At 38.3% G+C, this 57,671-nt stretch carries 50 protein-coding genes, 2 pseudogenes, 2 riboswitches and 1 other annotated feature (1 of these 55 running past the window's edge); of the genes and pseudogenes, 24 read left to right on the plus strand and 28 right to left on the minus strand.

What is annotated here, in order from left to right:
- Nucleotides 1-24 precede the first annotated feature (24 nt).
- The 4 genes from lepB to B2008_RS00335 form a co-directional block, all read right to left on the minus strand.
- The gene (gene lepB, locus B2008_RS00320; protein WP_281828726.1) at nt 25-663 is read right to left on the minus strand and encodes a signal peptidase I; all 639 of its coding nucleotides are present in this window, start codon (nt 661-663) and stop codon (nt 25-27) included.
- A 123-nt stretch (nt 664-786) separates the two neighbouring features.
- Nucleotides 787-2,889 carry an ATP-dependent Clp protease ATP-binding subunit gene (locus tag B2008_RS00325; RefSeq protein WP_281828724.1) on the minus strand — a complete coding sequence of 701 codons (2,103 nt, stop codon included), beginning with the start codon at nt 2,887-2,889 and terminating at the stop codon, nt 787-789.
- Between the two features lie 328 nt (nt 2,890-3,217).
- Complete coding sequence (locus tag B2008_RS00330) at nt 3,218-4,138, minus strand: alpha/beta hydrolase (RefSeq protein ID WP_281828722.1); 921 nt, start codon at nt 4,136-4,138, stop codon at nt 3,218-3,220.
- On the minus strand, nt 4,119-5,426 hold the full coding sequence (locus tag B2008_RS00335) for a PTS transporter subunit EIIC (protein WP_281828719.1): 1,308 nt from the start codon (nt 5,424-5,426) through the stop codon (nt 4,119-4,121). Before B2008_RS00335 ends, B2008_RS00330 begins: the two co-directional genes overlap by 20 nt.
- A gap of 99 nt (nt 5,427-5,525) precedes the next feature.
- Between B2008_RS00335 and B2008_RS00340 the strand changes: the two genes are divergently transcribed.
- Nucleotides 5,526-5,759 carry a hypothetical protein gene (locus B2008_RS00340; RefSeq protein WP_281828718.1) on the plus strand — a complete coding sequence of 78 codons (234 nt, stop codon included), beginning with the start codon at nt 5,526-5,528 and terminating at the stop codon, nt 5,757-5,759.
- A gap of 182 nt (nt 5,760-5,941) precedes the next feature.
- Here B2008_RS00340 and B2008_RS00345 read toward each other — a convergent pair whose 3' ends face one another.
- From B2008_RS00345 to B2008_RS00380, 7 genes are all read right to left on the minus strand, one after another.
- Nucleotides 5,942-6,643: a DUF975 family protein gene (locus B2008_RS00345; RefSeq protein ID WP_281828716.1), complete on the minus strand. Its 702-nt coding sequence runs from the start codon at nt 6,641-6,643 to the stop codon at nt 5,942-5,944.
- A 280-nt stretch (nt 6,644-6,923) separates the two neighbouring features.
- Nucleotides 6,924-9,173 (minus strand): D-alanyl-lipoteichoic acid biosynthesis protein DltD, encoded by a 2,250-nt coding sequence (gene dltD / locus B2008_RS08265; protein WP_345739789.1) that lies wholly within the window; start codon nt 9,171-9,173, stop codon nt 6,924-6,926.
- Nucleotides 9,166-9,405 (minus strand): D-alanine--poly(phosphoribitol) ligase subunit DltC, encoded by a 240-nt coding sequence (dltC, locus tag B2008_RS00360; RefSeq protein WP_281828714.1) that lies wholly within the window; start codon nt 9,403-9,405, stop codon nt 9,166-9,168. The genes dltD and dltC overlap by 8 nt, the downstream gene beginning before the upstream one ends.
- A 42-nt stretch (nt 9,406-9,447) precedes the next feature.
- A complete protein-coding gene (gene dltB, locus B2008_RS00365; protein ID WP_281828713.1) occupies nt 9,448-10,692 on the minus strand; it encodes a D-alanyl-lipoteichoic acid biosynthesis protein DltB in 1,245 nt (414 codons plus the stop codon).
- Nucleotides 10,692-12,203, minus strand: coding sequence for a D-alanine--poly(phosphoribitol) ligase subunit DltA (gene dltA / locus B2008_RS00370; protein ID WP_281828712.1), 1,512 nt, complete (start codon nt 12,201-12,203; stop codon nt 10,692-10,694). The genes dltB and dltA overlap by 1 nt, the downstream gene beginning before the upstream one ends.
- Nucleotides 12,204-12,220: 17 nt before the next feature.
- The gene (locus B2008_RS00375) at nt 12,221-12,373 is read right to left on the minus strand and encodes a teichoic acid D-Ala incorporation-associated protein DltX (protein WP_281828711.1); all 153 of its coding nucleotides are present in this window, start codon (nt 12,371-12,373) and stop codon (nt 12,221-12,223) included.
- A gap of 129 nt (nt 12,374-12,502) precedes the next feature.
- Entirely contained in the window at nt 12,503-13,642 is a 1,140-nt protein-coding gene (locus tag B2008_RS00380; protein ID WP_281828710.1) for a YncE family protein, read from the minus strand.
- A 603-nt stretch (nt 13,643-14,245) separates the two neighbouring features.
- Between B2008_RS00380 and cbpB the strand changes: the two genes are divergently transcribed.
- Both cbpB and B2008_RS00390 read left to right on the plus strand, forming a co-directional pair.
- Nucleotides 14,246-14,713: a cyclic-di-AMP-binding protein CbpB gene (cbpB, locus tag B2008_RS00385; protein ID WP_281828709.1), complete on the plus strand. Its 468-nt coding sequence runs from the start codon at nt 14,246-14,248 to the stop codon at nt 14,711-14,713.
- Between the two features lie 147 nt (nt 14,714-14,860).
- On the plus strand, nt 14,861-16,735 hold the full coding sequence (locus B2008_RS00390; RefSeq protein WP_281828707.1) for a heavy metal translocating P-type ATPase: 1,875 nt from the start codon (nt 14,861-14,863) through the stop codon (nt 16,733-16,735).
- Between the two features lie 51 nt (nt 16,736-16,786).
- On the opposite strand, the gene B2008_RS00395 is transcribed toward B2008_RS00390, so the two are convergent.
- On the minus strand, nt 16,787-17,425 hold the full coding sequence (locus B2008_RS00395) for a hypothetical protein (RefSeq protein ID WP_281828706.1): 639 nt from the start codon (nt 17,423-17,425) through the stop codon (nt 16,787-16,789).
- A gap of 135 nt (nt 17,426-17,560) precedes the next feature.
- Nucleotides 17,561-17,616: a sequence feature (sodium ion sensor (DUF1646 type); this cis-regulatory element may regulate processes involved in with the transportation of sodium ions), on the plus strand.
- 45 nt (nt 17,617-17,661) lie between these two features.
- On the opposite strand from B2008_RS00395, the gene B2008_RS00400 reads away from it, so the two are divergent.
- Nucleotides 17,662-18,831 carry a cation:proton antiporter gene (locus B2008_RS00400; RefSeq protein WP_281828705.1) on the plus strand — a complete coding sequence of 390 codons (1,170 nt, stop codon included), beginning with the start codon at nt 17,662-17,664 and terminating at the stop codon, nt 18,829-18,831.
- Between the two features lie 32 nt (nt 18,832-18,863).
- Here the strand turns inward: B2008_RS00400 and crcB are convergent, their stop codons facing one another.
- The 4 genes from crcB to B2008_RS00420 all read right to left on the minus strand — a co-directional run bounded on the left by crcB (nt 18,864) and on the right by B2008_RS00420 (nt 20,355).
- Nucleotides 18,864-19,220 carry a fluoride efflux transporter CrcB gene (crcB, locus tag B2008_RS00405; RefSeq protein WP_281828704.1) on the minus strand — a complete coding sequence of 119 codons (357 nt, stop codon included), beginning with the start codon at nt 19,218-19,220 and terminating at the stop codon, nt 18,864-18,866.
- Nucleotides 19,220-19,609 carry a fluoride efflux transporter FluC gene (locus B2008_RS00410; protein WP_281828702.1) on the minus strand — a complete coding sequence of 130 codons (390 nt, stop codon included), beginning with the start codon at nt 19,607-19,609 and terminating at the stop codon, nt 19,220-19,222. The genes crcB and B2008_RS00410 overlap by 1 nt, the downstream gene beginning before the upstream one ends.
- Before the next feature lie 46 nt (nt 19,610-19,655).
- Nucleotides 19,656-19,716: riboswitch (Fluoride riboswitch) on the minus strand.
- Between the two features lie 34 nt (nt 19,717-19,750).
- Nucleotides 19,751-20,092, minus strand: coding sequence for a type II toxin-antitoxin system PemK/MazF family toxin (locus B2008_RS00415; protein ID WP_281828700.1), 342 nt, complete (start codon nt 20,090-20,092; stop codon nt 19,751-19,753).
- A complete protein-coding gene (locus B2008_RS00420) occupies nt 20,092-20,355 on the minus strand; it encodes an AbrB/MazE/SpoVT family DNA-binding domain-containing protein (RefSeq protein ID WP_281828699.1) in 264 nt (87 codons plus the stop codon). Before B2008_RS00420 ends, B2008_RS00415 begins: the two co-directional genes overlap by 1 nt.
- Nucleotides 20,356-20,591: 236 nt before the next feature.
- On the opposite strand from B2008_RS00420, the gene B2008_RS00425 reads away from it, so the two are divergent.
- A complete protein-coding gene (locus B2008_RS00425) occupies nt 20,592-21,098 on the plus strand; it encodes a CHAP domain-containing protein (protein WP_281828698.1) in 507 nt (168 codons plus the stop codon).
- A gap of 134 nt (nt 21,099-21,232) precedes the next feature.
- Here the strand turns inward: B2008_RS00425 and pcp are convergent, their stop codons facing one another.
- Together pcp and B2008_RS00435 are read right to left on the minus strand one after the other, a co-directional pair.
- Nucleotides 21,233-21,880 (minus strand): pyroglutamyl-peptidase I, encoded by a 648-nt coding sequence (gene pcp / locus B2008_RS00430; RefSeq protein ID WP_281828696.1) that lies wholly within the window; start codon nt 21,878-21,880, stop codon nt 21,233-21,235.
- 33 nt (nt 21,881-21,913) lie between these two features.
- The gene (locus B2008_RS00435; RefSeq protein WP_281828694.1) at nt 21,914-22,606 is read right to left on the minus strand and encodes a CPBP family intramembrane glutamic endopeptidase; all 693 of its coding nucleotides are present in this window, start codon (nt 22,604-22,606) and stop codon (nt 21,914-21,916) included.
- 86 nt (nt 22,607-22,692) lie between these two features.
- Here B2008_RS00435 and B2008_RS00440 point away from each other — a divergent pair, with 86 nt between their 5' ends.
- Entirely contained in the window at nt 22,693-23,793 is a 1,101-nt protein-coding gene (locus tag B2008_RS00440; protein ID WP_281828692.1) for a YdcF family protein, read from the plus strand.
- An 82-nt stretch (nt 23,794-23,875) separates the two neighbouring features.
- Nucleotides 23,876-26,212: an ATP-binding cassette domain-containing protein gene (locus B2008_RS00445; RefSeq protein ID WP_281828690.1), complete on the plus strand. Its 2,337-nt coding sequence runs from the start codon at nt 23,876-23,878 to the stop codon at nt 26,210-26,212.
- A gap of 98 nt (nt 26,213-26,310) precedes the next feature.
- Here the strand turns inward: B2008_RS00445 and B2008_RS00450 are convergent, their stop codons facing one another.
- The gene (locus tag B2008_RS00450) at nt 26,311-27,129 is read right to left on the minus strand and encodes an aldo/keto reductase (protein ID WP_281828689.1); all 819 of its coding nucleotides are present in this window, start codon (nt 27,127-27,129) and stop codon (nt 26,311-26,313) included.
- 103 nt (nt 27,130-27,232) lie between these two features.
- On the opposite strand from B2008_RS00450, the gene nagB reads away from it, so the two are divergent.
- From nagB to B2008_RS00465, 3 genes are all read left to right on the plus strand, one after another.
- Nucleotides 27,233-27,952, plus strand: a complete 720-nt coding sequence (gene nagB, locus B2008_RS00455; protein ID WP_040457207.1) for a glucosamine-6-phosphate deaminase — start codon at nt 27,233-27,235, stop codon at nt 27,950-27,952.
- A 194-nt stretch (nt 27,953-28,146) separates the two neighbouring features.
- Nucleotides 28,147-28,794 carry a deoxynucleoside kinase gene (locus tag B2008_RS00460; protein WP_281828686.1) on the plus strand — a complete coding sequence of 216 codons (648 nt, stop codon included), beginning with the start codon at nt 28,147-28,149 and terminating at the stop codon, nt 28,792-28,794.
- 20 nt (nt 28,795-28,814) lie between these two features.
- A complete protein-coding gene (locus tag B2008_RS00465; protein WP_281828685.1) occupies nt 28,815-29,501 on the plus strand; it encodes a deoxynucleoside kinase in 687 nt (228 codons plus the stop codon).
- Between the two features lie 49 nt (nt 29,502-29,550).
- Here the strand turns inward: B2008_RS00465 and B2008_RS00470 are convergent, their stop codons facing one another.
- Entirely contained in the window at nt 29,551-30,420 is an 870-nt protein-coding gene (locus B2008_RS00470; protein WP_281828683.1) for a GRP family sugar transporter, read from the minus strand.
- A 234-nt stretch (nt 30,421-30,654) separates the two neighbouring features.
- On the opposite strand from B2008_RS00470, the gene B2008_RS00475 reads away from it, so the two are divergent.
- Both B2008_RS00475 and B2008_RS00480 read left to right on the plus strand, forming a co-directional pair.
- On the plus strand, nt 30,655-31,962 hold the full coding sequence (locus tag B2008_RS00475; RefSeq protein ID WP_281828681.1) for an NCS2 family permease: 1,308 nt from the start codon (nt 30,655-30,657) through the stop codon (nt 31,960-31,962).
- A gap of 227 nt (nt 31,963-32,189) precedes the next feature.
- The gene (locus tag B2008_RS00480; RefSeq protein WP_281828679.1) at nt 32,190-33,497 is read left to right on the plus strand and encodes an NCS2 family permease; all 1,308 of its coding nucleotides are present in this window, start codon (nt 32,190-32,192) and stop codon (nt 33,495-33,497) included.
- Between the two features lie 65 nt (nt 33,498-33,562).
- Here B2008_RS00480 and B2008_RS00485 read toward each other — a convergent pair whose 3' ends face one another.
- On the minus strand, nt 33,563-34,300 hold the full coding sequence (locus tag B2008_RS00485) for a MerR family transcriptional regulator (protein ID WP_281828677.1): 738 nt from the start codon (nt 34,298-34,300) through the stop codon (nt 33,563-33,565).
- Between the two features lie 161 nt (nt 34,301-34,461).
- On the opposite strand from B2008_RS00485, the gene B2008_RS00490 reads away from it, so the two are divergent.
- The 7 genes and pseudogenes from B2008_RS00490 to B2008_RS00515 all read left to right on the plus strand — a co-directional run bounded on the left by B2008_RS00490 (nt 34,462) and on the right by B2008_RS00515 (nt 39,643).
- Nucleotides 34,462-35,772: an NCS2 family permease gene (locus tag B2008_RS00490; protein ID WP_281828675.1), complete on the plus strand. Its 1,311-nt coding sequence runs from the start codon at nt 34,462-34,464 to the stop codon at nt 35,770-35,772.
- A 137-nt stretch (nt 35,773-35,909) separates the two neighbouring features.
- Nucleotides 35,910-36,119 (plus strand): hypothetical protein, encoded by a 210-nt coding sequence (locus B2008_RS00495; RefSeq protein WP_281828673.1) that lies wholly within the window; start codon nt 35,910-35,912, stop codon nt 36,117-36,119.
- 45 nt (nt 36,120-36,164) lie between these two features.
- Nucleotides 36,165-36,386: pseudogene (locus tag B2008_RS08305) on the plus strand (helveticin J family class III bacteriocin); the annotation flags it as partial.
- Nucleotides 36,367-36,780, plus strand: coding sequence for a helveticin J family class III bacteriocin (locus B2008_RS00500; RefSeq protein ID WP_414671989.1), 414 nt, complete (start codon nt 36,367-36,369; stop codon nt 36,778-36,780). The pseudogene B2008_RS08305 and the gene B2008_RS00500, both read left to right, overlap by 20 nt.
- 99 nt (nt 36,781-36,879) lie before the next feature.
- Entirely contained in the window at nt 36,880-37,320 is a 441-nt protein-coding gene (locus tag B2008_RS00505) for a CopY/TcrY family copper transport repressor (protein WP_281828671.1), read from the plus strand.
- 11 nt (nt 37,321-37,331) lie between these two features.
- Nucleotides 37,332-37,709: a cupredoxin domain-containing protein gene (locus B2008_RS00510; RefSeq protein WP_281828669.1), complete on the plus strand. Its 378-nt coding sequence runs from the start codon at nt 37,332-37,334 to the stop codon at nt 37,707-37,709.
- Nucleotides 37,709-39,643, plus strand: a complete 1,935-nt coding sequence (locus tag B2008_RS00515; RefSeq protein WP_281828667.1) for a copper-translocating P-type ATPase — start codon at nt 37,709-37,711, stop codon at nt 39,641-39,643. Before B2008_RS00510 ends, B2008_RS00515 begins: the two co-directional genes overlap by 1 nt.
- Nucleotides 39,644-39,680: 37 nt before the next feature.
- On the opposite strand, the gene B2008_RS00520 is transcribed toward B2008_RS00515, so the two are convergent.
- Complete coding sequence (locus B2008_RS00520; RefSeq protein ID WP_281828728.1) at nt 39,681-41,093, minus strand: APC family permease; 1,413 nt, start codon at nt 41,091-41,093, stop codon at nt 39,681-39,683.
- 275 nt (nt 41,094-41,368) lie between these two features.
- On the opposite strand from B2008_RS00520, the gene B2008_RS00525 reads away from it, so the two are divergent.
- From B2008_RS00525 to murQ, 5 genes and pseudogenes are all read left to right on the plus strand, one after another.
- Complete coding sequence (locus tag B2008_RS00525) at nt 41,369-43,471, plus strand: putative ornithine decarboxylase (protein ID WP_281828666.1); 2,103 nt, start codon at nt 41,369-41,371, stop codon at nt 43,469-43,471.
- An 11-nt stretch (nt 43,472-43,482) separates the two neighbouring features.
- On the plus strand, nt 43,483-44,748 hold the full coding sequence (locus B2008_RS00530) for an aminotransferase class I/II-fold pyridoxal phosphate-dependent enzyme (RefSeq protein WP_281828663.1): 1,266 nt from the start codon (nt 43,483-43,485) through the stop codon (nt 44,746-44,748).
- A 189-nt stretch (nt 44,749-44,937) separates the two neighbouring features.
- The gene (locus B2008_RS00535; RefSeq protein ID WP_281828661.1) at nt 44,938-45,786 is read left to right on the plus strand and encodes a MurR/RpiR family transcriptional regulator; all 849 of its coding nucleotides are present in this window, start codon (nt 44,938-44,940) and stop codon (nt 45,784-45,786) included.
- A gap of 214 nt (nt 45,787-46,000) precedes the next feature.
- Nucleotides 46,001-47,469, plus strand: a pseudogene (locus tag B2008_RS00540) (PTS transporter subunit EIIC); the annotation flags it as partial.
- A 36-nt stretch (nt 47,470-47,505) separates the two neighbouring features.
- Nucleotides 47,506-48,402, plus strand: a complete 897-nt coding sequence (murQ, locus tag B2008_RS00545) for an N-acetylmuramic acid 6-phosphate etherase (protein ID WP_127345826.1) — start codon at nt 47,506-47,508, stop codon at nt 48,400-48,402.
- 96 nt (nt 48,403-48,498) lie between these two features.
- Here murQ and eno read toward each other — a convergent pair whose 3' ends face one another.
- From eno to mnmE, 6 genes are all read right to left on the minus strand, one after another.
- The gene (gene eno / locus B2008_RS00550) at nt 48,499-49,785 is read right to left on the minus strand and encodes a phosphopyruvate hydratase (RefSeq protein ID WP_281828658.1); all 1,287 of its coding nucleotides are present in this window, start codon (nt 49,783-49,785) and stop codon (nt 48,499-48,501) included.
- A 71-nt stretch (nt 49,786-49,856) separates the two neighbouring features.
- Nucleotides 49,857-49,917: riboswitch (Fluoride riboswitch) on the minus strand.
- A 53-nt stretch (nt 49,918-49,970) separates the two neighbouring features.
- A complete protein-coding gene (locus B2008_RS00555; RefSeq protein WP_281828656.1) occupies nt 49,971-51,524 on the minus strand; it encodes a ClC family H(+)/Cl(-) exchange transporter in 1,554 nt (517 codons plus the stop codon).
- A 107-nt stretch (nt 51,525-51,631) separates the two neighbouring features.
- Nucleotides 51,632-53,017: an NADP-dependent phosphogluconate dehydrogenase gene (gene gndA / locus B2008_RS00560; protein WP_281828654.1), complete on the minus strand. Its 1,386-nt coding sequence runs from the start codon at nt 53,015-53,017 to the stop codon at nt 51,632-51,634.
- 110 nt (nt 53,018-53,127) lie between these two features.
- Complete coding sequence (gene spxB, locus B2008_RS00565; protein ID WP_281828652.1) at nt 53,128-54,930, minus strand: pyruvate oxidase; 1,803 nt, start codon at nt 54,928-54,930, stop codon at nt 53,128-53,130.
- Between the two features lie 411 nt (nt 54,931-55,341).
- Nucleotides 55,342-57,237 carry a tRNA uridine-5-carboxymethylaminomethyl(34) synthesis enzyme MnmG gene (mnmG, locus tag B2008_RS00570; RefSeq protein ID WP_281828638.1) on the minus strand — a complete coding sequence of 632 codons (1,896 nt, stop codon included), beginning with the start codon at nt 57,235-57,237 and terminating at the stop codon, nt 55,342-55,344.
- A 7-nt stretch (nt 57,238-57,244) separates the two neighbouring features.
- Nucleotides 57,245-57,671, minus strand: partial view of a tRNA uridine-5-carboxymethylaminomethyl(34) synthesis GTPase MnmE gene (gene mnmE / locus B2008_RS00575; RefSeq protein ID WP_281828637.1) — the end only. The gene runs 959 nt beyond the window's last position; only the last 427 of its 1,386 coding nucleotides appear in the window; its start codon lies beyond the right edge, outside the window; it ends in the stop codon at nt 57,245-57,247.

The following is a 57,671-nucleotide window of genomic DNA, read 5'->3' on the forward strand; positions in this document are numbered from 1 at the left end:
TAGGGTGTTTGACAAAGAGCCTCTTTAATAGACTTGAATCTTATTAAGTGGCCAGTAGCGCAGCTTTACAACGCCGATAACATTCTTTTTGGCAATCGTTCCGATGTAGCGGCTGTCCTTTGAAACGCTACGGTGATCTCCCATAACGAAGTAGGTTCCTTTAGGAACGCGGTTGGTCTTCTGCATTTCCTTCAGTTGTGCACTTGTATAGTATTTCTTATAATTTGCCGTTTTTGCTAGCGAGGAAATAGTGAAATTCTGCGTTTGCGAATATTTTGTTCCTGTGAAGCCATCTTCATTGTCGGTCAATTTAAATCCTTTGGTCAACCAAGGCTGACTGATCCTTTTGCCATTGATATAAATCTGATTGTTCTTGCTGACAATCTTATTGCCCGGCATCCCAATTACACGCTTGATGTATTCAGCTCCTGGCTCATCCGGTGCATTAACAATCACCACATCACCACGCTCAATCTTGGCGTGACGAACAGCGATTACACGCTCACCATTTTCAAAATTAGGCTGCATTGAAATACCTGAAACCGTAGCATTGCTGAGCACAAATGTGAACAAAGCATAATAAATGCCCATTGCAATTAAAAATATAACGGCGATTTGCAAAAAGTCTTTTAATCCAAACTTATTGTTATCTTTTTCTGCCATGATAACTCAATTTCCTTTTCTAAAATCGTGTACGTTAACATTATACACTTTGAGCAAAAAAAGAAGCACCCTTTCGGATGCTTCTTAATAAAAGATATATTTTAAGCTTATTTAATTAACAACTTAGTCTTCTTTTGACTTGGTTTCACCATCTTTTTCTGCTTTTGGCTTGCTTAAGTCCAGAATGGACTTGCCATTCATGTACAAGTGCTTGTCGTCAGCAGTGAATTCAACCTTCTTTGTGTCAGGGTGGCTCATAACAAGCTTAGCAATTGGAGTTTCAAGGTCTTGTTCAACAACTCTTCTAAGTGGACGTGCACCGAAGTCTTTGTCGTATCCTTTTTCTGCCAAAACCTTCTTAGCTTCGTCAGATACAGTTACTTCAATATTCTTCTTGCTAAGAACGTGTGACATCCTCTTAAGGTAAATGTCGATAATCTTGCTCATGTCGTCTTGAGTTAATGAGTTGAATGGAACAATTGCGTCCAAACGGTTAAGGAATTCAGGTCTGAAGTAGTTTTCAAGAGCGTGGATTAACTTGTCTTGATCTACTTTGCCATCCTTAAGCAAGTTGTCTGAGTAGCCTGCGTTTGAAGTCATAATCAAGATTGTGTCCTTGAAGGAAACAGTTCTGCCTTGAGCGTCAGTCAAACGACCATCATCCATGATTTGAAGCAAAGCGTTGAATATTTGTGGGTTAGCCTTTTCGATTTCGTCGAACAAAATCAAGCAGTAAGGTTGATGACGAACTTTTTCAGTTAATTGACCACCTTCACCGTAGCCTACATAGCCTGGTGCTGAACCGATCAACTTGTTAACTGCCATTTCGTCTTGGTATTCAGACATGTCCAAACGAATGAAGTGATCCTTGTTGCCGAAGAGGTTAATAGCTAATTGCTTAGCAAGTTCCGTCTTACCAACACCAGTTGGTCCAGTAAGAAGGAATGAACCTGTTGGACGGTCGTTGTCTTTGAAGATTTGCTTACGAGCAATAGCGTCAGTAATAACATCAATTGCCTTGTCTTGGTCGATAACGACTGCCTTTAATTTGTTAGTTAAATCAAGGTTCTTCTTAGCTTCATCAGCGTGAAGTTCGCTCATTGGAATATTAGTCTTTTCTTCAATCAGCTTGTAGATGTCTTTTTCGCTAACTACTGGAGTTTTAGCCTTGTCAGCAGTCTTCAATTCTTCTTGAAGCTTTTCGATTTCAGTCTTTAATTCTCCAGCTTTCTTGTAGTCTTCAGCCTTAGCAGCTTCGTCTTTCTTAGCTTCTAAAGCGTGAATTCTAGTCTTCAAGCTTTCTTCCTCATGTGGGTCAACTGTCAAAGCCTTCTTGGCACCAGCTTCATCCATCAAGTCAATGGCTTTGTCTGGTAAGTAGCGTCCTTGAATGTATCTTTCTGATAATTCAACAGCTAACTTAAGAGCATCGTCATTGTATTTTACGTGGTGGAAGCTTTCGTATCTCTTCTTTAAACCTTCCAAGATCTTAATTGCAACATCAGTTGTTGGTTCTGGAACTTGAACAGGTTGGAATCTACGTGCTAAAGCTGAGTCCTTTTCAATTCTTTGGTATTCACTAGTAGTAGTGGCACCGATTAACTTCAACTCACCGCTTGCAAGAGCTGGCTTCAAAATGTTAGCAGCGTCGCCGTTGTTAGTTTCTGAGTCAGTTGAACCTGCACCAACAATGTTGTGTAATTCGTCGATGAAAAGAACGATGTTAGGGTTCTCCTTAGCTTGGTCGATAACTTCCTTTAATTTTTCTTCGAAGCTGCCACGTAAGCTTGAACCAGCAACCATATCATTAATGTTAATAGAAATGATGTGCATGTCCTTCATCTTAGATGGAACATTGCCTTCTGCGATTCTTTCAGCCAAGCCTTCAACAATTGCAGTCTTACCTACACCAGCAGGTCCAATCAATACAGGATTGTTCTTCTTGCGTCTTGATAAAATTTCAATTACTTCATCAATTTGCTCGTCGCGACCAATCACTGGGTCGTACTTGTTGTTCTTAGCTTGTTCAACTAAGTCGATCCCAATTGATTTTTCCTTCTTTTGTTGTGGGGCTTGAACCATTCTTTGTTGACTTGGGTTAGCATTTGAGCTCATATTGCTGTAGTAAGCACTTGAGCCATTTGGTGTTCTGTTAAAGTCATCATTAAAGAATGAACGGTTTAATTCGTTAAATAAGTTGTCAAAATCATTGTTAAAGTATGCCATTGCCAAACACTCCCTTATATTTATTTATGTCTTTTTATGAAATTAGCGCTCTCGCTTGTTGAGTGCTAACTCGTCACACTTATAAGTATATCAGGTTATCCACAGATTACAAGCAATTTTCAAAAGTTTTCCACAATTACGCTAATTTTATGCTTTTTTGCAAAAAATATGCTCACAAATGCCGGTATATGGCCATTCTTTGGCCACATAAAATGTTAAAGAAATTCTTAAGATCTAAGATTTTTTGCTTGTTTTTTCGAAAAAGCAATAAAGGTTTTCCACAAAAAAATAAAAAGAGAACCTGAAATTTTATTCAGATTCTCAATCTTTATTTATTGTCTTTTTCTTTGTTTTCTTTCGTCCTGCGGCTAGTGTTCTTGGAATTGGTCTTGCCCAATAGACTATTATTTTTCTTCTTATCTAACAAGTATTGTTTAATCGCTGCTACCACTTCTTTATTCTGTGGCAAATCGGTGTGCGTAGCGTCACTGCCAGTAATAGTTATCTCCGTAAATTGCTTTACTTGATTTTGAAAAATATATTTACCCGCGTGGACACTGGCCTCAGGAACGATTCCGTCTGAGTCGTAATTTTCACCACCGAGTAAAGAATAAACGATTAGATTCTTCGGCAAATTCTTGCGGTATTTGATGAGATCCGACAACATCTGCGTTTTGTGACTAACATTGCTTTCACTGAAGATAAATGGTGAGGCCAAGGTCATTAATTTTTTGATCTTAATATCAGACTTGTAGTAAGAATAGTAATGCTCCAGCCAATACGTCCAGATCAGGCCGCCATTGGAGTGACCGAAGGCCTTAAAATTATTGAATTTGTAGGTTTGTGAGACTTGATAAAAGGCTTCATCCAGCCAGGAAGCCTGTTTTTTGATATTGCTGTAGCCATCATGGTTGTTTTGAAAACCAACTACAATAATGGGCTCATTGTCACCGTGATTAATCGAACCAGAAAAATCAAGGCTGCCATTAGTACCAACTTTAATCTTCAATACGCTGTGAGGATGGGGATTGTTTTTGTTCAAAAGTGCTATTAAAGAGTCAAAACGGTTAATGCTGGCACTTGACCCCGGAATCATAATAAGTGGCGATACAAGCGATTTTCTTCTTTGAGCCCGGTCACGGTTAGTAGTCTTCATCCATGAAAAAGCTGGAATTGATAAGGCAAGTATTATCAGAAAAAGGATAACCAACCATTTAACATTTTTTCGATTAAATTTGAGCTTGGTCATATGCCCTCAACTCCTCACTAATTCGACGACCGATAATAACAAACGGAAGCAGCAATAAAATATCCAGAATAAACAGCAAAATAGTAAAGATAAAGGTAGCCCAGTTGCCGTTAGAGCCAAAGAACGAGATTAAAATTCCCGGTGTTCCCTCAAGAACTGGATAAACTGGTGGCATAAGTAAATGAAGCGAGATTGCGCCAGCAGCAATTAATTCATTAATCGCTGGAATTAAAATTACTGGTAAAAGATAGAGCGGATTAAGAATAAGCGGAATTCCGATTGCTAATCCATTTTTTGCACCAAATGCGACCGGCAGGAGGTTGAGCTTGGCAATATCTTCAATTTCCTTATTATTGGTGTACAGCAGCAAGATAACCGTCAGAGCCAGTGTAATTGAAGCATCCCCCATCAGACCATAGCTTTGAATCATTGAACTGCCCAAGAATTTATAGGGCACATTAGCGGCACTGCCATGACGCAAAGCATAGTTCAAGTTAACCAGAGCGGCACCCGAATTATTGTCGTGGGCAAGGGATTGAACGGGATAGCCGATTCCGCACCACCACAATAGCATTGACAGCATCGTTAGCAAGATGACTACTGCAAGATTGTTAGAGCTGCGCAGGTTGGTAACAATGCTTTTTACAGAGTAGGAATCAAGCAGTCGAATTTTGAAAAAGTACAGAATAAGGCCAAGAACAAGGCCAAACAAGATAGTGACTATTGCCGGTTTAAGCGATTGGCGCGCCCGCTTTTGAATTTCTTCAACATGCTCGACTTTGATATGCACATAATCTTGCCCAAGCCAGCGAAAAATCTGGCCTACAAAATAACCGATCAGCATAGCAATAAGCAAGCCATTAATACTCAGAAATCTTGAATAGAAAGTTACTTGGCTATTGGCGGTTTGAGCATTGCCTGTCAAATAAGCACACAGCATAATTACCAGAACTGAGGTAATCCCTGCCATTGTCGCATCTTTGTGATAAAGCCGTGCGGTATAAACCGCTGAAAAGTAGGCCACATAGATGCCAAAAATACTGAAAGTAACTCGAATCATCCCTGAGGACAAAAAATAGCCCAGATTCCAAATTTGATCAGACATTGAATAATCAAAGTTAAACAAGTTATAGATCAAACTATCAGGTGAGAAAATGCAGTCACGAATTATTTTAAAATAAGCGCCGATTGTCGCTACTGGCATCAGCATAACGAAAGTTCTTTGAACAACTCTAAAAAAAGACCGCCTTCTAAGCCAAAACAGTCCCTGGGTAATATTATTGATCATTCTTGCTGGCTCCTAATTTTTATTATAGACATTATACCTAATTATTCTTGATAAAAAAGTGTCATGTTATAATTATAGGAAAGAAATAAAGGTGAAATTATGGCACGAAAAAAGATCGAATTAGACAAAGATATTGAAAATTTAGTTGCAAAATATATCGACACTACTGAAATTGATTGGAACAAATTAGTTAACAAATCTTTGAAATACTATATTACTAATAAGTTGAATTCAAAAGAAGTTAAAAAGCTTATCAAGGATAGTGATGCGGAATCAGCAAAATACCTTGATGAATATGTTCGCAACAATATTGATAATCACTGGAATATGTAGTTTGTTGTTATTAGCAAAAAAAGCTTGATCTGTAGTGACCCCCGAAATTCGGACACGGATTTCGGGGGTCACTACATTGATCTTTGCTTTTTTGTCATCATGCATAAAAACCACCTTCCTATTTCAAATTATACGGAAGGTGGTTTCAATAAAATATTTTACTGCTCTAAAATAGCGATAATTTAGTTTTCCTTAAGGAATTGGTCACCAGCTAAATCACGGTAAAAGTTGACCATGGTTTGACGGTAATATGGAACAAGCCAGATAAAACCGATTCCCAAAGTAATGACGCTAAGAATAGCCCAACCGATGAAGCTTAACCACAAAACGAACAAATCAGTCTTATGACCATTCATCAAATGACGACTCTTTGTAATTGCTTCCGTCATCGTTGGCGTTTTGCCTGCATCATAAAGATCCTTCATGATGTATGGCGTCATTGCATATGAGAAAGCCTTAATAATCCCTGGAATAATGAACAGAAGCGTCCATAAAATAAGGAAGATCAATTCTACCAAATAAGTGATAAATGAACTCGTGAACTTGCCATCAGTATAAGCACTAAACATGCCTTTGAAGATATTTGGCTGATCGCCTTTGTCTCTGAATTGCAAAAGCGTGTAGTAAACGCCCCAAACGATTAAACCGAGCAGCACGCTAACGATTAAATTAATCACTGATGAAGTCGTGCTTTGATGATAAACAACGCCATTTGCCATTTCATCGATGCGAGTATAAACGATTTCGCGCTTATCAAAAATCAAAGACACAATATCTTCAGCAACATAAATAATCACATATGCAAATAATGACAGACAAACTGCCCAGCCCCAATGACCACGAAGTTGGTCCTTGGCTGCTTGTTTTAATTCTTTTCTGCTCATTTTTCTCCTCCAAAATGATTTCAATTACGTTTTCTTAACTGTTACAGTTTAGCCCACTTTGTATATGAGGTCTAATTTAGGCATAAAAAAAGCCTAATCCCACCAACATTGGAACTAGGCTCACACAGTGAAATACCACCACTTCTGACCACATATAGAAGATAACATTTTCGCTACCGGAGAAAATGACTACTTTCCTTAGTGGCGGTACATGAAAAGTTTAGCATTCAAAATGTTAAAAAACAACACTTCTACCTGCTTAATATAAAAATATTTTTGATCATTTTCGATCTAAGTCAAGCATCATTGTCATGATATGATCAATTCGTTTTTTCAAATATGAAAATTTCTTATGATCAACACGATTAGACTGAATAATGATCATATTCTTACCATCATTTGTAGTACGCAAGAAGGTAAAATATCCGTCTCCCGCACCATTGGCACTCTTAAAGACTTTAGTATTATAAAAGCCACCATTATAATATTTTGGTGCTTTGCCATGATACAAGACAGAGCGACTGCTATTCGTTAGCAATTTGCCAACAAGCATTTCTCTGACAACTTTTGCCAAATCACTATCGGACATTGCCACCGAACCAGCACCTAATTCATTATGAGCATCAGCAACTACTTGCGAATATTTTACCCGGTGGTACTTACCATCAAGGTAGTTATAACTATGAACCCAGCCACTTGCTTTAAGCGCAGCCGGATCTGCCCATAAGAATACTGTATGCTTTAATTTCAATGGTTTAACAAATGTCTTTTCAAACATTTGCTCATATGTCTTTTTCTCAAGCTGAGCTAAAATACCGCACAAATAAACGTAATTGAGTGAAGTATAGTGCCACTTGCCAAATTGCTGCTTATTGAACACGGTCTTCTTCACATCGGCCTTAAAGTTGTCCGCATCAGAGACGAAATCATCAGTTCCCAATGTCTGACCTGACTTGATATCCAGTCCCGAAGTCATATCCAGCAAGTTAGCAATAGTTATTTGATCAGCACCAGCTACAGTTGGATAAAACCTGCTCAATTTCGTCTTCAACGATAATTTTTTAGCCTCAATTTCACGCATGATCATGGCAGCTGTCATTGATTTTTGCACTGAATTGATTAAGTAGCTAGTGTCAGCCTTATTGGCCGTTGAATATTTCAGCCAAGTCTTATTATTTTTGATAACAAGAACCGAGCCTTTAATTCCTAATTGGTCAATAGCATGTCGCACTATTTTTTTTTCTTTTAAATCATCAAGATGATTCTTAGTTAAGTTTAAGCTCTTGACCTTAGTAGTATTTTGCCACTTCTTTGAGTAATAATAATTGCTCATTGAGTAGTCGTAGCGTTCATTAGGCAAACGCATGAACTTTCTTACTGCTTTATCAACAGCAATCCAACCATTCCAGCCCAAGTGAATCGTATCGGTCATGAAATACTTCTTGTTGCCATCTTTTGACAAGTCTTCAATATTTTCAAAACCTTGACTGGTCAACTGTTTTTCTATTTTAGCAACTGACTTTTGATACATCTTCATTGATAAGCCTGTGTACTTAGCCCATTTAGCATTAACAGGCGGAATGATGAACAAAACGTTGGTATGCTGCTTAGCAAATTGATTAAGCATCAACTCAAAGTCCGCATATTCAGGTGACTTGACGTAATCGAAATTGCGTTGACTGCCCTTTAACTTCTTAAGAACTTTCTTTGGCAAACGTGTCCGATAAAAAGTATTATCAATTCCCAAATTATTGGAGTTGGTATGCATTGCTGCTTGTTCATCCGCTATTTTCTTCAAAGCAGCTTCAGAATAAGTCTTAGGCAAAAGCTTTTCTTCCTTTTCAATCTTGTTGATTCTGTCTCGCAATTGGAAGGAGCTGAAGAATTTGTCTTCATTAGCCAGCATCCGTTCACGAGCCTTCAATAAGAAACGATCCCGACTAGAAAGCTTTTTGCCTGCCGCTACTTTTTTCAAGCAAGATTTAATAATTCCTGCTTTTACAGTTGGCATAGATGCAATTCTAGCCGCAGCATAACGATCAGTTTTTGTGTTTTTGGCATGTAGCAAGAAAATGGCCGTCTCAAGTGGAGAATAATACAGATCAAAGGCAGCAGGGTCTTGACCTTCCTTGGTAAACCATTGTGGTGAAATAATCACAACAGCCTTTTTATTCTTCAATTGCTTGCTAGTTCCCTGCATCCCTACAAACTGAGCCAGGCTTTGACTGCCAGGGCCACCAAGCAAAAACGGCCGATAACTGCGGTGATACTTCGCAGCTAAGACACTTGGGTGAAGCGGATCAAAACGTGATAATTCACTTGAACCATAGAAAGGCACATATCCACTATCAAATGCTTCCTGCTTCATCTTTATCCCTTTAAAGACTGTATGCGTTTCCGAATTGGCAGCTTCATAGATTGAACTCTTAGAAAAAGTTCTTTCCCATGGCAATAAAAAGACAATGATCAACAGAACAATTGCACATAAAACCGGGCCAAAGATTTGCCAGAGCCGGCGTTTATTACTCATTTTCTAAGCTTTCCACCTTTGCAACGATCTTAGCTGGAGTATCCCATTCTGCACGGTTGAATTCTGATACAGGAACATCGATACCGAACTTTTCTTGCAAATTCAAAAGCATTTGAACGCTTGCCATTGAATCGAGCAAACCATTTTCAAAAATATTTTCATCCATTTGATCTGATAAATCTTCACCAGTCAAATCATTCAAAATGTTTAAAACTTCTTTTTTTGTGTCCATTATTAATACCCCTCAAATAATTAAAATTTCTATCTCCTATACTTATTTCCATCCAAACCATAATTGGCTAAGAAAACCGGAGAAGATCAGCATCCCGAAACAAATAACCTGGAAAGTAATAAAAATTGCAAACCCTTTAGTAAATTTATTAGAAGGAATAGTCTTCTTATGTTTCCGCTTAAATCTCAGCCAATAATCATTAATGATAATGGCAATGGCTTGGTACAAACCATACGTGATGTAGTACCAAGTAAGGCCGTGCCAAAAGCCCATGATTAAGAACAAAAGCAAGTATGAAACTTGTGATAAACGAATCCGGTTTTTAATCAATTTCTTCTTCATAGCAAAGAAGGTAAACCGCATGTAAATATAATCACGGAACCAGAATGACAAGGTCATGTGCCAACGATTCCAGAAGTCTTTAATATTTTTGGAAATAAAAGGCTTATTGAAGTTCATTGGCGTGTGGATTCCCATAAAGTATGAAATGGAAACCGCAAATAATGAATAACCGGCAAAGTCAAAGAACAAATACATGGTGTAACAATACATGTATGCCAAAACCCACCATGATAACTTCAATCCGCCTGCAGCATTTCCGGCAATCAAAGCTACTTGACTGATTTTTGGCAACCAATAGGTCCCAAACAGCCAGCCTAAAATAAACTTATATAAGAATCCTTGGAATAAATACCGAACTGCATATTGCAAATCCGTAATATATTGATCCCTGGTTGGTGCTTTATCAAAATCCTTTTTAAAGCGCCGGTAACGGTCAATTGGTCCAGAGGAAATCGTTGGAAAGAAGAGCAAGAATCTAACATATGTTCCAGGTTCAACCTTCTTAATTGCCCCGTCGCGAATTTCCATAATTACTTGGACATTCTTAAAGGTAATATATGAAATTCCTAAGAAACCCACGACAAATGGAACTGTTCCCGCTGGCATTGCAGTTAAGATCTTAACCGCAGTTAATGGCAAAATCGCCAAAATTACAGCTAAACAGAAAACCCAGGTTTTATTAGGACTATTCTTTTTAGTGCGATAGCGTTCATAGGCAAAGGTTAGCAAGAATTCAAAAACTAGATAAAGAATTAAATTGACCCCTTGCTGCCAGTGACTAGCATCGAAGATCAAGAATAAGAAGACTAATGAAAAAATAGCTTCATATGTCTTAAATCTTTTACCATTATAAAGGCCGATAATCATTGGAATTAACGCAATTAGCAGCCAAATAAAGTATTGCGGATTTGAGTAAGGTTGTAAGTTAATGAAATTAAAATTCACTACTTGTTAACCTCCTTAATGACCGCCTTGATGTCAACTTTGCCATTTTGCGAAATTGGCAAAGAATCTTTATAAATGAAACGTTGTGGAATCATATATGGCATTACGTTTTTAGCCAAATCTTCACGAATCATTCTTGTTAAAGCAACATCAGAGTACTTGCGTCTTACGCCTTGCTTTAATTCAATTTCAGCAACAATCTGCTGAACAGCGTGGTCTTTATTGTATTTTGGAGCAGCTACGCCATAACGAACCAATTCATTTTTGCTCAAGTAAAAGTTAATTTCTTCAAGTTCGATTCTGTAGCCGTTAAATTTAATTTGGAAGTCAATCCGGCCACGATAAAATAGCATATCGCCATCAAAGAAGCCGGTATCGCCAGAGCGATAGCTTTGATATTGATCATCATTCTTAAAGAATGCAGCTTCAGTCTTCTCCGGGTTATTCATATAACCTTTAGAAACGCTAGGGCCGCTGATGATAATTTCGCCTTCGCCTGGTTTTTCACCTTTAGCAGTATCGATTGTGATCTTGGTGTCTTCTTTAGCACGACCAATTGGCAACCGATCATATTTCTTTAAAATTTCATCAGTAATTTCAACTTGCGTTACCGCAACAGTTATTTCCGTTGGACCGTAAGTATTGAAAATATGTGATCCTGGGAATTTTTTCTTCAGCATTGCTACTTCAGTATGCGGCAATTCTTCACCACAGAATAAGAAATGCGTCAAATCTGGGTGGTGTTGAGCATCAAATGTTTTGTCCAAGAAGCACATCTGTGCAAATGATGGCGTTGATACCCAAACGTTAAATTGCAATTTTGGCAAAGTGCTGAATAATTGTGCAAAGTTTTGCGTCACATCATGTGGCAAAACAACCAACTTACCCGCTGCAGTTAATGCAGAATACAAGCTCATGACTGACAAGTCAAATGAATATGGAGCTTGTGCCAAAAAGCTTGGATGTTCTGGCAAATTGAAATCGTTCAATTCCCAGTTAACGAAGCTGAGCAAGTTCTTGTGACTAATTTGAACCCCTTTAGGCTTCCCAGTTGTTCCTGAAGTGAAGATAATGTAGTAATTATCATCGCCTTCGACGAATTTGCTTTCGTCAAGCGTGTAATTGCCGTTTTCAACTTCATCTGGCTTAATCACTTGTACGCCAGGCAATTCAATTTTTGGCAAATCATCAATTGCGAGCACGACTTTTGCTTTAGAAACGTCTTGAATCATTGTCAAACGCTCAGCGTTTGAATAGCTTGCAATTGGAATATAAGCATGTCCAGATTTGACACAGCCTAAGAAGCTAGCAATCATTTCAAAGTTTTGACCGCCCCAGATCATAATTGGATCTTTATCGGGGATATCTAAGCTTGATAACTTATGTGCCCAAGCATCTGAACGCTTTTTCAAATCACCATAAGTATTAGTATGGCCGAGATAATCATAAACCTCGCGATCAGGTTCATTAATTGCAATCTCGTCTATCTTCTTGATTACATCTTTAATCATTGCTGATCCCACCTGCCTTAAAATTCATTGTAAATAAAGTGGACTGAATTTAAGCCACTATATTCATACAAATAAATTAGGGCCATGAGGATCGCAAAATATACTATTGTTTTCAAGACAAACATCTCTATTTGTTTGCCTCGAGATTCAACTTTTTTTGTTTTCTCCATTTCTCTCCCTCGTTATTCTTCAACAACGTTCAGGCCTTATCTTACTACAAATGAATGTAGCGAAAAGACACTCAGACCATATTTTAACAAATTTAAATAAACTTAAACAATTGGGAAAAGAAATATTTTTTAATTTCCAAATAATGCATTTATATTAATTGATAAAATTCTATCCATAATCACCATATTTGGTTTGGCATATTGCTTTGAGCCTGACTCAAAAATACAAAGCAATTGGCCCTTATATGCAGTAATTTGTTCCAAATATGGCGGCATATCAATTACCAATTCCGCGTTTTTTTCATCTAAAGCATCAAGTGCGGTAGAAGGGAAAATATATAATTTTGAATCGCTGCTGCCATAGGATTGACTTAAGAAAATTTTATCGTCATAAATCGTAATTCCTTGAATCTGTTTGTTCATTGAAGTTACGCCACTTGGGTCGGACCAGGCAACCGTACCATTAACGGATTTGATTTCATTATTGGTAATTGAGTTTTTATTTTTGCCGCTGCGAGAAATCGTATAACTTGCTACTCTCCCGCGGCCATACATGTTAAAGAAGCCGACAAACAGCTGATTATCGTAGTAAGTAACAGTCGATGCTTTTTCAAGAGTTGGAATTGAAATTCGGTTGTTATAGCTAATTGGGGCATGGCGTTTTGTATCATAGCTAGCCACCTCTTTTAGAGGAAAGGACATTAACGCGGATGACTTGCCAATTGATCCAGTAATCCAGACATTTTTGCCCACAGGATCATACGCAATTCCGCCAAGGTGAGGTCGACCGGCTACTTGAATGGTTTTGATGTATTTTCCAGTCTTTTTATTAAGCACGTAAATAACGGACGCGTGCGTATGCTCACCGTCATAAGCCGTAAGCAACAGATACTTGCCGGCAACCGTAATTCCCTGGGGCGTCATTTCAGTTGCAGTGTCGTATTTTTTCTTCTTAAAGTCATAGCTTTTGGTCGCAACTAAGCCAGGAATGACAAAATCCTTGCCCACCCAGGTTCTTGGGGGAACATAATTGGATATTTTATTAATGAAAGAATATTTTGTTCGTAAATTTTTTTGATATGTGGACTCTTTTTGCCAAGCAGCATTCGTATTTGTACCATCTTTTGCCTTTACCAGCTTTGGTCGATTATTTAAGAATTCTTGTTCTTGATACCATTGATAGCCAAAGTAGCCACCTGTGCCTAATGCACCAACTATCAAAAGAAATAAGACAAAGCTTTTAAGGATTCGTCCTAATTTTTTAACCACATTACCAATCTCCTCAAAAAATTTTCACGTTGACTGCATTTTATCAGTTTATATATTTTATAGGAAATAAAATCCTTGTATTAGCCAAAAGTAATCAATTTAAAATCAAAAATTCGTTTTATTTCAAGATAGAAATAATTTTGTCACACTTTTTTCACAATTAACGTTTATCATATAAATTGTAGCGAACGAAATTAAAAGTTTTGGTCGATACTATTCAACTTTTTTGTTTTTCATTCATACTCCTCCAAGTAAATAATGAAAATTAAAAGTGATTGGCTAATTGCCAATTTCATATCTATCCCTTTCCGCTCACGTGCGTTGCGTGGGCCTTTCTTTTTGCCTTTTTTGGTCGTCTTAAACTAATCGCTTATATTTCTTTACCTTTTCATAAGAATTTAGACATTTTTAATTCACATTTTCCCCGTATTATATAAACCGTAGCAAGGAGAAAACAACTTGTTACATAATCCCACTTTTTTTTCATTCATTCTTACCCCTCCAAAGTAGATGAAACTAATGAGGCTCGTTTAACGGCGAGCCTTTTTCTTTTGCTCAATCTCTAGTAAGATAATGGTAAAAGAAAGAAAGGAAAGTGCTTACATGTTTTCGCCATCAATTAAACATTTAATCCAAGAAAAATCCGGTTCCTTTTTAATTCCTGCCAGCCGAATCGCATTTGTTCAAGATGACAATCCGCTTTATCATGCTTTTTTGATCCTAACCAAAGTTAAATATTCAAAAATACCGGTTTTGGACAAAGATCGTCATGTAGTAGGCCTGTTAAGTTTGGCAATGATTACGGATAAAATGCTGGAAACTGATGAAATTTCGATTGATCCGCTCAACAAGTTAAAGGTTCGTGATGTCATGCAGACCAAATTTGACAAGATCAACTTTGTCGAAACAACTTTGGAAACGCAGCTGCACCTGCTTATTAATAACGCCTTTCTGCCAGTCGTTGATGATCATGGAGTCTTTCAAGGATTGCTAACAAGACGTGAATGGATTAAGGCCTTTAACTATGTCGTTCATACTTTTGATAAAAAATACGAAGTAAAAGAACGCTAGCAAATTAATGTATTATAATGAAGAAGTATTTGAAAACTAGTCTTCCAAGGGTGGAAAACTTTTTTATTTTTGCTTTCTAATTTAGAATGATTATAATTTAGATATAGGCAAAAAATATTTGAGATTTTTTTCTGGGGGGAGAAAAGTATGCTTAAACGCCAATGGAAATTTTTGGTTGTAATAGCTGCTGGTATTGTCGGTGCTATTCTAGACTTTATTCTTCATATACAACCGATATTTACTAATTTTACCTTTATGGGCAAAACAGGAATAACTTACAGTGAAATTATTGTTGATATTATCGGCATTTACACTGCTATTAACATGGCAATCGAAATGATCGGCGATATTCGGCGCGGTCGTTGGGGCGTCGATGTTTTAGCTATCATTGCCATTGTTTCAACGATGATCATTCGCGACTACTGGGCAGCTTGGATGATTTTGGTAATGTTCACCGGTGGTGAATCACTTGAAGATTACGCTACTAGCCAAGCCGACAAGGAATTGCGTTCACTTCTCAACAACACGCCACGCAAAGCTAACAAGCTAGTTGATGGCAAGGTTACAGAAGTTAACGTTGATGATTTGCAAATCGGCGATATGGTTTTAGTAAAACCAGCTGGTCAAGTTCCTGTTGACGGTAAAATTGTTAAGGGTACTTCAAGTTTTGACCAATCATCACTTACTGGTGAATCTGTTCCAATTAACAAAAAGCCAGGCGACGACTTAATGTCCGGTTCAATCAACGGTGACGCAGCTGTTGAAATGAAAGTAACCAAGTTGGCAAAGGATTCAGAATATCAGTCAATCGTTGCCTTGGTTAAGTCTTCTGAAGCTCAACCTGCCAAGTTCGTTAAGATGGCCGATCGTTACGCTGTCCCATTTACCATTATTTCTGTGATCATTGGCATTATTGCGATGGCTATTGGCGGCTGGAACTTCACAAGATTTGCGGAAGTTATGGTTGTTGCTTCTCCATGTCCATTGTTGATCGCTGCTCCTGTTGCTTTGGTATCAGGAATGAGCTCAATGTCTCGTCACCACATTATTGTTAAGTCAGGTCCAACACTTGAAAAATTATCACGTGCCAAGACTTTTGCTTTTGATAAAACTGGTACTTTAACTCAAAACAAGTTGGAAGTTAGCGAAGTTATTACTGCCGACGGCTTCGATAAAGATGAAGTTCAAAGCTTGGCTGCAAGTGTTGAGCAACAATCAAGCCATATTATTGCTGCTTCTTTGGCTGCTGATACCGACAAGAACAAGATTAAACCTGTTTCTAATTTAAAGGAAACTACCGCTCAAGGTGTTGAAGGCGATGTTGAAGGCAAAACCGTTAAGGTTGGTAAATTAAGCTTCGTTGCTCCAGAACATGAGAAAATTGATGCTGGTGCTACTGCTGTTTATGTTTCTATCAATGGTGAATTCGCAGGTTATATCACTTTCAAGGATGTGATCCGTCCTGAAACTCCAGAAACGATCGCTCGCCTGCGTCGTCAAGGTGCTAAGCAAATCATGATGTTGACCGGTGACCACAAGAATGTCGCTGATCAAATCGCTCATGCAGCTGGCATCAATAATGACGAAGTTAGAGCTGATTTACTTCCTAAGCAAAAAATTGAAGCAATTAAAAACGTGCCAAAAGATTTGCGTCCAGTTGTTATGACCGGTGATGGTGTCAACGACGCTCCAAGTTTAACTGCTGCTGATGTTGGTATTGCAATGGGTGCCAAAGGTGCTACTGCTGCTAGTGAAAGTGCTGATGCCGTTATTATGGTTAACGATATTAGCAAAGTTAACGATGCTGTTGCTATCGGCAAGCACACGATGAAAGTTGCTAACATTGATGTTTTGACAGCTATTTCCATTGTTATTATTTTGGAAATTATCGCTGCTACTGGTATTATTCCAGCCTTCTTAGGTGCAATTTTACAAGAGGTTGTCGACTTAATCACGATTTGCTTGGCTTTGCTTGCAAAGACTGAGCCTAAGAATCCAGAGCAAACTGGAATTGAAAAATAAATAATAAAGATAGATAGATCAAAAGGCTTTGGGATATCCCAAAGCCTTTTGTTATACGCTAATTTCCAATACTGAAACGATCTCGTCATCCCAATGAATTTTAACGCCATGGTTTTTCATTTCTTTTAAAATATTCCGTTCAAGAACATAAATAAAGCCTAAAATAGCTAAAAAGCTCAGAGCCCAAATCCAATTAAACACAAAATAGGAAGCCAATAAAGAAACTGCAGTGAGTAACGTTCCTATAATCTGAATTACGTAATACTTTTTGCTTCCAAACTCTGCTCGTAAGATTATCAAGGCATATTCAATATTATGTTTGCCAAAATAAATCCCATATAAGAATGCTACTCCGACGACAAAGTCATAAAAGCTTATACTCCGTAAATAAGATAATAAAATCGCATAAACGATTGAAGCACCTAAAGCAAAATAAAACAGCTTTTTTACTCGATCTTCATTTTCATGGTTAACAGTATAATTTGGTCTAATCAACAAGCGTTCGGCCAGCCAATTATATTCGTCAATAAAGAAATAAAAACTAGCGACAAAACCAATCTCAGTAAAAAAGAGAACGAACCCACCAAAAATTGGTGAAAAAGTTAAAATCAAAATTCCCAAGATGCCTAACCATGGTAAAAGTGCGGCAATTCTCCGATTACGTAAAAATTTTTTAGTTTCTGAATGCAATGCTTTCGCCCTCTTTTAATATGAAAATTATATTAGTTTTCTATATTTTATAATTTTGTTCAAATATGTCAACCAATACTATTGCATCATCGTATCAAAACAATTAAAATAAAATTCAATTAAATACGTTGTAGTGGTTGGGTTTTTAAACAATAAAAACTTTCAAGATTTGCTTATTTGGGTCAATAAGCGACTTGAAAGTTTTTTTCTTTATTTAGCCTTTAGAAAGGATCCACATGCATTTCTTAGGAGAATTAATTTTAATTTTGTTGGCCAACGTGCTGCTCGGACAACTATTCGCTCGCTTCAATATGCCAGCCGTAATTGGTCAGCTGTTATCAGGAATTATTTTAGGACCTGCAATTTTAAACTTGGTCAAGCCAAATGACATTATTAGTCTCTTTTCTGAATTTGGCGTTATCCTGCTGATGTTCTTGGCTGGACTAGAAAGCGAACTTGATTTACTTAAAAAATACTTCAAATTAAGCTTCACTGTTGCCAGTATCGGTGTCATTCTGCCAGTTGTTTTCATGGGTTTAGCTTCGATGGCATTTGGCATGAAATTCTTAGAAGCACTTTTTATCGGAATTGTGTTCGCTGCCACCAGCGTGTCCATTTCTGTTGTCGTTTTGCAAGAGGCCGACCAGCTGCACACTCGTGCTGGTACAGCGATCTTAGGCGCGGCCGTTGTTGATGATATTTTAGCCGTAGTTGTCCTCAGCCTATTCACAACATTCAGTCATGAAGGCGGAAAAAGCGGCTTAACCAATAATTTCTTTTTAAATCTCTTAATTGAGGCAGCCTACTTTGTCGCAGTTTGGTTCATTTACAAATGGGTAGCACCTTACTTTATGAAGGTAGCAGAAAAAATGGACGTCAACTATGCTGTCGTTATCGCCTCATTGATTTTATCCATTGCCATGGGTTGGGCTGCTGATTTCGTAGGACTTTCTGCAGTAGTTGGTGCTTTCTTCGGCGGTTTAGCAATACGGCAGACACCACAATATAAAGAAGTTAATTCCTCAGTTTCCGCAATCGGTTATGCGATTTTTATTCCGGTATTTTTTGCGGATATTGGCTTATCCATGACTTTTGCCAGTTTCTTCAGAGACATTTGGTTCATTATCGCGATGACAGTATTAGCAGTTTTATCAAAATTCTGGGCTGGCAAATACTCAAGTGAGCTTTTTGGCTTCAGCAAGAGCGAAGGCAATATTGTTGGCGCAGGGATGGTGTCACGAGGCGAAGTCGCCTTGATCGTGGCGCAGATCGGAATCACGCACCATTTGTTCCCTGAAGATATTTATTCCAGTTTGATTTTGGTAATCATTGTGACGACTGTGGTTTCACCGTTTATTTTGAATTACTTTATTAAAAAGAAAAGCAAAGATTCTACTTTTGCATAAATAAAAGAGGCTAACAAACGTTAGTCTTTTTTTTAAAGCAATTTTCCCAACGCAAAACCAGCAAATACCAGAATCAAACCGCCTAAATATGACGCAATTAAATAAGTCCAGAACACGCGATAACTTTTATCTTTCAACTTTCCTAGCAATTCCACATTCATCGTTGAAAAAGTAGTATAACCGCCTAAAATCCCGGTACCAACAAAAGCATAAACGAAGACTGGCAAGCTCAAAGCAAAGATTAATCCCAGTAAAAAGGCACCTGACAAGTTAATCAGCAAAGTGGCGTACGGAAAACTCTTCGGCCAATTTTTCTTACCATAATTAGTAATTGCATAACGAATCACTGCACCAAAAATAGCACCTAAACCTGCAGTTACAATTTCCATTACGCTTCACCTGCCAATCTTTTACCTAACTTATTACCAACATACATCCCTAAAGCCGCAAAGATTAAACCAAAGATAATTGAAGAAAAGAAGTAAATCATTACTGGCATAGAATTAGCTGATTGCAATTGTTTTAGCGTATCCAAATTAAAACTTGAAAAAGTGGTAAAGGCACCAACAAAGCCAGTTGAAAGACCGATAGCTAGCCAATCGCGTCCTTCTCTAAATTGCAAAAAGAAGTATGTCAAAAAGGCAAGCAGAAAACAACCACTGACATTGGCGACAAAAGTGCCAGTTTGTGACCAGATATTGGTTAAAAAGCAGCGCAGTGCCCCACCGAAAAAGGCAAAGAAACCAACGCTAAAATAATTAGCAAGTTTACTATTCATTAAAACCCTCCAGAAATAAAAAAGCGTCTACTATCCCACTTATTGTGAGGTAGTAGACGTCATCAGATTTTACTCGGTTAATGGCGAACGTCATCGCCTATTTGATTTTCGTTTTTAACTATAAACTTTTAAAAAATTTTTTCAACCCTGCTTTTGTTTCCAATTATTGCTAAATTTAAATAAATTAATTACATCTTGGTCTGTTAATTTTCCAATTGGTTTTTTAGAAAAAACCATTGCTTCTGGTAAATTATATGTTTTATGAGTATCAACATAAGATTTTTTTCTTAAACCTGCTTCTTTCCACTCTTCAATTGGATAATAAAAACCTTTGATAAATTGTGACTTATTTTTGAATTTACTAGTAATCTTAAAAACATTTACTCGTTGGTCTTTAACCTTAACAACTAAAGCAGGTCTAATTTTGTTTGAATTTTTATCATCAAATGGAACATTTGCAATATAAATATCCATTGGTTGCATTAGCCATTAACCATCCAATCATGAAAATCTGGAGATTTTTTTGGATCATAATGACCATTTTTATCAAATTCAACTTTTTCTTCTGGAATTTCTTTTAAAAGTTCCGCCCAATCCAAAGAAGTAGGAACTTTCTTTATTTCTACACTATTACCACGAACCTCAAAAGTAACTTTACTTCCTTTTTCTAGACCCAACATTTTTCTAATTGCAACTGGAATAACAATTTGACCTTTTTGAGATACTTTGCCAATCATATTGTTCATTTATTTCATCTCCCTGAGTAAAACGTCTTACTTCTTACATTAATTTTATCATCAAGCTTTTATTATTCCAATTTTTAAGCGGCTTATTCTTAGCTACACTTCCAGGAAGACCTGCAAGACAAGAGATTGACCGCGTCACAGCAGATAAAACTATATTAATGAAGAAAGTTATTTTCGGCTTTATCAGCCTGTCAATTCTATTTGCTATTATTTTTACAGGAAGCAGGATAAGCAACATGCCTTCTTCATCTAAATTTACCGATGACCTACATTATCAAAATTCAATTATCAAACATAGCCGCCGTTTAATCGGATACTTCAATTATGGAACCGATGATCAAAGAATGAACTTCGGCAACTGGCAGCATCCGAATAAAAACGGCTTTGCAGATTGCTCTAGCTTTGTGTGGCTAGTGATGAAGCAAGCAGGCTACAATGTTGGACAAACGGCTTTTTCAACGCCAGAAATGGAAAATGATGCTAAAAGTGATCACCATTTTCTTAAGCAGGTTCTTGCAAAAAAAGTTAAGCCTGGCGACATCGTAATTGTTAATGTCGGAACGGGCTATGGCTCAAATGGTCATACTGCGATCATTGATGGTCCATATCGCGGCAGAAATACGCAAATCATCGAAATTGGTGGGATCGATCCCATGGGTTCAGTGCATCGTTCAACAATTGTGCAGTCTTTTCAAAGCATTCTTAAAGAAGGGCGAATCACTTATGCTCGTCCTGTAAAATAAAAAATCTGGAACATTATTATGTCCCAGATTTTTCTTCGTCATCATCATTTTATTCTTAGTCATTTTACCATTTTTGACTAAGAATAATTATAAATGACCAAGAAAAAAAGATGGCTCATCTGAACCATCCTTTTTTAATGCGTATGTCCTTCAACCGCAACAATGTCGCCTTGACCATCTTGTTCAATAATTGCACCAATCGCTGCCGTCAATCCTTTAACAATATTGTCCAATGACATCGATGGCATCGTCGGCCGCCTTACAACCTGTTCCGGCAAAAACGGAATATGAATAAAACCTGCCTTGAGCGTTGGAAATTCTTTTTCCCGCAAATATTGCACTTGATAAAAAATATGATTGCAAACATAAGTCCCTGCAGTATACGACACCATAGCGGGAATTCCAGCATCTCTAATTGCCTTAACTTCAGCTTTAATTGGCAGCTGCGTGAAATACGCCGCAGCTCCATCTTCATGAATTGCTTCGCCCAATGGTTGATAGCCAGCATTATCTGGAATACTGCCATCATTAATGTTGATTGCTATTCTTTCCGGCGTTAAGCACGCGCGTCCGCCAGCTTGTCCAACATTCAACACATAATCAGGTTTTTCTTGTTCAATTGCCTTTTTAACAATCTGTGCGCATTTATTAAAAATCGTCGGTATTTCCAACTTAACAACTTCAGCATCGGCGATTTTATCTGGCAATCTTTTCACTGCCTCAATAGCCGGATTAATTTTTTCACCAGCAAATGGATCAAAGCCCGTAACTAAAATCTTCATTCTCTTCATCTTCTTAAAAGTTTCACGTGTAACCTACAGCAAAGTCATCATGTGAACAAAACCTAATGAGTTGTAGCACATATGCGTCAGCATTGAGTAGCGCAAATCTTTTGTCGACATATATACCCAGCCAAGAACGCAGCCTAAAACCCAATAAACATAGATAAACTTAGTGAAACCAGGATCATGCATATAAGCGAACAAAAAGCCTGAAACTAAGATACCAGCCCATTTATTAAATCTAGTTGCCTTAGTAAAAAATGTATTGAAAAACATCCCTCTAAAGATCACTTCTTCGCAGGCTGGAGCAACGAAGCAAACCATGATTTCAAATAATTTCCCACTCTGCTTAGAAAGCTGGTCTAGATTCCGCTGGTTAGTTGAAACTGTTTTCCCTTGACTAACCAATTGCAGCATAATGCCACCTAAGACCGTGATCAAAATAAAGCCAGCAATAAAAATCATTATCCGGCGTGCACTCCAGTGCGGTCGCTCATTGAAGCCCCAGTCATTTACCGATTGCAGCTGCTTTTTGTACATCCAAAAGATAAACCAAATTACAGCAACTGTTACTAGTGCCGTTGCAAACTCTTGAATTGATAATGGTAAATGATATCGTTGTTTGATTTGTTTAGGAAAGAAATAAAAATCTTGCAGTATGCCATATAAAAACAATGCAATTACTGCTTCAGCAATATTGCCACCATAATGAAAGATTTTTTTCATTCAATAACTCACCTTAATTTCTTAGGAATTTAACTAATGCTTTTATTATAATGGATATGTGTAAAAATACCTAAGAGATGGTTTATATGACTAATTTAATTCACTTTTTTGAACAAAATCAGGGCTTCAGCTATTTTTCAATTTTACTAACAATCGCCTTGCTTATTTTCTTAGTCTCATGGCTGATTGAACCTAGAAGATTGATTAATGGCATTTTCTTTACTTTTTTTCTGTTGATGTTCGCCGGCTGGCTAACTATTTTAGTTCTCGCGACTCAGTTAAGGACGCTCAGAATCGTATATGTCTGCCTTGTTTTGCTGTTTTTCCTGCTAATCTTCTTGATTAGCGCCTTCTCTTGGCTATTTTGTCTGTGGAACGCTTATTTTGTGTGGAAATATGAAAGTCATACCCTGCCTAACTTATTAACCTTAATCTTGGGTATTGGATTAATTGTTGTTTGGGTTATCACGCTTTTGGGGCCAGCAAAATACTTGCCTCGCTGGTTAAATGTGCTCTTGACAGCCGCACCAACGATCGCCTTTTACTTGGTCTTTTTAATGTACAATTATTTAGTCAACAGCATCCTTTACCAATTCGTACCGCGCCGCTACAATCAAGATTATTTAATCGTGCTAGGGGCCGGTTTAATCAATGGTGAAAGGGTAACGCCCCTTTTAGCAGGCAGAATCAATCGCGCTATCCAGTTTGCGCAAAAACAAGTAGATGAAGGAAGAAAAATGCCTAAAATCATCATGTCTGGCGGCCGCGGAGGCGATGAAAAGATCTCTGAAGCTCAAGCAATGATGAATTATGCTATTAGCCGCGGAATAAAACGGGACGATCTTTTGCTTGAAGACAAATCCGAGAACACATATCAAAATATGCTCTATTCCAAGCGCGTTGCCACCAAAGATTTTGGCAGCGATAAATTCAAAGCAAAATTCTTCAGCAACAATTATCATATTTTCCGCGCTGCACTCTATGCAAAAAAGGCGGGATTACGTGCAAATGGCGTAGGTTCCTATACTCGCTTCTACTTCCTGCCTAATGCAATTATTCGTGAATTTGCTGGTGTTTTTGTCATGCACAAAAAGCGCCATGCAGTTGTTATCTGTCTTATCGTTATTTTCTGCATTATTCAGGCAATCCTCGTCGCAACCGGCAGTGAAAAACTGCAAATGATGTAGGGCATTTATCTCACAGTTAATGAATGGTCGATGTTATACTACTTTTAACTAATAAATTGTTAGTTTGGGAAAGGTAAAAAGTATGCTTCAACTAAAAGATATTCGTAAATCTTACCACCTTGGAGACACCGTCACTCATGCTTTGGACGATGTCTCTATTTCTTTCCGTGATCAAGAATTCGTAGCCATCTTAGGTCCAAGTGGTTCCGGTAAAACTACGATGCTAAATATTATCGGCGGACTTGATCGCTATGATAGCGGTGACTTGATTATCAACGGAAAATCTACCAAGAATTTTAAGGAAACTGATTGGGATGCTTACCGCAACAACACGATCGGTTTTATTTTTCAAAACTACAACCTAATCTCTCACCTATCAATTATTGATAACGTAGAATTAGGAATGAATTTATCCGGGGTACCTGCTAAAGAGCGCCATGAAAAGGCTATTCAAGCATTGACCGAAGTTGGCTTAAAAGAGCACATGCACAAAAATCCAAACCAGTTATCCGGTGGTCAAATGCAGCGTGTCGCAATTGCCCGGGCAATCGCAAATGATCCCGACATCTTGCTATGTGATGAACCAACTGGGGCGCTAGATACTGAAACTTCCGTTCAGATCATGAAACTGATCAAGAAGCTATCCAAAAATCGCTTGGTAATTATGGTTACTCACAATCCAGAACTAGCTAAGGAATATGCCACTAGAATCGTTAATTTCCAAGATGGCAAAATTCTGCATGATTCTGACCCTTACCAAGTTAACGAAGTTAAAGACACTTTCAACCTTAAACGAACAAAGATGTCTTATTGGAACGCGATTAAACTTAGTTTTACCAACATTATGACTAAAAAAGGGCGAACTATTTTAACCGCTTTTGCTTCGAGTATCGGAATTATCTCTATTGCGGTCGTATTGTCGATTTCAAACGGTTTTCAAAAACAAATCGATACTACGATGAGAAAGGCTCTGGCAAAATATCCAGTGGCAATCACGGCAACTGCCACTGACATGACAGCCATGGAGAACCGTAAGGAATCCGATAAAAATGTCAAAAATCGCGGCTATGTCACGGCTAAGCCTGACGAGGCCGAACAGAGCACGCACATCAATAAAATCACGGAAGCTTATGTTAACTACGTTAAAAAAATCAATCCTAACTATGCCAACAATATTTCTTATCAACGAGCAACCAGCTTGAATCTATTAGGGCTAAAGAATGGCAAGGCTGAAAAAGTACAGTTTTCTACTACTGACCCTAATTCCAATCAATCGGTTTCTCAAATGCGCAGCCAAGCGATGAGCTCGATGGGAATCGGATCCAGCGTATTCCCCACTACTTTGAATAAAAACAAAGGCAATTTTTTGAAACAGAATTATCAATTGCTTTCTGGTACTTGGCCAACTAAAGCGACAGATTTAGTTATTGTTGCCGACAACAAAAATACGGTTAATATCAATGCATTGAAGAATTTAGGTCTCAATGTGAAAAACAATTCTAAGATCAAATTAAGCAGCTTGATTGGTAAAGAATTCAGTGTTGTTGCTAACGATGACTACTACCAAAAATTGCCAACTGGCATATTTATTCCGAAAAAAGCGACTAGCAGCATGTACAACAATGGTACCAAACTAAGAATTGTTGCAGTTATCCGACCAAAGAGTAAAGATTCAATGCAGCTTCTTTCAAGCGGTGTCGCTTACAGCGATAAGTTGACTCAAAAAATTATCAACGAGAACAAAAACTCAGCAATTGTTAAGGCACAAAAGAAGACCAACCGCAATGTGATGACTGGTCAAGCAATGACTGCAACCGAAAAGAAGCAAATGATGCAAACACTTGGCGGCAGCAGCATCCCTACTGGCATCATGATTTATCCAAATAATTTTGACGCTAAAGATAAGGTACTTGATTACTTAGATAAGTGGAACAAAGGCAAGAGTAAAAAGAATCAAATTGTCTATACCGATATGTCCAGCGCCGTAACCAAGATGACTGGTGGCCTGCTTAATGGTGTGACAACGATTTTGATCGCCTTTGCCGCTATTTCATTGATTACTTCAATGATTATGATCGGTATTTTGACTTACACCTCTGTTTTGGAAAGAACCAAAGAAATTGGAGTGCTTAAAGCATTAGGTGCCAGAAAACGCGACATTACACGCGTCTTTGATGCCGAAACCTTTATTCTAGGTGTCTTCGCCGGTGTACTTGGCGTTGGAATTGGATACTTGTTGACGTTTCCAATTAATACGGTTATCTACAACATAACTGACTTGGCAAACGTAGCTCAATTAAATCCGCTTCACGCGCTTTATCTGATCATCATCTCTACTGTTTTGACATTAATCGGTGGACACTTGCCAGCAAGAATGGCAGCCAAAAAGGATGCCGCAATCGCTCTTAGAAGCGAATAAAACAGCTCCATTAACTTTTATGTGAAAAAGTCATAAAATAAAGCTGAATATTTTTAAAGAAAAAGTCGCCTTTCCAATCTGGAAAGACGGTTTTTCTTTTATATCATATCGAGTGGCAGCTTGTGAGTCGGTTGTGGAAAATCAGAATTGATTAACCGCAATTCATCATCGTTAAGTTTAATTTCTTGTGCTGCAATATTTTCCTTCATATGACTAACCTTGCCTGATTTAGGAATTGATAAAATTTTCCCACTGCGCAAGGCCCAAGCAAGCATTATTTGGTGTGGCGTAGCATCATGATCACGCGCTACAGTCTTTAAATTATGCGTAATTCTGATCGTATTGCCTTTGCCTGAATTGAATGGCGAGTAGCCAATAAAGTTAACCTTATTTTCCTCTTGCCATGGCAATAGATCATATTCAACGCCGCGGTGATCCAAGTTATACAAGTCTTCATTGGCAAAGCATGCTTGACCACCTGGTACAAAAAAAAGTTCTTTCATATCAGGAGTATCAAAGTTTGAAACACCCCATTGCCGAATCAGACCTTCCTTTTTTAGATCTTCCAATCCACGAATCGTATCTGATAACCGGTGACTGCCCCGCCAATGAAGCAAGTATAAGTCTAAGTAGTCCGTTCCTAATCTCTTAAGACTAGCTTCAAGACTTTTGCGCTCAAGTTCAGGCGTTGCATGATAAGGGTAAAACTTAGAAATAAGATACATTTGGCTACGATCATAACCTTTAATTGCTTGACCAACCAAGGTTTCGCTTTTGCCTTCACCATACATCTCGGCAGTATCAATAATCTTAATGCCATTATCTAATCCATATCTAATTGCTGCAATTTCGTCTTTTTTCTTTTTAGGATCTTCACCTATATTCCAGGTACCTATCCCTAAGCCAGTTAAGTCCATCTTTTTCACCTCACTTAGATTTTACTACATTTTTCGATTGACAAAATGGCATAGACCATTTTATAATGGACTAGACCAGTAAATAAAGGAGGATTTATTTATGATGAAAGTTATTGTTACAGAAGACCAAATTGAAGGCGGAGCTAAAGCATTTGAAATTTTCGAAAAAGGGATTAAAGACGGAGCCAAGGTTTTAGGCCTTGCTACTGGTTCTACTCCAGAAACTCTTTACCAAAACTGGGTAAAAAGCGACCTTAACTGCTCTGGTCTTACTAGTATTAACCTGGATGAATACGTTGGTTTAAAGCCAGATAATCCTCAAAGTTATCATTACTTTATGCAAAAACATTTATTTGATAAAAAGCCATTCAAGAAGACTTATATTCCAGATGGAATGGCAAAAGATATTCCTGCTTTTTGTAAAAAATACGATCAAATCATTAAGGACAACCCAATCGACATTCAACTGTTAGGTATCGGTCGCAATGGTCACATTGCTTTTAACGAACCAGGTACTTCATTTGAAATCGGCACCCACGAAGTTAAGTTGACTGAAAATACAATCAAGGCCAACTCTCGCTTCTTTGACAATATTGATGAAGTGCCAAAGAGTGCTATCTGTATGGGTCCAGCCAACATTATGGCTTCTAAGAAGATCGTTTTGATGGCCTTTGGCGAAAAGAAAGCTCATGCCGTTAAAGAAATGATCGAAGGTCCAATCACTGAAGATGTTCCTGCATCAATTTTGCAAAAGCATGCTGACGTAACGGTAATCGTTGACAAGGCAGCTGCCAAAGAACTTGACGATAAATATAAGAACTAAACAAAATTTATGATAAGAAATGCCAGTTAAGCAAAAATGCTTAGCTGGTATTTTTATTTCTATTCGATTTCTACTCAAAATACAAATCCAGAACTTGACTTTTTACCGTTTAACAGAATTAAAAAATTGCTTGTTAGACACAATATATCGTATTAAACTATTTAATGTTCTACATATTGTGTTGAAGAAAGAGTGTGATTCAAGTTATTGTCTTAAGTGGGCCCATTGGAGCCGGAAAATCCAGTTTAACCAGTATTTTAGCCGAACATCTAGGTACGCAAGCATTTTATGAAGGCGTCGATAACAATCCCGTTCTTCCCCTATACTACAAGGATATGAAGCGTTATACCTTCTTGCTTAATACTTATCTGCTCAACCACCGCTTAGCTCAAATTAATCAAGCAGTTCAAGAAAAGAACAGCGTTTCTGACCGTTCAATTTATGAAGATGCACTTTTCTTCAAGATGAACGTGGATAGCAGGATTGCCGATCCAACTGAGTTCAAGATCTACGACGATTTGCTTGAAAACATGATGGAAGACACGCCTGGCAATCCAAGCAAAAAGCCAGATTTATTAATTTACATTCATGTTTCGCTCGAAACAATGCTTACCCGGATTAAAAAGCGCGGCCGTTCATATGAACAGCTTTCCAGTGATCCTGGTCTGAAGGATTATTATGCTAGACTTCTTAGATACTATGAACCTTGGTATGAGCACTATGATGCTTCTCCTAAAATGAAAATTAACGGCGATAATCTTGATTTTATCGTTGATGAAGATGCCAAAAAAGAAGTTTTGAATGAGATCGACAATAAATTGCGTGAAATCGGTAATTTATAACTCTAGATAGAAGGAAAGTGATGACAGTTATTGTATTAAGCGGGCCCATTGGAGCCGGAAAATCTAGTTTAACCGGAATTTTAGCTAAATATTTAGGTACTAAACCATTTTATGAAAGTGTTGACGACAACCCTGTTCTGCCACTCTTTTATGCTGATCCAAAAAAGTACGCATTCTTGCTTCAAGTATATTTTTTAAATACGCGTTTTCACAGTATCAAAGAAGCCTTAACCGCAGATAATAACGTACTTGACCGTTCAATTTATGAAGATGCCTTATTTTTCCAAATGAACGCAGATATTGGTCGTGCCACACAAGAAGAAGTAGATACCTACTATGAATTATTGAACAATATGATGGGCGAATTGAAGCGGATGCCGAAGAAGAACCCAGATTTGCTTGTTCACATTAATGTTTCATATGATATGATGATCAAACGAATTCAAAAACGTGGTCGTCCGTATGAACAGCTTAGTTACGATTCAACGCTAGAAGACTACTATAAGCGTTTATTAAGCTACTACAAGCCATGGTATGAAAAATATGATCATTCACCTAAGATGGAAATCGATGGTGACAAGTTTGATTTTATGGCTTCTGAGAAGGACCGTGAGATCGTCTTGGATCAAATCGTTGCTAAATTGAAATCTATCGGCAAATTGTCACTCAACTGGGATAAATCAACCGATATTCAAATCGAAGCATAAAAAAACTCCTGCAAGATTACATCCTCGCAGGAATTTTTATTTAATGAAATTAATGCATGATAGTAGTTAAAATTGCACCAGCAAAAATTAAAATCAAACCAGTAATAGTAAAGAATATAGCTTTCTTGCTCTTCTTTTCATGCAAGAAAATCATTCCGCCTAAGGTAGAAATAACTACTGAAAGTTGAGAAACAACGAATGCCATGTTAACACCATTATCTTTAACTGACAAGATATAGGTCGTTGCCGCAATTGAAAAGATGAAACCAGCAAGCAGGCTTTGCCAGCTGCTTTTTGACTTTATTTCTTTCATTTGCTTGGTAAATAGCAGATAAATTAAAACTGCAACAACCATCCCAACTGATTCTGGGAAGAAAATTGCTAAACCAGATGCGCTCAAAGCACGTGGAATTGCGTTGTAAATGATAAAACCAAGCGTGGTGCAGACCAACATGATAATAGTGCCGACTTGATTCTTTTCACTGCCTTCACTTGTGCCGGAATCTGAAACAGAGGTAAGGATTGCTCCCACAATTAAAAGAGCAATTCCGATAAAGCCCCAAATTTTAGCATTAGTTGAAGCCCATTCTCCAAAAATCACAACCCCAACCAATGAAGTTCCGATTAATTGCAAACCAGTTGAGATTGGCATTGTTTCAGAAACACCGATCTTGGCATATCCAGTATACTGACCTAATTGGCCCACTACCCAAAAGGCACCAGCCAAAGCAGCCATCAAAAATGTTTTGCCATCAAGAGCAGTAGCAGCCTTGATAAAAGGCAAGGTAATTAATCCAACGATTAACGTTCCAACTGTAGTTCCGAAAATCTGATTAATCGGTTTCCCATTAATCCGTGCAACGGCAAGCGGCAAAATGCCCCAAGCCAGTGCCGGTAGCAGCATATACACAATATTCATAAATTTTTCCCTATGTTTGTATTATCTAAAAGTAAGTGAATGAAGTTATTTTAGCGGTTGAATCACCGGACAGTCAATTATTTTATTCAATCGAAGAAATACGTCCAAACAATAAATAACTATTTTTAATAAGATTTCTTTCATAATTCGTGTTTACATTTTTATATGAGAATGATAGAGTAAAAGAGTTGTTGAATTGAGATAAAAACACGAACATTCTATATGGGGATAAAAATGAATTTTATTAAGTCTTATTTTCAGCTTGATAAATATAAGACGACAGTTAAAACCGAATTTTTGGCCGGTTTAACTACTTTTATCAGCATGTCTTATATTTTATTTGTTAATCCTAATGTTTTAGGTGCTTCTGGTATGAATACCGGTGCAGTTTTCACTGCTACTGCCCTTGCCGCAGCACTTGGTACTGCAATTATGGGGATTGTCGCCAACTATCCAATCGGTGAAGCACCTGCTCTAGGAATCAATGCTTTCTTTGCTTATACCGTCTGTGTAGGCATGCATGTTTCCTGGCAAACTGCGCTAGCCAGCGTTTTTGTTGCTTCTTTCATCTTCATTTTGATTACTTTGTTCAAGTTGAGAGAAAAGATCATTGACGCAATTCCAGCTGATTTGAAGTTTGCTATTTCATCTGGTATCGGTTTGTTTATTGCCTTTTTAGGTTTGCAAAATAGTAAGCTGATTGTTGCTAACAAATCAACCTTGGTTGGTTTAGGCTCCTTCCACGATCCACTCGTTTGGATCACCATTTTTGGTTTGATTGTAACGGTTGTCTTAATGATTTTGAAAGTGCCTGGTGCAATCTTCATCGGAATGGTTTTATCTGCTGTTTTCGGTATTTGCACTGGACAAATTGCCCTTCCACATAAGGTAATTTCCGTAGCTCCAAGTTTGGCTCCAACTTTTGGTCAAGCTGTTTTCCACATTAAAGATATTAATACCGTTCAAATGTGGGTTGTTGTTTTGACCTTCTTATTAGTTACCTTCTTTGATACAGCAGGTACTTTGATTGGTTTGGCCCAACAAGCTGGCTTTATGAAAAACAATAAGATGCCACGTATCGGTAAAGCTTTAACTGCTGACTCAAGTGCGATGATGGTTGGTTCCGTTCTTGGTACTTCACCAGTTGGTGCTTTCGTTGAATCAAGTGCCGGAATCGCTGTAGGTGGTAGAACTGGCTTGACAGCCGTTTTTGTAGCTATTTTCTTCTTAATTTCAATGATCTTCAGCCCACTTTTAGGTGTCTTTACCGTTCAAGTTACTGCTCCAGCTTTGATCATTGTTGGTGTCTTGATGGCTCAAAATACCGTTCATATTCACTGGAATAAGCTTGAAATTGCCGTTCCTTCATTCTTAATCATCTTAGGAATGCCACTTACCTACAGTATTTCTGATGGTTTATCATGGGGAATGGTCACCTACCCAATTTGTATGCTTGCTGCAAAACGTGGCAAGGAAATTAGCCCGATGATGTGGGTATTGTTCGTTGTCTTTATAATTTTCTTGTGGGTTTTGAATTTCTAATTTTAGTATTAATGTTGCTGATCTAAGTGAAAACTTAGGTAAGTTTTTTTATTGCCAAAGATTTATTTAAGAAAAACCGAATATATTTAATTAAAAGTGTTGTAATTGTTAACTATTTAGTTATAATAAAAATTGAACATTCGGTATTTTATTACAATCTTCGTATTTTATCTTTAGTTTATAGAATATAATCAGATATTTACGAACAATATATTCTGGAGGATTATATGAATTCCATCAATAGTTTTTTCCATTTAAGTGAGAACAAAACCTCATTTAAAACAGAATTATTAGCAGGTTTGACTACTTTTGTAAGTATGTCTTATATTCTTTTCGTTAACCCTAACGTGTTGGGTGCCAGCGGAATGAATAAAGGCGCTGTCTTCACGGTTACAGCCTTAGCAGCTGCTTTTACTTGTATTGTGATGGGGCTTGTAGCTAATTATCCAATTGCTTCTGCTCCAACATTAGGCTTGAATGCGTTCTTTACTTACACCGTCTGCCTAGGAATGAAAGTTAAATGGGAAACAGCATTGGCTGCCGTTTTCGTAGCTTCAATTTTGTTCATTTTGTTAACGGTATTTAAAATCCGTGAGATGATCATTGATGCGATTCCAGCAGATATCAAATATGCTATTTCAGCTGGTATTGGTTTATTTATTGCTTTCATTGGTTTGCAAGGTGGTAAATTAATCCAAAACAGTGATTCAACCTTGGTTACAATCGGTGCTCTAAACAACCCAACCGTTTGGATTACGATCTTTGGTTTAATTGTCACTATTTTCTTGATGATCGCTCGTGTCCCTGGTGCTATCTTTATCGGAATGATTTTGGCAGCTATTTTTGGAATCTGCATCGGCCAAATTCCAATGCCTACTTCTATCGTTTCATCAATTCCAAGCATCGCACCAACCTTTGGTCAAGCTATTTTCCACGTTAGCTATATTAATACCATTCAGATGTGGATCATCGTTTTAACCTTCTTGCTTGTTACCTTCTTTGACACTACTGGTACTTTAATCGGATTGGTTCAACAAGCTGGCTTAATGAAGGACAACAAGATGCCACGTGCCGGTCGCGCTTTGGCTGCCGACTCTTCTGGTATGCTTGTTGGTTCTGTTCTTGGTACTTCACCAGTTGGTGCTTTCATTGAATCAAGTACTGGTATTGCTGTCGGTGGTAGAACCGGTTTAACCGCTGTTTGGACAGGGATCTTCTTCTTGATTTCAATGATTTTCAGTCCAATCCTTAGTGCTTTTACCACTCAAGTCACTGCTCCAGCCTTAATCATCGTTGGTGTATTAATGGCTGAAAACTTGGCCCACGTTCACTGGACCAACCTGGAAGTTGCTATTCCATGTTTCTTAATTGTTTTAGGTATGCCACTTACTTATTCAATTTCCGATGGTTTAGCTTGGGGAATTATTTTTTACCCACTTTCAATGATTGCTGCTAAGAAGTTCAAGCAAATTACACCTATGATGTGGTTGCTGTTCGTTGTCTTCATCATTTACTTTGCAGTATTAAACATCTAACCTTATATAAAAATCTCTTTCAATCATAGAAAAAACCGAGTCCAAATTTAAACTCGGTTTTTTGTTTATCGTGATACTTCCAGACAATATGATTTTTTATGGCATTCAGGGCAACGCAGTCTTCTGAATTTAGGCGTATGAGCAGCCCAGAAAAACTGTTTAAGTTTTGGAACAAATTTTCTACCGCAATTCGGGCAAATATACGCTACATTACGATAATACATCAACGTTAATAACGTGCCACCAATAATAATTAAAATCATCATTATGGCAAAAGTCAGACTTGCTGCAAAAACTTTTTCTTGTTTAGCCATTAGCACTGTGCCATAGATTCCGATTATTTCAATTAAGAAAATCATCGCTGCATAAACCCACATTTTTCTTCTGTAATGCGTCAATTTAATTTCATTTCTCATAATTTTTGTAATGTCAGCAACATTTTCATTTTTCAAGTTTCGTGGACGCAAGATTTTTTCAAAATTTTTTATTTGTCTTTGTTTATCTTTTAAGGCTTCTATTTTTTCTTCGTTAATTTCTTTTTGTCTTTCAATCAAAAGCTGCAATGACCGCGTGCTATTCTTGTCAGCTAGCAATTTTTTGATGTCTTTTAAAGAAAGGCCCAGTTCTCTTAAATACGAAATCAATTTTAATTGTTCTACTTCTTTGGCTGTATAAATCCGATAGCCATTTTCTCCAACGCTTGATGGTGAAACTAAATTCTTTTCATCATAAAATCGAACCGTCCTCGGCGAAACGTTAGCCAATTTTGCAGCCTCGCTAACACTATATTTATCATCTGACATTACTGTCACCTCTTTCTACTATATAAAATACAGGTTTACGATGCGTTAAGGTCAAGCCTCTTTTTTTATTTCCCAGGAAATGTCACTTCAAACACGAACAATCTGTGCTAAACTAAATACAATACATTTTATAGTATTAATATTTTGGAGGAAATTTTTAAATGCAGACATTAGATAAAGTCTTTCATTTACAAGATGCTCATACCACTGTTAAACGTGAGTTAATCGCTGCTTTAACCACGTTTGTCAGTCTCTCCTACATCTTATTCGTTAACCCAAACATTTTGCACGCAGCTGGAATCCCTTCTGGAGCTGCCTTTACCGTAACAGCGATCGCTACCGCAATCGGATGTTTCATTATGGGATTAGTTGCCAACTATCCTATCGCATTGGCTCCCACTTTAGGAAGTGCTGCCTTCTTTGCTTATAATGTTTGTGGCAATATGCACATTAATTGGCAAACAGCGTTAGCAGCTGTCTTAGTTGCTTCAATTTTGTTCGTATTAATTACGACTCTTCACCTGCGTGAATTAGTCGTTGATGCCATTCCACAGGATTTAAAATATGCTATTTCTGCCGGAATTGGGTTATTTATTGCCTTCATCGGTTTACAAAATGGTAAATTGATTGTTGATAGCAGTTCTTCACTTGTAACTCTGGGTAAATTCTCTTCACCAGCCGTTTGGATCACCTTATTTGGCCTTGTACTTACAGTTATTTTAATGGCAATGAATGTTCCAGGTTCGATTTTTATCGGCATGATCGTTACCGCGATTTTCGGAATCTGTATTGGTCAAATTCCTTTGCCACATACATTTATTTCTACCCCACCATCTATGGGACCAACTTTTGGACAGGCCATTTTCCACTTGAAGGATATTAACACTCCTCAATTGTTTATCGTCGTTTTGACCTTCTTGCTTGTTACCTTCTTTGATACTGCGGGAACTTTAATCGGAATGACTGAACAAGCTGGTTTGGTTGATGAAAATGGCAAAATTCCACGGATTGGTCGAGCCTTCACCGCAGATTCAACTGCAATGATCGAAGGTGCAATTTGTGGTACTGCTCCACTTGGTACATCCGTTGAATCAAGTGCCGGTATTGCAATGGGCGGACGTACTGGTTTAACTGCGATTTTCATCGGAATCTTCTTCTTGATTTCAATGATTTTCAGTCCACTTTTGACGGTTATTCCAACCACTGTAACAGCACCGGCATTAATTATTGTTGGTGTTTTGATGGCATCCAACCTTAAGAAAATCGATTGGGAAAAATTTGAAATTGCTTTTCCTGCTTTCTTAATCGTTGTCGGTATGCCACTTACCTACAGTATTTCTGACGGACTTGCTTTAGGTATGATCGCTTACCCAATTATAATGATCGCATCTAAGCGTTATAAAGAAGTTTCAATAATGATGTATATTCTGTTCTTCATCTTTATCGGCTTCTTCCTGATCACTAATTTATAGATAAAAACAATTTTTAAAAGGACAAATTTTATTAAATCTGAAAATTTGTCCTTTTTTAAGCCCTTTCATTCATTTACATTTATTCTCATTATCCTATCATAGATATCTGGTTGTATTTTTTGGAGAATTGGGAAAGAATGAAAGATCGCATTATACATAAATTTATTATCGGTTCTGTCAGTATTTTTGCCTTTGCTTTATTAGCAAACTGTCGAACCACTGTTTTAGCTACTATGACTGCCACACCCCGGTTAGTTTATCGACTTAAAAATTTAACCGCTGATGTTGTTCAAAAAAGCAGTTATCAAATCAAAATACATTTATTCATTGCAAGAAGTAGGCAATGATTCAATCATTGAACGTGCCATGCCAAAAGCGGTAGATGGTTCGTCGGTGCTAAACCACGTCATACTAAGAGCGGCAATTACGACTGGGATACCGAACTTGCTCGCGTAAGATTTCCTAAAGGATCAGAACTAGTAACCAGACTAAGTTCTTTGCCCCATTTAACGCATTTAAATTACGCTACTGATGTAGTGCAAGCTGCTTATCCGCACGTAAAGAGATCACAGCTTAAACTCTGTCAATTATGCATTGGATTGCGTAGCTCATAAGAAGAATAAGGCCGTTAACCTTAATTCAATAGAAAAAGTAAAAGCATTTCATATTAATCATTTGTTCAGACATAAAAAACACCAGTTAAACTCTATTCAAGGATACGCAATTGATAATAATTTAACTATCTATATTTCACGTGAGCGTCGTCCAACTCGAACCAAGAGCTCGTTTCCACGTGAACTAGTTAAAATCCCATTGGGCGCAACATCATATACTCAATGGACGCATTATAAAGTAACCAGTTCCCACTGGCGCAAAATTGCGACTGAGCTAGAAAGTGTTGATGTTTCAGCAACTAATCTAAGCTTAACTACGGCATATCATAAAAAGAATAAAGCTCATTCCGTATCTGAAAATCGAATTTACCGGGTCGCAAATGTTGTGCAATAAAATCAGAGAGTCAAGAAGACTCTCTTTTTTGTTGCATCATTGTTTACATTTGTAAACTTAAAGAGTATAGTTACAATTGTAAACGAAAGGAAAACTATTATGGTTAAATTGCAAGAAAACGAAAGCACCATTTCTGATAGCGAGTGGGAAATTATGCGCATTGTTTGGACATTAAAGCACGCTAGTTCTACTCAAGTAATCGAAGAGTTGCAAGCTAAAAAGAACTGGACAGAGTCAACAATCAAAACTTTATTGCGCCGTTTGGTTAAAAAAGGGCTCATTGCAACAAAAAAGGACGGCAGACGGTTTATTTACACAGCTGCGGTTAGTCAGACGCAGATTATGATTGAAGCCGCTCAGGGGCTCTTAAACCGCATGTGTGACATGCATAAAGGCGAAGTCATCTTAAAGCTATTATCTGATTCACCAATTTCTAAAAAAGATTTAGCTCAGATGAAAGAGGTTATCACTGAAAAAGAAAAAGACGCACCGGAAAAGGTTCCCTGCAACTGTTTACCGGATAAAGCGCATTTATGTTAGGAGTGAATAAAATGACTGTTTTTCAAATTTTGGCAATTATTATCGGACTTGGATTAATTGGTTTTATTATTTGGTGGTTCTTTGGCAAACACACTGAGGCAGTGGGCAGCAGCCAAGTTTCAAACAACCAGCAAAACGCGACAATCGTTGTAAAAGGCGGCTATTCACCATCAACGATTGTACTGAAAAAGGGTGTGCCTGCCCAAGTTGCGTTTGACATGCAGGACTCCACAGCATGTTTATCACATGTAGTTTTTGAACAACTAGGCGTTAATAAAGATTTAACTAAGCAAAAAGTTACTAAAATCACTATTCCAACCGACAAGGCTACTACTTATAATTTTGCTTGCGGAATGGACATGTTTCATGGAAAGGTCATTGTGAAGTAATGAAACTTTCAAATATTAAGCGCTTTTGGATATCTTTTATTTTGGCTATTCCGATGTTGATTCAAATGGTGGCCATGCCATTTCACTGGATGATGCCAGGATATAATTGGATCGCTTTGATCACAACGACAATCATCATGGTAATTTCAGCCGCTCCATATTGGAAAAGCGCCTGGGCAGCGTTTCAAAAGCATAACGCCAATATGAATACGCTAGTTGCTGTGGGTACATCCGTGGCCTATTTTTACAGTATTTTTGCGATGTTCACTGGTCGAGAAGTCTACTTTGAAAGTGCTGCTTTTGTCACCATTTTCGTTCTTCTGGGCGATGCAATGGAAGAAAAAATGCATGACAACGCCTCAAATGCCTTAGCAAAATTAATGAATCTACAGGCAAAGGACGCTGAAGTTTGGCGCAACGGCGAATACATTAAAATTCCACTTGTAGAAGTAGAAGTTGGCGATTTAATTCGCGTTAAACCCGGCGAAAAAATTCCTGTTGACGGTGTTATTACCGATGGTTCATCTACGATCGATGAATCAATGGTAACAGGTGAAAGCATGCCAGTTGCTAAGAAAAAAGGCGATGCTGTCGTTGGTTCAACCATCAACATCAATGGAACGATAACTTTCAAAGCAACTAAAGTTGGAAAAGATACCATGCTGAGTCAAATCGTAGATTTGGTCAAAAAGGCCCAGACCAGCCATGCACCAATCCAAAATATTACTGACAAAATTTCCAATATTTTCGTCCCAACCGTTCTCATTATTGCTATTTTGACTTTTATTATTTGGTTTGCGTTTCTGGGTGCAACTGCTGTTGAAGCAATGCTGTTCGCTGTTTCTGTAATTGTTATTGCATGTCCATGTGCACTCGGACTGGCAACACCTACTGCTTTAATGGTAGGAACTGCAAGAAGTGCCAGAATGGGAGTCTTGATAAAAAATGGGGAAGTTCTAGAAGAAGTTAGCGACATTGATACTGTTGTTTTTGATAAAACTGGAACAATTACCATTGGTAAGCCAGTTGTTACCGATATTGTCGGAAAGCAAGACGAAGTGCTGACCATTGCGGCCAGCCTCGAAGAAAATTCTGAGCACCCATTGGCTGCAGCAATTGTCAATAAGGCTAAAGAAGCAAAGGTACCCCTAGAGCAAATCACTCAATTTCAAGCAGTCGAGGGAAAGGGCATAAGAGCTATTTATCAAAAGCAAAATGCTTTTGTCGGCAGTGAAAAAATTTTGAAAGATGCAAAAATTTCCCAGGAAATAATTGAACAAGCTGCAAAATTGCAAAGCCAAGCAAAAACAGTGGTCTATGTTGGCTTAGACACCACCATTATTGGCTTAATTGCAATCCAAGATACTTCTAAGCCTAGTTCCAAGGAAGCAATTGCTGAACTTAAAAAGCGTGGCTTAAAGACAATCATGCTGACAGGCGATAATGAAAAAGTAGCCGCAGCAATTGCAAACGAAGTTGGAATTGATCAAGTAATCGCTGGAATTTTGCCCACGGAAAAAGCACGTGAAATCAAACAGTTGCAGTCTGAAGGTCGTAAAGTAGCTTTTGTCGGCGACGGTATAAATGATGCACCAGCAGTATCAACCGCCGATGTTGGAATTGCTATGGGCTCTGGTACTGATATTGCCATTGATTCTGGTGGAATTGTCCTTGTCCAAAACGATCTGTGCGGTGTTGTACGGGCTCTTGATATTTCCAAGAAAACTTTCAACCGAATTAAATTAAACCTCTTCTGGGCACTCATTTACAACACGATCGGCATTCCAATTGCTGCCGGCTTATTCGTTGGATTAGGTTTGACCTTAAGTCCTGAACTTGCCGGTTTAGCAATGGCATTCTCATCCGTGTCTGTTGTCAGCAGCTCCTTGCTTTTGAATAAAGCCAAAATTGCTGGTGATAGCAAAAAGGCGTAGCATTAAAGCTACGTCTTTTTTAATTATAATTATTGTCTTATTGCTTATTTTTCTTTTCCTCATGCTTACGTATCCATGGCAAGATCAACCCTAAACCAAAGAGTACGAAAACAGTGATAAAGTTCATAATCAATTGGTGGCTAAATGCAGGTGTACCCATTTTTACATTTTGTGGAATAAATCCTAAAGTAGCACAAACGAAAGTGAAGATCAGGCACCACCAACCAACGGTTAAAGCTCCAGTTTTATTTTTGATAAAGACATAATCTGAGTGGTATCTTTCTTGGTGCATCCGCATTGCTACGAAGGCGAAGAAAACCCAGCAAGTCTTATATGGTGAAATAATTCCGTTGATGTTCAACAACCAATTATAGATGGTATTAATATTAGGCAAAGTTCCCGTTAGCAAAAGCAAGAACAAGCTCAAGCCAACAGTAAAAGTGTAGGAGTGGACCGGACGTCCGCTCTTATTTTTCTTTTCAGTTAACCATTTAGGCATAAATCTGTCAGCAACATCCCCAGCAAATACACGACTTGAAGCATCAAGCAATACCGCCAATTGGGCCATCATAAACAGTGCTTGAACTACGGCAAAGATGTACATCAAAGTCTTGCCGATACCTAAACTGTTTCCTAATAATTGGAAAGCATAGTATGGACCATTCATCTTAAAGTCATGTGGAATATGGTGTGCATTAAAGAACATTGCCAAAGCCAAAGTCCCAAAAATTGTTAAGAATCCGGTCATAATTGCCAACATCCACATTGCCTTAGGAAAATCTCTCTTAGGATTGCGCATTTGCGATACATAAGGCGCAGCCAATTCAGCACCAGACATGGCAAAGATCAGCAATCCTGTAGTTGAGAAGTAGTTCAAACTGAATGATGGTTTAAATGCACCCAAGTTAAATGGCTGCGTTGCAATATGGTGACCATGCATAACAGCCCAGCCTGCTAGCAAAACAAACAGCATGGACATGATAAACATTGCGCCACCACCAATTAAAGAAAGAATTTCCAATGAATTCTTCAAACGATTTTCCAATAGAATGAAAATCAAAATGATGACAAAAGTCAGCATCCCAAACCAGAAGGTTGATATTCTTTTATCCAATGAATTGTCACCAAAAATGATCCAACTAAAAGAAACGATTACCGAGTTAGAAACATCAACGATATATGGTACGCTCTGAACCCAATACATCCATGAAGTCCAATAGCCCAAAGTATCATTGCTGCTGTGACGCACCCATGAAGCAAGGCCTCCCGCTTGATTGTCGAAGGTCAAACTCATTTGACTAGAAATCAAAGCATAAGGAATAACATAAGTAAACAGTAAGAAAATCCAGGAAATTACAACTGATAAACCTTGGTTTTGAAAAGGATAAAAGATATTTTCAAAACTAATGATGGTCACAAAGTCAATCAATGCAATTACTGGCCAACTCATATAATGCTTTTTCGTCGGTTCCAAAGTATCCAACTTTTAATCCTCCAAATATTAAATTATATTGCTAATTCCTGCGATTAATATTTGGTGGCTTCAATTGTATGCAAGTACATAGACTCCGCAAATTCACTTGTATATAGCCTCAATGTAGATATAATCTAATTTTGGTACATTATTCTCAATCCAATATTAATTTTAATCATAAAGTGTAAAAATGTACGTCAAAGATTATAAAGATTTATTCTTTATTTGCAATAGTTTTTGGAGAATAATTTATGAATTTTCTAAAAATCGCCTATGGCAAGAATGTGAAGTTCAAGCAATTAGAAAATTGGCACACCATTTCTCTAACTGAAAACACTGACCCTGCATCTCTTGCCGCAATCGTTGTTAACACCAGTGATCAAGCATCATTAAGATTGGCGCATGATTTGCAAAAAGCATCCGGTTTAGGAATCCCAATTATCGAAATTGCAGATGCAACGCTAAATAAAAATGAGCTCGCCCAAACAGAAAAGGCTGCACAGAAATACACGCAAGAAATGGTTCCTGGCTTCTTATCCGATTTAATTCATTTTGCCCAAGATAAGCCTATCAGCTTCACCACGCCAGGCCACCACAATGGGCAATATTATGCTAAACACCCAGCTGGTGCTATTTTCAATCACTTTTTCGGTAAAAATTTAATGTTCGCCGATACCAGCGATACCGTCGCTGAATTAGGCGACACAATGATGCATGCTGGAACGCCTTTAACGGCCGAACAAAAGGCTGCACAAACCTACAATGCTGACAAAGTTTACTTTTGTACAAATGGTACAACTAGTGCCAATTCGATTTGTGCGAAGGCTATTCTGCGTGAAGGAGACTTAGTCTTATTTGACCGCAACAACCATAAATCGCTCTATAACAGTGCTCTAGTTATGACGGGAGCCAAACCCGTTTACATTCCTACGGACCGTAATCCATTAGGCTTAATCGGTGAAATGAATCCACGTGCATTAGATGAAAAATACTTACGACAAGAAATTGCCAAGGTCGAACCCGAAAAAGCCAAGGCCAAGCGTCCATTTAGATTAGCGATTATTCAATCTGAAACCTATGACGGTCTCTTTTACAATGCCAAATGGCTGATCGACAAAATTGGTTCGCTATGTGACTACATCTTATTCGACTGTGCTTGGGGCGGATTTGAGCAATTTGTACCAATCATGAAGCACTTATCGCCACTGGCTTACAATTATGGCCCTGATGACCCCGGCATTCTGGTTACTCAGTCTTTGCACAAGCAACAAGCCGGTATGGCTCAAGCTTCACAGATTTTGAAAAAAGACTCGCACATCAAAGGACAGGCACGCTATGTTGACCACAAGCATTTCAACAATGCATACCTAAAATTTGTCACTTCCAGCTACTCTTATCCGCTCTATGCTTCGCTAACCGTTAATTCTTATTTGACGGCTGGAGCTGGCAACAAGAAATGGTGGGACCAAACTTTAAGATTAGGAATTGAATTCAGAAAAAAGCTGCTGAAAAAATCTAAATTATTCCGGCCGTTTGTCCCTGACAATTTTGCTAAAATCCCAACTGAAGAACTAATGACCCACAGCGAATACTGGAATTTCAAGCATGAAGACTCTTGGCATGGTTTCAATCAAATTGCAAACGGTGAGGCAATGCTTGATCCGCTTAAGATCACCGTTGTCACTCCAGGAATTGATATTAAACATGACCGGTATGAGGAAAATGGCATTCCGGGAGCAGTCGTTTCTGAATTTTTAATGGAAAAAAGAATCATTCGGGCCAAGGCAGACTTGAACTCTCTGCTGTTTTTACTGACACCAGGAGATACTGAAGAAGAGCTCAACACGCTACTGGATGCATTTTTGAAATTCGAAGAATTCTACAATGAAGATGCTCCATTAGCTGAAGCCTTGCCTAAACTGGCCAAACGCTATCCTAAATGTTATGCTGGCTATACATTAAAGCGTTTATGCCAAGAAATGCATGAGTATTACAAGCAAAATCAAACTTTTACTTTGCAAAAGGAGCTTTTTGCTAAAAAAGATATGCAAAACTATGTAATGATCCCAGCTAAGGCCGACGACTTGTTTATGCGCAACCAAAGCGAACTGGTCGATCTGCAGAACGTAGAAGGACGCATCGCAGCCGAAGGGGCTTTGCCTTATCCCCCAGGCGTCTTCATCGTAGCTCCGGGAGAAAGATGGTCGGCTATTGACCAAAAGTATTTCGAAGTTCTGGCAGGCGCAATTGAAAAGTTCCCTGGCTTTGTACCAGAAATTCAAGGAGTCTATGTTTCTGAGCAAAAAGATGGCAAGATTTTAGTACAAGCAGAAGTATTGAAGGAAAATAAATAAAGGAGAAAATTATGGTTTTATCATGGAAAGAGAATTTGCCTAAAGAATTAAGCGCAAAAGTCGACAAAGTTGATCAATTAATTGCATCTCGATTAAAAGAAATTGATGAGCAGGTTCTTTATAACCAGCAACGTGTTTTGGACTTATTTAGAAAGCATAATGTCGGTGAAGAAGATTTGGTTCCTTCTACTGGTTACGGCTACGATGATATCGGCCGTGACAAGATTGAACAAATTTATGCAGATTACTTCAAGACTGACGACGCTTTAGTAAGAAATCAGTTTTCATCTGGAACGCATGCCATTGCCACCGCTTTATTTAGCATGCTTCGGCCTGGTGATACGCTCTATTACTTAACAGGAACTCCTTATGACACCATTCAAGAAGTAATTGGTTTGGCCGGGAACAAGCCAGGAAACATGAAGGAATGGGGCATTAACTTTAAGACTACTGAATTGCTTCCAAACAATGAGATCGATTATGAAAAAGCGCGCAAAGACTTGCAGGACAAGTCCATCAAGGTAGTTGCCATTCAACGTTCACTTGGTTATGCTGTTCGCCCAAGCTTTACGATGGCAAAGATCAAGAAGATGCTTAAATTTATCAAAGAAGTGCGTCCTGATGTTAATATCTTTATCGATAATTGCTACGGTGAATTCTCCGAATGCGAAGAGCCAACATTTTACGGTGCTGACATGATGGCTGGATCTTTATTCAAAAATGCAGGTGCTGGTATTGTCAAAGGTGGCGCCTTCTTAATCGGGCGCAAAGATTTGATCGAACAAGCTGGTTCCAGACTAAATGTTCCTGGTGCCGGTAAGGGTGAAGGCCCAACCTGGGGCTTCTTACGCGACATTTACCAAGGCTTCTTTATGGCTCCTCACACAACAGGTGAGGCTCTTAAAGGCATGGTTTATACCGCTGCTTTACTTGAAGAAATGGGTATGAAAGTCATGCCAAAATGGAATGATCCAAGAACTGATATTGTCCAAACCGTAACTTTCGGTGATCCAGATCCAATGGTTAAATTCTGTGCTGCAATTCAACACTATTCCCCAATGAACTCCTTCGTTGATCCAATTCCTTACCACCAAGATGGTTATGAAGATCAAGTCGTTATGGCCTCTGGGAGTTTTGTAGAAGGCTCAACTATTGAATTATCATCTGATGGCCCAATTCGTCCACCATACCGCCTTTACATCCAAGGTGGGTTATCTTATGCGCATGATAAAATTGCGATCACCAGAGCCGTAGAAGATACCTTTTACAAGAAATAAAAAAGAAAAATAGACAGCAAAAATCCCTTCAAGCTATTAGTTTAAAGGGATTTTTATTTTTGAAAAATTAATATTTAGGAGTCCACTTCATTTTTTCAGTTGCTCAAAAAAAGCTTTTAATTGAAAAATTATTTCATTATAGCTAATATTTGAAATGAAAAGGAGTTCTTAGAATAGCGAGGCATCAAAATGAAAATAAAAGACAAAGTTCTGCACGATTACCCAAAATTATCAAAAACCTCTAGGCAGATTGCTGATTATTTGTTGGAAAATCCTGCTGCCTTCTTAACCAACAATGCGCAAGAATTGGGAAAAATCACTAAAACTAGTGCAGCTTCGGTTGTACGCTTTTGTCAGCAATTGGAGTTCAAAGGATTAAAAGATTTTCAATTGCAGCTTGCACAAGATGCGCCGCAAAAAGAGAACGATGATTTCGATACCATTGTTGCAAACGGTGATACATCGACAACAGTCTTATTAAAATTGGAAAAATCGTTGCAGCAAAATCTAACAGAATTCGTTAAATTAAATAATACAAAAGAAATAGGAATCGCCGCTTCCTTACTGCGACAAGCAGATAGCATCTATTTAGAAGGGGTGGCAGCATCAGGACTTCCAGCTAAGGACTTATACTACAAACTAATTAGAATTGGACGAAAAGCTTTTTATGATGATGACGTTCATATTGCTTTAGAGCAGTCATATTTCACTACACCCAAAGACGTAATGATTATTTTTTCATACAGCGGACAAACCGAGGAGATCTTGCTGGCTGCTCGACAAGCTCATCATAATCAAACACCGATAATCGCCATCACCCGCGACTCAAATTCTGCACTTTCTCAATTGGCTAGCATCATTTTGCCCCTTCCAAGTAATGAACAGTTGCTGCGAGTAGGAGCAATTAACTCTTTATTCAGTGAAATGACAATGTCATGTTTGCTCTATTTATGTTTAATTGCAAAAGACGTGCCCAAATTAGAAAATAGGATGCAAGCAACCTCCAGGATTACCAATCATCTGAAGGAGAAAAACTAATCTATCGCCCCAATTTGGGGCCTTTTTTATTCTAAATATTGAAATATTATTTCAAAAAATTCACATTCTAATAATTAAATTATATTGTAAATATTTATTGACACCCGCTAATATTGGCATTAATCTTAATTTTAGAAAGCACTTTCAGTTAAGAATCTGCTTTTCGGCTGAAATAAAATTTCAAAAAATTCAACTCTAAGGGAGGAGAAGAACAATGTCGGAAAACAAATATAAAGTTCTCGGCGACCAGATTTATGAAAAAATCGGTGGTCCACAGAACGTCACTAAATTAATTCACTGTATGACACGTTTAAGAATCACTATCAAAGACATGTCTAAGGTCGACGTTGACGGATTAAAGGCTATCAATGACGTAATTGGCGTAGTTGAAGCTGAGACTCTCGAAATAGTATTAGGCCCTGGTATCAACACTAAAGTGGCCGCAGAGATGTGTGCCGAAGTCGATGTAAAAGAAGGGGAAGTATTTCCAGACAATCTGAAAACTACCGAAAGCAGCTATCAATCTAGCAAAAAAGAAGTAGAAAAAAAGCTGCCGAAGTTCATGCCGCTCATAAAGCAGCTCTTAAGAAAACTTGGTGGCGTGCAGCTTTACAGCATATTTCTTCAATTTTTGTTCCATTAATTCCAGCCTTCATCGGTGCCGGTTTAATTTCAGGTGTCTCCGGTATTTTGAAGAACATGTTGGCTGCAAAAATGCTGCCAAGCAGTTGGAGTCTTGGAATTACCGTTTTAAGCATGATTTCCAGCGCTCTTTTTGCTTACTTAAACATCTACGTTGGGATTAACACTGCCAAAGAATTTGGTGCCACTCCAGGTCTTGGCGGTATTATCGGCGGTATTGTTTACTTGCCAGGAGTAGTTGCTCCAGTAACAATTCCTAACATTTTTGATGGTCAGCCGTTAGCTGCTGGACAAGGTGGTATTATTGGTGTCCTTCTTGCCGTATGGTTAATGTCTTATGTAGAAAAATTCTTCCATAAGCATGTATGGGACAGTGTAGATATCCTTGTTACTCCATTTTTAACTGTTTTAATTATGGGACTATTTACAGTCTTCCTGATTATGCCTTTAGCTGGTTGGGTATCTAACTCACTAGTTGGCTCAATTAACTGGGTATTAGCTGTTGGTGGTCCATTTGCCGGATTTATTCTTGGTCTGTTCTTCTTACCAATGGTAATGCTTGGTTTACACCAAATTTTGACCCCAATTCACTTGCAAATGATTCAAAAGATGGGTTATACTCCACTTCTTCCAATCTTAGCAATGGCCGGTGCTGGTCAAGTAGGTGCTGCAATTGCACTTTGGATTAAATGCCGTCACAACAAACAATTGACTAAATTGATTAAAGGGGCTTTGCCTGTCGGTATTTTAGGTGTTGGTGAACCATTAATTTATGGTGTAACTTTACCTTTAGGTCGACCATTTATTACTGCCTGTGTTGGTGGTGGTATAGGTGGTGCCGTTATTGGCATGTTCCCACACTTAGGTGCGATTGCAATTGGTACATCAGGTTGGGCTTTAATTCCACTTATCGCTCATAACATGTGGTGGGCATACTGCTTAGGCTTGCTTGCAGCTTACATTGGTGGTTTTATTGCTACCTACTTCTTCGGTACACCAAAATCAGGTATGGTTGCCAAAAATGAAGATGGTAGTTTAGTTAATAAATAAAAACGATAGAAATTTAGGGATATGAATATGCAGATCAAAAATTTGATTACGGAAACTCGCAATCCTGCTACTCTTCATATCGACACAATGTCGACATTAGAGATGGTAAAAACCATTAATCATGAAGATCAAAAAGTTGCTGCTGCTGTTGGTACACAGGATGCTCAAATTGCTCAAGCTATTGATCAAGCTTCTGAAAGATATGCTAAAGGCGGAAGGCTTGTCTACGTAGGCGCGGGGACAAGTGGACGCCTCGGAGTTCTCGATGCGGTAGAGCTTGTACCGACTTATGGCATTAAGCCTGAACGCGCAGTCGGTCTCATTGCCGGCGGTAAAGGAGCCATGTACCGTGCAGTAGAAGGGGCGGAAGATTCCCCAGAGCTTGGTGAAAAAGATCTCAGAGAGCTTAATTTAACCGCTAACGATACTGTTCTTGGTTTGTCTGCCAGTGGCCGCACGCCATATGTAATTGGCTGTCTCAATTATGCTAAAAAAGTTGGAGCATTAACTGTTTCAATTGCTTGCGTACCAAATTCAGAAATTGGACAGCACTCCGATATCAAAATTGAGGCAGTAGTAGGACCTGAAGTTATTACTGGTTCAACTAGAATGAAGTCGGGAACTGCACAAAAAATGATTCTTAACATGATTTCAACTGGTGTTATGATTCGTCAGGGAAAAGTCTATGAAAACATTATGATTGATGTTCAACCTACCAATTCCAAGCTAGTTGATCGTGCTTGTCGAATTATCAATATTGCCACCGGTGCTGATAAGGAAACAGCCTTGTCAACGCTTAAGAAAACAAATAATGATGTTGGCTTAGCAATTGTGATGCTTAAGACAAAGAAAGATAAAGAAGCAGCTCAAGTTTTGCTTAAAGAAAATAATGGACAAGTGGGCAAAGTAATCAGCAAAGAGTAGAAGTCACTAACTATAGGTTTTAACTAAAAAAATAAGATGGTCTTAACTGATCATCTTATTTTTGTGTTCGAGTTTTATTTTCTATCCAGCTTTAAACTAGTCTAAATCAACATTATTTGGAAAATGAGCTAATCTTTCATCTTCTACGCCAATTTCATTCTCAATTTCGAGCAAGCGATTATATTTTTCTACCCGTTCGCTTCTTGCTGGGGCTCCAGATTTAAGTTCAGCAGCATTAGTTGCCACAGTAAAGTCAGCAATAAAAGTATCGCCAGTTTCACCAGAGCGGTGCGAAACCATTGTCGTAAAGTTGTTCTTTCTTGCCAAGCGAATCGTTTCTAAAGTCTCAGTTACGGTTCCAATTTGGTTAACTTTAATCAAAACGGCATTGCAGAGCTTATCTTTAATAGCTTTGCGCACTAATTTTGGATTAGTGCAGACATTATCATCGGCTACTACTTGAATCTTGTCGCCAAATTTAGCAGTAAACTTTTCAAAATTATCCCAGTCATTTTCATCGAAAGGATCTTCAGCAGAAATAATTTCTGGAAATTCTTTCAAAAGCTTGTCATAGTAGTCCAGCATTTGATCACCATTCCAGACATGACCTTCAAAATGATATTTTCCGTCATTTTTATCGTAAAAAGAACTTGCGGCAGCATCAAAAGCAATGGCAATATCTTCGCCTGGCTTATAGCCGGCCTTAGTAATAGCCATTTGCAGCATCTTTAATGCTTCTTCTGAGCTCTTAAGGTTAGGGGCAAAGCCACCTTCATCACCTAACCCCGTTTCAAAGCCGGCATCTTCAATTACTTTTTTCAAAGCGTGATAAGTATTGACAATCTTTTCAAAACCATCGCGAAATGAAGTCTTTTTAACTGGGGTAATCATAAATTCTTGAATATCAATTCCGTTATCAGCATGCTTTCCGCCATTGATTACATTATGAAAAGTTTGCGGTAACTCTAAATCGCAGCCGCCAAGATAACGATATAAAGGTTCATTTTTCAATTGAGCGGCAGCACGGGCAACTGCCATTGAAACACCTAAAATTGCATTTGCTCCAAGTTTTGCCTTATTTGGCGTTCCATCTAATTCAATCATTGTTCGATCAATTTTTGCTTGATTATACGGATTCATTCCTTTCAGGGCAGCATTAATTTTTGAATTAATATTATTAACTGCTTTTTCAACGCCCTTGCCATTTAGTCTCTTACCACCATCGCGCAATTCGACGGCTTCTTTTTCACCAGTTGAAGCACCAGATGGTACTTCAGCCTTAGCAATCGTTCCGTCAGACAGAGTAACAACAGCTTCAACAGTTGGATTGCCACGAGAATCAAAAATTTCCATTGCACGAACTTTTTCAACATAAACAGTCATAGTTTAAACCTCCTAAAACAAAAAAGAGCAAAATTAAAAACGCCTACTTTCAATACACACTTATTGTGTAGGTAAAAGTAGACGTCATTAGATTTTGCTCATTTAAAGGCGAACGTCATCGCCGTATTTACTTTTCACAAACAATATAACCTGAAAAAATATTTTTGGCAAGAGAAAAATAATTTTTATCCGTCGAATTCAACTTCTTGCAGTTTCTTCATTTCATCGTAAACTTTGCCGCGCATATTCTGATCTACCGCCAGAATAAGCATATCGCCAGCAGCAATAACCGTTTTCCCGTTTGGAATAATTTCTTCACTGCCACGTCTAATTAACTTAACCAACGTGTTTTCAGGCCAATCAATATCTGCAACTTTCTTATCAACCAACTGGCTGCTTTCATATACCGGCACCGTCAATTGATCTTCAAGATATGATTCTTTAGCTACACCGTTTTTACCTTCCATTGCTTCTGCAAGACTGTCGTAGATTGGCCGTCCGCCTAAGAGTTCATCAACCAAAAGGGCAATGAAGGCAACGACTGCAAGTGGCATTAAGTGAAGCAGCGAGCCAACCATTTCAGTAATCAAAATAATAGCTGTAAACGGAGCTCGAATAATTGCAGCAAATAAGCCGGCCATTGAGAAAATAATCAGATTGATGACCAGTTTTTGTGGTAAAAGTCCCAGCTGAACCATGAAGGTACCATAAGTGCCACCAATCAAAGCTCCCATCGTCAAGATAGGGAGGAAGATGCCGCTTGGTAGACCTGAATCATAGGAGACAATTGAAAATACTAGTCTCAAAACGAAGAAGAAGGCCAGCATCCCGACAGTTACCCAGCCTTGAGTCGTAATCGTATCTGATAAAGATAAAATCAAGCGATTGCCCGGACCAGTGATGAGCGGCCAAGCATAAGCAATTGGAATCAAAATTGCCAAAGGAATTAACCCATGCAACCATCTAGGCAAAATTTTGATCTTTAAATATACTTTTTTTAACCCGAAGAGGCCAACCTTATACAAGTGACCACATAGTCCAAGTACAAGTCCCAGTAAGACTAGATGCCAATATAACGGGATTGGAAATGAATGGTTGTATGGAATTGCAAGCGCTGGATGAAGACCAAAGAAATTAGAAACAACAAAGTTGGCCGCAATCGCACCAGCCAAGGCATTCATCCAAACTCGTGGCGAGAAATTATGGAAAACTTCCTCTAACACAAAAAGAGAGCCTGAAAGTGGAGCACCGAAGGCAGCAGATAAACCGCTCGCTGCTCCTGTAGCAAGTAAGACGCGAGAATTAGTTTTTGTTTGTTTAAAACTCTCGCCAACTCCTTGCCCAATTGATGATCCTAATTGAAGTGAGGGACCTTCTGGGCCAAGAAACAAACCAGTTCCAATCACCAGAATGCCACCGATTAATTTTCGCCAAAGAATAGGGAACCACTTAACAGATAATTTTCCCTGTAACTCAAGTTTTACTTCAGGAATACCTGAACCACCAACGTGCGGTTGCTGTTTAACAAAATATCCTGCTACTACTGCAACTAATAGAAAACCCACAATAATTGCAATAAACCAAACAGGATTTCGATGTGCTAATGAAAACAAATGCAGCCAAAAAGCAGTAGTTTTTTCAATGCCAAATCTAAATAATCCTACGACAATTCCTGTACAGATTCCCACGATCAAGGCTTGTCCTAGGAGCTTTAGACTAGTATTATTTTCATTTTTCATCTTTATCAACTCTCCACTTTATCAATAATTTACAGTAACACTAATATTCTACATCAAAAAAGAGAACTCTCACGAGTTCTCTTTTTTTTGTTGCACGTGTAACAAAATTATTTTTCTTCATACCATTCGGTGTGGAATGTGCCTTCACAGTCATTTCTAAGGTAAGTGTGAGCACCGAAGTAGTCACGTTGGCCTTGAATAAGGTTAGCTGGCAAACTTGGATCAAAAATTGATTCCAAGTAATTCAATGATGCACTCAAAGTTGGAGTTGGAATGCCAGCCTTAGTTGCTAAACTAACAACTTCACGCAAAGCATGAATATTGTTTACCATCAATTGGTTGAAGTATGGATCTTGGAACAAGACTTCAAGTTGCTTGCCATCTTCGTATGCTTTCTCAATATCTTTCAACATTGATGAACGAATGATACAACCAGCTTCCCAGTTTTGTGCAATTGCAGGGTAACGAAGATTCCAATCATATGCTTTAGCAGCCATTGTTAATTGTTGGAAGCCTTGAGCATAAGCAACAGCTTGTGTTAATTGCAATGCTTTTTCCAAATTATCGATCAAGTTGTCTGGAACATCACCGTTCCATACAATTTCTTTTCCTTCACGCGTAGTAGTCTTTGACATGAAACGCGCAATAACAGCCTCTGCTACAACATTAATTGGAGCACCTAAAGCAACACCGTCTTCAAGCATCCAATTACCAGTACCCTTATAAGAAGCTACGTTTAAAATATGGTCGATAACGTGATCTTGGGTCAAATTGTCTTTTTGCTTCAAAACATTAGCAGTGATTTCAGTCAAGTAAGCATGGACAAGACCTTGATTCCACTTGTCGAAGATAGCTGACATTTCATCATTGCTCTTGCCAGCGATTTTGCGTAAAATATCGTAAACTTCTGAGAATTCTTGCATAATAGCATATTCAATACCATTATGTACCATCTTGACATAGTGGCCACTAGAACTTGGGCCAATATAAGATACGCATGGACGGCCTTCAGGGGTCTTAGCAGCGATTGCTTCTAAGATCGGTGCAACTTTCTTGTAAGCTTCTTCGTCACCGCCTGGCATCAAAGCTGGGCCATTTAAGGCACCCTCTTCACCACCGGAAACTCCCATTCCGATAAAGTGAATGCCATGCTTTTCCATTTCTTCAAAACGACGAGTAGTATCATGGAAGTTTGAGTTACCACCATCAATTAAGATGTCGCCTTTATCAAGAAGAGGCAACAGCTTTTGCAGAGTTTGATCAACTGGATCACCAGCCATGATTTGAATTAAGATCTTGCGTGGCTTTTCAAGTGAATTAACGAATTCTTCCCAAGTGTAGCAAGGTTTTAACTTATCATCTTCATATTTAGCAAAAGCATCAACTTCAGATTTATCAATACTGAAGCCAGAGACTGAATAGCCATGATTTCTAACATTCAAGGCTAAATTCTTACCCATAACGGATAAGCCAATAACGCCAAATTGTTGCATTTTTTAATTTCCTCCATCAAAATTTTCTCATTTTATATTATACGAGTAGACAAAGAAAAAAGCGAAACCAAAAGGTTTCGCTTTCTCATAAATTTTATTTATCAAACAGATTAGTGTTGTGAAGCACCAGAAGTAGTATCTGGTTCAGGATCTGGCTCTGGTTCTGCATGTTGAGATGCACCTGTGGCAGCATCAGTTTCCATTCCGTATTTATCAGCAAAGTAGCTGAATGGCTTCAAGTCTTCTGCTTGATACTTCTTGACGAAGGCTGGATCGTCAAGGCTGTTCAATTCAGTTGAGTAAGGCATTTCATGGGTGTATTTGACGTCAATTAACATTGGACCGTCCATCTTCTTCCATTCCTTAACAGCTGCTTCAAATTCAGCCTTAGTGCGAACAGTAACACCTTTGACGTTCATACCTTCAGCAACTTTTGCCCAGTCATTGTCTGGAAGAATAACACCTGATAGTGGTTGGTTAGATTCGTCTTCTTGTTCTGCTTGAATGAAGCCAAGAGTTTCATTAGTAAAGACGATATTCAAAATGTGCATGTTGTAGCGTGCCATTGTTAAAAGTTCTTGGTTCATCATAGCAAAGCCACCATCACCGGCTAATTGCCATACTTCACGATCTGGATAAACTTCAGCGGCAGCCAAAGCAGCTGGAGAACCGAAGCCCATTGTTGCATGCAAGCCTGAAGTTGCCCACTTTTGATCGTCATGCATCTTAAGCAAACGACATTGGTCAACATTAACGTTACCTACATCAACTGCAAAGATAGCATCGTCTGCAGCTTCTTTGTTAATAACATCCCAGATTGGTTCAGGACGAACTGGACTTTCATCTGAATCCTTAAAGCTTGCTTGCCATGCGTCCCAGTTTTCACGGTCAGCAATTGAGGCCTTGTACAAAGGTGATTCCATGCGATCTTCACCAGCATCAATAATTGCACGTAAGCCTTTCTTGCTATCAGCCAACATTGAAACATCTGTGCTGTGACGTTTGCCGAATTTAGCTGAGTCAACATCAATTTGAATAACTTTAGCATTCTTGTTGAACCAAAGAACTGAGAATGGGGAGTTATTACCAACCCAGACTACCAAGTCAGCATGACTTGGAATTTCATTAGCAGGTTTTGGCCCAATCCGGCCGATTGTACCCATGTAAGCAGGGAAGTTGTCTTCAACAATTCCTTTACCCAAGTATGATGAAAGAAGTGGGGTCTTGAATTTTTCAGCAAATTCCCTTAATTCTGAGCCTGCATCCTTAGCACCTAAACCAAAGTAAACAACAGGGTTCTTAGCTTCTTTCAAAAGCTTAACTGCGTCTTCAACAGAAGCCTTAGTTGGTGCTGGATAGCTGTCTTCAACGTGAGCATCGTAGTTAACGCGGAAGTTATCTTCAATCTTTTGCCAGCCGTAGTCTTTAGGAATAATTAAAACAGCTGGGCCTTTCTTGGCATATGCTTGACGAATTGCTTCATCCATTAAGACTGGAAGAAGTTCAGCTGTTTTAGCTTGAGCACACCATACGCTTGCATCTAAGAACCATTTATCTTCATCAAAAGCTTGGAAGAAGTCAATATCTTGTTTGCTGGTTGGAACGTTGGCCACAATAGCTACCATTGGTGTGTGATCATATTTGGCATCGTATAAGCCATTAAATAAGTGAGCAGCACCTGGACCTGCTGATGCAAAGCAAACACCAACTTTACCAGTTAATTTATATTCTGCAGAAGCAGCTAAAGAGCCTGCTTCTTCATGACGAACTTCAATAAATTTAATCTTATCTTGCCAGTTATGAATTGCGTTCATGCTTGAGTCAAATGAACCGCCTGGGAAACCATAAACATGATCAATGTTCCACTCGTACAAAACTTTGAACATTGCATCTGAACCATTAATCTTTGCCATAATAAGTGCATCTCCTTAACAATAAGTTCTTTCTTTCATAACTTATTGAAACATATTTTTCCACATTTGCAAATGTTATTTAACCGCATTATATCAACTATGTAACCGCTTTTATATAAATATGGATTTCACAAAGTTAGATAAGAAAATATTTATAATGTTGCAATGATAGCGCTTTTATATGTGAATGCCTGCGCAAACACAACTGTTTTTTTATTGTTATTAGGTATTTTCTCATAAAAATATAGGATAAAAAATATGCAATTTTTTAAAAATTATTATTATTAGTTCTATTTTTCATAAGTTAACGAAATTGTTTCTCTGAGTGTTCTTAATTAAAATTTTTCTCGCAATAAAAAAACAGTGTATTCATGCTTAAACATGGATACGCTGTTTTCAGATTACTAATTTTTACTTATTCACTTTACTGTAGCGACCATTTTGAATATAAACACTCAAGATTGCTAAGTCAGCCGGGTTAACTCCAGAAATTCTTTCGGCTTGAGCTAAAGTTTCCGGACGAATCTTTTCAAATTTCTGCCGAGCTTCAGTTGCTAATCCTTCAATTGCACCATAATCGATGTCTGCTGGAATCTTCTTAGCCTCTTGTCGGTGAAGACGATCAATCCGTACTTGCTCTTTCTTAATGTAGCCAGCGTACTTGATATTGATTTCTACTTGTTCTTTAACATATCGATCATCTGCAATCTTTTCGCCCGTTAATTTTTCAATGTCATCAATCTTAACACGTGGACGACGCAAGAAAATATCTGCTTTCAAGCCGGCACTCAATTTATCCTCACTAATATTTTGCAAATATTCTTGTACTTCATCAGTAGGGTGGATGGTTATTGTTGCCAACTTTTCTTTTGCCGCTGCAATTTCTTTCTTCTTTTCTTCAAAAGCAGCATACCGTTTGTCAGAAATAAGTCCTAACTTGTGACCATACGGGGTCAAACGCAAGTCTGCGTTATCATGACGCAAAATCAAACGATATTCGGCACGCGAAGTAAGCAAACGATACGGCTCATTAGTACCTTTAGTTACCAAATCATCAATCAAAACACCAATATAAGCTTCATCTCTGCCTAAAGTAAAGCCAGGCTTGCCCTTTGCACGCAAAGCCGCATTAATGCCGGCAATCAAACCTTGGCCAGCAGCTTCCTCGTAGCCAGAAGTACCGTTCATTTGCCCAGCGGTGAAGAGATTTTTGATATTTTTTGTTTCCAAAGTATGCTTCAATTGCCATGGCTCGATTACATCATATTCAATCGCATAACCTGGACGCATCATCTCCGCATGTTCAAGTCCCGCAACGGTGTGGAGCATTTTAAGTTGAACTTCTTCTGGCATAGAAGTAGAAAAATCACCCACATAAACTTCTTTAGTATGTCTGCCTTCGGGTTCAAGAAACAGTTGGTGACGATTTTTATCGGCAAAACGAACTACTTTAGTCTCAATCGAAGGGCAGTAACGTGGACCCACACCAACAATATCGCCAGAGAACATTGGGGAGCGATCAAGGTTATCGCGAATAATTTTATGAGTAGTTGGATTAGTATAGGTCATCCAGCAAGATACTTGATCCTTTAAATAATCGGCATCACTGGTCTCGTATGAAAAGTGCCGAGGAATTTTATCGGCTGGCTCTTCTTCAGTCTTAGAATAATCAATTGTATTGCCGTTAACCCGAGGAGGCGTACCAGTCTTAAACCGACGAAGTTTAAAACCAAGTTTTTCCAAATTTTCAGAAAGCTTAATAGCCGGAATTGTATTGTTTGGACCTGATGAATAATTTAATTCGCCTATGAAGATGCGGCCACGAGCAGCTGTCCCCGTAGTAAGGACGACACTTTTAGCATGATATTCCGCACCAGTATTAGTAATCACGCCGCGACAAACGCCGTCTTTAACTACTAGTTGATCAACAATTGCCTGACGCAAGGTCAAATTAGGTGTATTTTCAATTACATCCTTCATATGTTCATGGTATTGCCATTTATCAGCCTGCGCACGAAGAGCACGAACTGCAGGACCTTTGCCTGTATTCAGCATTCTCATTTGAATGTAGGTTGCGTCAATATTTTTACCCATTTGTCCGCCTAACGCATCAATTTCACGGACCACGGTTCCTTTAGCAGGGCCACCAACAGATGGATTGCATGGCATAAAAGCAACCATATCTAGACCAATTGTAACAACTAAAGTTTTTAATCCCATATGAGCACTGGCAAGTGCTGCTTCACAGCCAGCATGACCGGCACCAACGACAATTACATCATATTCATCGGTATCGTAAGTTTTCATTTTTATCCTACTTTCCTAAACAGAATTGACTAAACAGGGCGTTAACCAGTTCATCAGGTGCACTATCACCAGTAATTTCGCCTAACGTATCCCATGCACCATTGAAATCAATTTGGGCAATATCAACAGGCACGCCATCTTCTACTGCTTTGACTACATCTTGCAACTGTTTCTTAGCCTTGGCCAATAAACCAGCTTGGCGCTGATTAGTAACCATAATTTGATCATTGGAGTTGGTAATTCCTGAGAAGAACATCTTTTTGATTAAATCTTCTAATTCATCCAGATTAGTCTCTTTCAAAATTGAAGTTGAAACCACTTCGCTTCCAGTTGAATCATGCATCCCTTTGGCGGCTAATTTTTGACCTAAATCCATTTTATTCAAGATGATAATTCGTTTCTTGTTTTCTGTTTCTTTAAGCAAAGACTTGTCT

It is taken from the genome of Lactobacillus sp. UBA5813 (assembly GCF_002417895.1).
Lineage (GTDB): Bacteria > Bacillota > Bacilli > Lactobacillales > Lactobacillaceae > Lactobacillus > Lactobacillus amylolyticus.

Excerpts from the sequence above, each read along its gene's own strand:
- B2008_RS00515 (WP_281828667.1), top strand. The coding sequence starts at position 37,709 with ATGAAACTTTCAAATATTAAGCGCTTTTGGATATCTTTTATTTTGGCT.
- B2008_RS00530 (WP_281828663.1), top strand. The coding sequence starts at position 43,483 with ATGGTTTTATCATGGAAAGAGAATTTGCCTAAAGAATTAAGCGCAAAA.
- B2008_RS00525 (WP_281828666.1), top strand. The coding sequence starts at position 41,369 with ATGAATTTTCTAAAAATCGCCTATGGCAAGAATGTGAAGTTCAAGCAA.
- pcp (WP_281828696.1), bottom strand. The coding sequence starts at position 21,880 with ATGAAGATTTTAGTTACGGGCTTTGATCCATTTGCTGGTGAAAAAATT.
- crcB (WP_281828704.1), bottom strand. The coding sequence starts at position 19,220 with ATGGAAATTGTAACTGCAGGTTTAGGTGCTATTTTTGGTGCAGTGATT.
- B2008_RS00485 (WP_281828677.1), bottom strand. The coding sequence starts at position 34,300 with ATGTCAGATGATAAATATAGTGTTAGCGAGGCTGCAAAATTGGCTAAC.
- B2008_RS00345 (WP_281828716.1), bottom strand. The coding sequence starts at position 6,643 with ATGAGCAGAAAAGAATTAAAACAAGCAGCCAAGGACCAACTTCGTGGT.
- B2008_RS00480 (WP_281828679.1), top strand. The coding sequence starts at position 32,190 with ATGAATTCCATCAATAGTTTTTTCCATTTAAGTGAGAACAAAACCTCA.
- B2008_RS00425 (WP_281828698.1), top strand. The coding sequence starts at position 20,592 with ATGCCTTCTTCATCTAAATTTACCGATGACCTACATTATCAAAATTCA.
- B2008_RS00450 (WP_281828689.1), bottom strand. The coding sequence starts at position 27,129 with ATGGACTTAACTGGCTTAGGGATAGGTACCTGGAATATAGGTGAAGAT.
- B2008_RS00420 (WP_281828699.1), bottom strand. The coding sequence starts at position 20,355 with ATGAACAATATGATTGGCAAAGTATCTCAAAAAGGTCAAATTGTTATT.
- B2008_RS00435 (WP_281828694.1), bottom strand. The coding sequence starts at position 22,606 with ATGAAAAAAATCTTTCATTATGGTGGCAATATTGCTGAAGCAGTAATT.
- B2008_RS00490 (WP_281828675.1), top strand. The coding sequence starts at position 34,462 with ATGCAGACATTAGATAAAGTCTTTCATTTACAAGATGCTCATACCACT.
- eno (WP_281828658.1), bottom strand. The coding sequence starts at position 49,785 with ATGACTGTTTATGTTGAAAAAGTTCGTGCAATGGAAATTTTTGATTCT.
- dltD (WP_345739789.1), bottom strand. The coding sequence starts at position 9,173 with ATGAGTAATAAACGCCGGCTCTGGCAAATCTTTGGCCCGGTTTTATGT.
- dltC (WP_281828714.1), bottom strand. The coding sequence starts at position 9,405 with ATGGACACAAAAAAAGAAGTTTTAAACATTTTGAATGATTTGACTGGT.
- B2008_RS00400 (WP_281828705.1), top strand. The coding sequence starts at position 17,662 with ATGCATTTCTTAGGAGAATTAATTTTAATTTTGTTGGCCAACGTGCTG.
- B2008_RS00465 (WP_281828685.1), top strand. The coding sequence starts at position 28,815 with ATGACAGTTATTGTATTAAGCGGGCCCATTGGAGCCGGAAAATCTAGT.
- B2008_RS00410 (WP_281828702.1), bottom strand. The coding sequence starts at position 19,609 with ATGAATAGTAAACTTGCTAATTATTTTAGCGTTGGTTTCTTTGCCTTT.
- lepB (WP_281828726.1), bottom strand. The coding sequence starts at position 663 with ATGGCAGAAAAAGATAACAATAAGTTTGGATTAAAAGACTTTTTGCAA.
- cbpB (WP_281828709.1), top strand. The coding sequence starts at position 14,246 with ATGTTTTCGCCATCAATTAAACATTTAATCCAAGAAAAATCCGGTTCC.
- B2008_RS00555 (WP_281828656.1), bottom strand. The coding sequence starts at position 51,524 with ATGAAAAATGAAAATAATACTAGTCTAAAGCTCCTAGGACAAGCCTTG.
- B2008_RS00415 (WP_281828700.1), bottom strand. The coding sequence starts at position 20,092 with ATGCAACCAATGGATATTTATATTGCAAATGTTCCATTTGATGATAAA.
- B2008_RS00495 (WP_281828673.1), top strand. The coding sequence starts at position 35,910 with ATGAAAGATCGCATTATACATAAATTTATTATCGGTTCTGTCAGTATT.
- B2008_RS00340 (WP_281828718.1), top strand. The coding sequence starts at position 5,526 with ATGGCACGAAAAAAGATCGAATTAGACAAAGATATTGAAAATTTAGTT.
- gndA (WP_281828654.1), bottom strand. The coding sequence starts at position 53,017 with ATGCAACAATTTGGCGTTATTGGCTTATCCGTTATGGGTAAGAATTTA.
- nagB (WP_040457207.1), top strand. The coding sequence starts at position 27,233 with ATGAAAGTTATTGTTACAGAAGACCAAATTGAAGGCGGAGCTAAAGCA.
- B2008_RS00520 (WP_281828728.1), bottom strand. The coding sequence starts at position 41,093 with ATGAGTTGGCCAGTAATTGCATTGATTGACTTTGTGACCATCATTAGT.
- B2008_RS00535 (WP_281828661.1), top strand. The coding sequence starts at position 44,938 with ATGAAAATAAAAGACAAAGTTCTGCACGATTACCCAAAATTATCAAAA.
- B2008_RS00510 (WP_281828669.1), top strand. The coding sequence starts at position 37,332 with ATGACTGTTTTTCAAATTTTGGCAATTATTATCGGACTTGGATTAATT.
- B2008_RS00470 (WP_281828683.1), bottom strand. The coding sequence starts at position 30,420 with ATGAATATTGTGTATATGCTGCTACCGGCACTGGCTTGGGGCATTTTG.
- B2008_RS00335 (WP_281828719.1), bottom strand. The coding sequence starts at position 5,426 with ATGATCAATAATATTACCCAGGGACTGTTTTGGCTTAGAAGGCGGTCT.
- mnmG (WP_281828638.1), bottom strand. The coding sequence starts at position 57,237 with ATGAAAACTTACGATACCGATGAATATGATGTAATTGTCGTTGGTGCC.
- dltA (WP_281828712.1), bottom strand. The coding sequence starts at position 12,203 with ATGATTAAAGATGTAATCAAGAAGATAGACGAGATTGCAATTAATGAA.
- spxB (WP_281828652.1), bottom strand. The coding sequence starts at position 54,930 with ATGGCAAAGATTAATGGTTCAGATGCAATGTTCAAAGTTTTGTACGAG.
- B2008_RS00330 (WP_281828722.1), bottom strand. The coding sequence starts at position 4,138 with ATGACCAAGCTCAAATTTAATCGAAAAAATGTTAAATGGTTGGTTATC.
- B2008_RS00505 (WP_281828671.1), top strand. The coding sequence starts at position 36,880 with ATGGTTAAATTGCAAGAAAACGAAAGCACCATTTCTGATAGCGAGTGG.
- B2008_RS00325 (WP_281828724.1), bottom strand. The coding sequence starts at position 2,889 with ATGGCATACTTTAACAATGATTTTGACAACTTATTTAACGAATTAAAC.
- B2008_RS00440 (WP_281828692.1), top strand. The coding sequence starts at position 22,693 with ATGACTAATTTAATTCACTTTTTTGAACAAAATCAGGGCTTCAGCTAT.
- B2008_RS00445 (WP_281828690.1), top strand. The coding sequence starts at position 23,876 with ATGCTTCAACTAAAAGATATTCGTAAATCTTACCACCTTGGAGACACC.
- B2008_RS00375 (WP_281828711.1), bottom strand. The coding sequence starts at position 12,373 with ATGGAGAAAACAAAAAAAGTTGAATCTCGAGGCAAACAAATAGAGATG.
- B2008_RS00475 (WP_281828681.1), top strand. The coding sequence starts at position 30,655 with ATGAATTTTATTAAGTCTTATTTTCAGCTTGATAAATATAAGACGACA.
- B2008_RS00390 (WP_281828707.1), top strand. The coding sequence starts at position 14,861 with ATGCTTAAACGCCAATGGAAATTTTTGGTTGTAATAGCTGCTGGTATT.
- murQ (WP_127345826.1), top strand. The coding sequence starts at position 47,506 with ATGCAGATCAAAAATTTGATTACGGAAACTCGCAATCCTGCTACTCTT.